General features: G+C 70.5%; 31 protein-coding genes and 1 pseudogene. 9 read left to right on the top strand and 23 right to left on the bottom strand.

Translation table 11 applies throughout. The features are described from left to right. Positions 1–294 precede the first annotated feature (294 nt). The 3 genes from HPT28_RS21795 to thyX form a co-directional block, all read right to left on the bottom strand. Complete coding sequence (locus tag HPT28_RS21795) at positions 295–1,980, bottom strand: ribonuclease J (protein WP_219092883.1); 1,686 nt, start codon at positions 1,978–1,980, stop codon at positions 295–297. 106 nt (positions 1,981–2,086) lie between these two features. Beyond that, positions 2,087–2,986 (bottom strand): 4-hydroxy-tetrahydrodipicolinate synthase, encoded by a 900-nt coding sequence (gene dapA, locus HPT28_RS21790; protein WP_219092882.1) that lies wholly within the window; start codon positions 2,984–2,986, stop codon positions 2,087–2,089. 158 nt (positions 2,987–3,144) lie between these two features. Further along, positions 3,145–3,837, bottom strand: coding sequence for an FAD-dependent thymidylate synthase (thyX, locus tag HPT28_RS21785; protein ID WP_257579170.1), 693 nt, complete (start codon positions 3,835–3,837; stop codon positions 3,145–3,147). Positions 3,838–4,078: 241 nt separating this feature from the next. Between thyX and HPT28_RS21780 the strand changes: the two genes are divergently transcribed. Beyond that, complete coding sequence (locus HPT28_RS21780; protein WP_219092880.1) at positions 4,079–4,318, top strand: hypothetical protein; 240 nt, start codon at positions 4,079–4,081, stop codon at positions 4,316–4,318. A gap of 140 nt (positions 4,319–4,458) precedes the next feature. Then, positions 4,459–5,025: a hypothetical protein gene (locus tag HPT28_RS21775; protein ID WP_219092879.1), complete on the top strand. Its 567-nt coding sequence runs from the start codon at positions 4,459–4,461 to the stop codon at positions 5,023–5,025. Positions 5,026–5,188: 163 nt separating this feature from the next. On the opposite strand, the pseudogene HPT28_RS21770 reads toward HPT28_RS21775, so the two are convergent. The 6 genes and pseudogenes from HPT28_RS21770 to eccD form a co-directional block, all read right to left on the bottom strand. Further along, positions 5,189–5,641, bottom strand: a pseudogene (locus tag HPT28_RS21770) (hypothetical protein); the annotation flags it as partial. Between the two features lie 12 nt (positions 5,642–5,653). Beyond that, the gene (gene dapB / locus HPT28_RS21765) at positions 5,654–6,409 is read right to left on the bottom strand and encodes a 4-hydroxy-tetrahydrodipicolinate reductase (RefSeq protein WP_219092878.1); all 756 of its coding nucleotides are present in this window, start codon (positions 6,407–6,409) and stop codon (positions 5,654–5,656) included. Between the two features lie 40 nt (positions 6,410–6,449). Next, positions 6,450–7,829 carry a pitrilysin family protein gene (locus tag HPT28_RS21760; protein ID WP_219092877.1) on the bottom strand — a complete coding sequence of 460 codons (1,380 nt, stop codon included), beginning with the start codon at positions 7,827–7,829 and terminating at the stop codon, positions 6,450–6,452. Continuing rightward, positions 7,826–10,051 carry a polyribonucleotide nucleotidyltransferase gene (locus HPT28_RS21755; RefSeq protein ID WP_219092876.1) on the bottom strand — a complete coding sequence of 742 codons (2,226 nt, stop codon included), beginning with the start codon at positions 10,049–10,051 and terminating at the stop codon, positions 7,826–7,828. Before HPT28_RS21755 ends, HPT28_RS21760 begins: the two co-directional genes overlap by 4 nt. 280 nt (positions 10,052–10,331) lie before the next feature. Beyond that, positions 10,332–10,625: a 30S ribosomal protein S15 gene (rpsO, locus tag HPT28_RS21750; RefSeq protein WP_219092875.1), complete on the bottom strand. Its 294-nt coding sequence runs from the start codon at positions 10,623–10,625 to the stop codon at positions 10,332–10,334. A gap of 195 nt (positions 10,626–10,820) precedes the next feature. Continuing rightward, positions 10,821–12,296 (bottom strand): type VII secretion integral membrane protein EccD, encoded by a 1,476-nt coding sequence (gene eccD, locus HPT28_RS21745; protein ID WP_219092874.1) that lies wholly within the window; start codon positions 12,294–12,296, stop codon positions 10,821–10,823. 163 nt (positions 12,297–12,459) lie between these two features. Between eccD and eccCa the strand changes: the two genes are divergently transcribed. From eccCa to HPT28_RS21730, 3 genes are all read left to right on the top strand, one after another. Beyond that, positions 12,460–16,434, top strand: coding sequence for a type VII secretion protein EccCa (eccCa, locus tag HPT28_RS21740; RefSeq protein ID WP_219092873.1), 3,975 nt, complete (start codon positions 12,460–12,462; stop codon positions 16,432–16,434). 103 nt (positions 16,435–16,537) lie between these two features. Beyond that, positions 16,538–21,286, top strand: coding sequence for a putative adhesin (locus HPT28_RS27505; RefSeq protein ID WP_219092872.1), 4,749 nt, complete (start codon positions 16,538–16,540; stop codon positions 21,284–21,286). Next, positions 21,287–21,670 carry a hypothetical protein gene (locus HPT28_RS21730; protein ID WP_219092871.1) on the top strand — a complete coding sequence of 128 codons (384 nt, stop codon included), beginning with the start codon at positions 21,287–21,289 and terminating at the stop codon, positions 21,668–21,670. A 468-nt stretch (positions 21,671–22,138) separates the two neighbouring features. On the opposite strand, the gene HPT28_RS21725 is transcribed toward HPT28_RS21730, so the two are convergent. The 7 genes from HPT28_RS21725 to eccB all read right to left on the bottom strand — a co-directional run bounded on the left by HPT28_RS21725 (position 22,139) and on the right by eccB (position 29,030). Continuing rightward, entirely contained in the window at positions 22,139–22,426 is a 288-nt protein-coding gene (locus tag HPT28_RS21725) for a WXG100 family type VII secretion target (protein ID WP_219092870.1), read from the bottom strand. 15 nt (positions 22,427–22,441) lie between these two features. Next, complete coding sequence (locus tag HPT28_RS21720; RefSeq protein ID WP_219092869.1) at positions 22,442–22,807, bottom strand: WXG100 family type VII secretion target; 366 nt, start codon at positions 22,805–22,807, stop codon at positions 22,442–22,444. 63 nt (positions 22,808–22,870) lie between these two features. After that, complete coding sequence (locus HPT28_RS21715; RefSeq protein WP_257579161.1) at positions 22,871–23,947, bottom strand: S8 family serine peptidase; 1,077 nt, start codon at positions 23,945–23,947, stop codon at positions 22,871–22,873. Between the two features lie 179 nt (positions 23,948–24,126). Continuing rightward, entirely contained in the window at positions 24,127–25,665 is a 1,539-nt protein-coding gene (locus tag HPT28_RS21710; RefSeq protein WP_219092867.1) for a WXG100 family type VII secretion target, read from the bottom strand. A gap of 18 nt (positions 25,666–25,683) precedes the next feature. Continuing rightward, a complete protein-coding gene (locus HPT28_RS21705; protein ID WP_257579160.1) occupies positions 25,684–26,061 on the bottom strand; it encodes a hypothetical protein in 378 nt (125 codons plus the stop codon). A gap of 228 nt (positions 26,062–26,289) precedes the next feature. Further along, positions 26,290–27,531 carry a type VII secretion-associated serine protease mycosin gene (gene mycP, locus HPT28_RS21700; RefSeq protein ID WP_219092865.1) on the bottom strand — a complete coding sequence of 414 codons (1,242 nt, stop codon included), beginning with the start codon at positions 27,529–27,531 and terminating at the stop codon, positions 26,290–26,292. After that, the gene (gene eccB, locus HPT28_RS21695) at positions 27,531–29,030 is read right to left on the bottom strand and encodes a type VII secretion protein EccB (protein ID WP_219092864.1); all 1,500 of its coding nucleotides are present in this window, start codon (positions 29,028–29,030) and stop codon (positions 27,531–27,533) included. The genes mycP and eccB overlap by 1 nt, the downstream gene beginning before the upstream one ends. A 192-nt stretch (positions 29,031–29,222) precedes the next feature. Between eccB and eccE the strand changes: the two genes are divergently transcribed. The 3 genes from eccE to HPT28_RS27655 are packed head-to-tail and all read left to right on the top strand — an operon-like array spanning position 29,223 to position 31,964. Next, positions 29,223–30,554 (top strand): type VII secretion protein EccE, encoded by a 1,332-nt coding sequence (gene eccE, locus HPT28_RS21690; RefSeq protein ID WP_219092863.1) that lies wholly within the window; start codon positions 29,223–29,225, stop codon positions 30,552–30,554. Continuing rightward, complete coding sequence (locus HPT28_RS21685; RefSeq protein ID WP_219092862.1) at positions 30,554–31,255, top strand: hypothetical protein; 702 nt, start codon at positions 30,554–30,556, stop codon at positions 31,253–31,255. Before eccE ends, HPT28_RS21685 begins: the two co-directional genes overlap by 1 nt. After that, positions 31,149–31,964, top strand: coding sequence for a helix-turn-helix domain-containing protein (locus HPT28_RS27655; RefSeq protein WP_308119434.1), 816 nt, complete (start codon positions 31,149–31,151; stop codon positions 31,962–31,964). The genes HPT28_RS21685 and HPT28_RS27655 overlap by 107 nt, the downstream gene beginning before the upstream one ends. On the opposite strand, the gene HPT28_RS21675 is transcribed toward HPT28_RS27655, so the two are convergent. Then, a complete protein-coding gene (locus HPT28_RS21675; RefSeq protein ID WP_219092861.1) occupies positions 31,895–32,128 on the bottom strand; it encodes a DUF397 domain-containing protein in 234 nt (77 codons plus the stop codon). The genes HPT28_RS27655 and HPT28_RS21675 overlap by 70 nt on opposite strands. 250 nt (positions 32,129–32,378) lie before the next feature. Further along, complete coding sequence (locus HPT28_RS21670) at positions 32,379–33,101, bottom strand: hypothetical protein (RefSeq protein ID WP_219092860.1); 723 nt, start codon at positions 33,099–33,101, stop codon at positions 32,379–32,381. A 232-nt stretch (positions 33,102–33,333) separates the two neighbouring features. Between HPT28_RS21670 and HPT28_RS21665 the strand changes: the two genes are divergently transcribed. Next, positions 33,334–35,853, top strand: coding sequence for an SCO5717 family growth-regulating ATPase (locus HPT28_RS21665; RefSeq protein ID WP_219092859.1), 2,520 nt, complete (start codon positions 33,334–33,336; stop codon positions 35,851–35,853). Between the two features lie 126 nt (positions 35,854–35,979). On the opposite strand, the gene HPT28_RS21660 is transcribed toward HPT28_RS21665, so the two are convergent. The 5 genes from HPT28_RS21660 to infB all read right to left on the bottom strand — a co-directional run. Next, positions 35,980–36,939, bottom strand: coding sequence for a bifunctional riboflavin kinase/FAD synthetase (locus HPT28_RS21660; RefSeq protein WP_219092858.1), 960 nt, complete (start codon positions 36,937–36,939; stop codon positions 35,980–35,982). A 104-nt stretch (positions 36,940–37,043) separates the two neighbouring features. Next, positions 37,044–37,976 carry a tRNA pseudouridine(55) synthase TruB gene (gene truB, locus HPT28_RS21655; protein ID WP_308119432.1) on the bottom strand — a complete coding sequence of 311 codons (933 nt, stop codon included), beginning with the start codon at positions 37,974–37,976 and terminating at the stop codon, positions 37,044–37,046. A 3-nt stretch (positions 37,977–37,979) separates the two neighbouring features. Next, positions 37,980–38,420: a 30S ribosome-binding factor RbfA gene (gene rbfA / locus HPT28_RS21650; protein ID WP_219092857.1), complete on the bottom strand. Its 441-nt coding sequence runs from the start codon at positions 38,418–38,420 to the stop codon at positions 37,980–37,982. A gap of 84 nt (positions 38,421–38,504) precedes the next feature. Next, positions 38,505–38,801 (bottom strand): DUF503 domain-containing protein, encoded by a 297-nt coding sequence (locus tag HPT28_RS21645; protein ID WP_219092856.1) that lies wholly within the window; start codon positions 38,799–38,801, stop codon positions 38,505–38,507. A gap of 234 nt (positions 38,802–39,035) precedes the next feature. Then, positions 39,036–41,297: translation initiation factor IF-2 (gene infB, locus HPT28_RS21640; RefSeq protein WP_219092855.1), on the bottom strand; the 2,262-nt coding region annotated here is incomplete at its 5' end.

Below are 41,297 nucleotides of genomic sequence, written 5' to 3'. Positions count from 1 at the left end.
CCTTCGGATTCCCTTCCGGGCTTCCTCCGGGCGCTTCCCTTCGGTGTCTCCGACTTTACCAGATGTTTTCGGCGGGTTTCCCCGTCCGATTTCGTCTCGCAGGAGTCGGAATCCTTTTGCCTTTCGGCGGCACCCGACCGTATCAGATGTACGGAGTCGGATTTCCCCGCCCTCGGTTCCCTCGGGCGCCGTACGGCGCCGCGGTTCCCCGTGAGGCAGGGTCGTAAACGTACTGGAGCGGGTGGCCCGGATGCAAATCCGGGCCACCCGCCCCGTGCAACAACTGAGGCTTCGTCAGACCTCCACCACGACCGGGAGGATCATCGGCCGGCGGCGGTAGGTGTCGGACACCCACTTGCCCACCGTGCGGCGCACGAGCTGCTGGAGCTGGTGCACCTCCCCGATGCCGTCCTGTGCCGCCTTGGCCAGGGCCTCGTCGATCCTGGGCATCAACGACGAGAAGTCGGCGTCATCGATACCGGAGCCCCGGGCCTGGATGTGCGGGCCCCCGGTGATCTTGCCCGTGGTGCTGTCCACGACGACGAAGATCGAGATGATGCCCTCGTCCCCGAGGATCCGGCGGTCCTTGAGCGCCGCGTCCGTGACGTCGCCGACCGACAGGCCGTCCACGTACACGTATCCCGCCTGCACCTTCCCCACGATGTTGGCCTTGCCCTCGACCAGGTCGACGACGACGCCGTCCTCCGCGATGACGCACCGCTCGTGCGGGACGCCGGTCTGGGCGCCCAGCTCCGCGTTGGCCCGCAGGTGCCGCCACTCGCCGTGGACGGGCATGAGGTTGCGCGGCTGGCAGATGTTGTAGAAGTACAGCAGCTCACCGGCCGAGGAGTGGCCGGAGACGTGGACCTTCGCGTTGCCCTTGTGGACGACGTTGGCGCCCCAACGGGTCAGGCCGTTGATCACCCGGTAGACCGCGTTCTCGTTCCCCGGGATGAGTGACGACGCCAGGATGACGGTGTCCCCCTGGACGATGCGGATCTGGTGGTCCCGGTTGGCCATCCGGGACAGGGCGGCCATCGGTTCGCCCTGCGAGCCGGTGCAGACGAGCACCACCTCGTGCTCCGGCAGGTCGTCGAGGGTCTTGACGTCGACGACGAGCCCGGCCGGAACCCGCAGGTAGCCCAGGTCACGGGCGATCCCCATGTTGCGGACCATCGAGCGGCCGACGAAGGCCACCTTGCGGCCGTGCTCGTGGGCGGCGTCGAGGATCTGCTGGATGCGGTGCACGTGGCTGGCGAAGCTCGCCACGATGATGCGCCGCTTGGCCCGGCCGAAGACCTGGTGCAGGACCTGCGAGATGTCCCGCTCGGGCGGAACGAAGCCCGGGACCTCGGCGTTGGTCGAGTCACTGAGCAGCAGGTCGATGCCTTCTTCGCCCAGCCGGGCGAAGGCCCGCAGGTCCGTCAGACGGCCGTCCAGCGGAAGCTGGTCCATCTTGAAGTCGCCCGTGTGCACGGCGAGACCGGCCGGGGTGCGGATCGCGACGGCCAGGGCGTCGGGAATCGAGTGGTTGACCGAGATGAACTCGCAGTCGAAGGGGCCGATGCGCTCTGTGTCACCCTCCCGCACCTCGAGTGTGTAGGGGCGGATGCGGTGCTCCTGAAGCTTGGCCTCGATGAGGGCGAGGGTCAGCTTGGAGCCGATCAGCGGAATGTCGGGCTTCTCGCGCAGCAGGTACGGGACGCCGCCGATGTGGTCCTCGTGCCCGTGCGTGAGGATGATCCCGTCGATGTCGTCCAGACGGTTCCGGATCGAGCTGAAGTCCGGCAGGATCAGGTCGATGCCGGGCTGCTCCTCCTCTGGGAAGAGGACGCCGCAGTCGACGATGAGCAGACGGCCGCCGTACTCGAAGACGGTCATGTTGCGGCCGATCTCGCCCAGGCCGCCGAGCGGGGTGACCCTGAGGCCGCCCTTCGGGAGCTTCGGCGGGGGGCCGAGCTCTGGATGTGGATGGCTCAAGAAAGCTCCTCACCACACGCGCCACGCACCCTGCCGGGCACGTGGCGCGCGCGTTTGGTTGTGCAGGTTCAGTTGTGTCGCTATGTGATTGTGAAGTCCGTGGTGACTACAGCGTTACCCCGCCGGCGGCGAGATCGCGCCTCAGCTGCTCGGTCTCTTCCTCCGTCAGCTCGACCAGCGGGAGCCGCAGCGGGCCGCCCGGCAGGCCCTGGCGGGCGAGGGCGGCCTTGGTGGTGATCACGCCCTGGGTGCGGAACATACCGGTGAAGACGGGCAGGAGCTTCTGGTGGATCTCCGTCGCCTTCGTGACGTCGCCGCTGGTGTAGGCCTCGAGCATCGCGCGCAGCTCGGGCGAGACGACGTGACCGATGACCGAGACGAAGCCGACGGCGCCCACCGAGAGCAGCGGGAGGTTCAGCATGTCGTCACCCGAGTACCAGGCGAGGCCGGAGGCGGCGATGGCCCAGCTCGCCCGCCCGAGGTCGCCCTTGGCGTCCTTGTTGGCGACGATCCGCGGGTGCTCGGCGAGCCGGACGATCGTCTCCGTGTTGATCGGGACCCCGGAGCGGCCGGGGATGTCGTACAGCATCACGGGCAGCTCGGTGGCGTCCGCAATGGCCGTGAAGTGGCGGTAGAGGCCCTCCTGCGGCGGCTTGCTGTAGTAGGGCGTCACCGCGAGGAGGCCGTGGGCGCCCGCCTGCTCGGCGGCACTGGCGAGCTCCAGGCTGTGGGCCGTGTTGTTGGTGCTGGCTCCGGCCACGACGTGCGCCCGGTCCCCGACGGCCTCCACGACCGCCCGGACGAGCTGTGCTTTCTCCGCATCGCTGGTCGTGGGCGACTCGCCGGTGGTGCCGTTGACGACGATGCCGTCGTTCCCGGCGTCCACGAGGTGAGCGGCAAGGCGCTGGGCACCGTCGAGGTCGAGCGCGCCGTCCGCGGTGAACGGCGTGACCATGGCGGTGAGGACCCGCCCGAAGGGCGTCTGCGGTGTGGAGGTCGGAGCCATGGGGTCCACGCTACTCGCAGGTGCATGCCGAATGCCCCCTCGGGGCTCACACATGGGGATCCCGGCACTGCCTGCTCGGGGGTTCAAGCAGTGCCGGGTCCGTGCTTTCAGCGTAGATGAACCCCATGAACTACCGCAATCCGGACACAACCGACGGGTTAGGGGGCGACCCTGCCGTTCGCGTTGAAGGCCGCATGGGTCAGCGGCATGAGCCGGGCCCACTCCGCCTCCATCCGCTCGGCGACCATCTCGATCTCCCGCTGGGGGAACGAGGGCACCTTGGCCAGCTCGTGCTTGGTGCGCAGCCCGAGGAAGTGCATGAGCGAGCGGGCGTTGCAGGTGGCGTACATGGAGGAGTACAGCCCGACGGGCAGGGTCGCCCGCGCGACCTCGCGCGCCACCCCGGCCTCCAGCATCTCCTGGTAGGCCGCGTAGGACTGCTCGTAGGAGGCGGTCATGGCCGCCTCGACCAGCTTCAGCTGCTCCGGGGTGCCCTCGACGAACTCGTACTTGCCCGGCCGACCCTGCTGCACGAGCTTCCGCGTGGCGTCCGGCACGTAGAAGACCGGCTCCAGCTCCCGGTACCTCCCGCTCTCCTCGTTGTAACTCCAGCCCACCCGGTGGCGGTGGAACTCCCGGAAGACGAAGAGCGGGGCGCTGACGAAGAACGTCATCGAGTTGTGCTCGAACGGGCTGCCGTGCCGGTCCCGCATGAGGTAGTTGATCAGACCCTTGGACCGCTCCGGGTCCTTGCTGAGCTCGTCCAGCGACTGCTCCCCGGCCGTGGAGACCCGGGCCGCCCACAGGACGTCGGTGTCGGCCGCGCTGTGTTTGACCAGCTCCACGGTCATGTCGCTGCGGAAGCGGGGTTCGTCGGTCACCAAGGGTCCTTCCGGATCACGTCCATCGTCGGCGGCGCCCAGCCTACGGCCCGGCTGGGACGGCCCCGGCACCGCCCGGCTCGGGGCAAGCAACCGCAGACCTGTCCTTGTCGTCCACATGTTTGAGGAAGTCCCCGAAATCGGGCACGCGGGCGAAACGCCGGACGTTCACCGCGTAGCCGTCGATCATGACCAGAAGGAGCCGGAGCCCATGTTCCGCCGCGGAGAACCCGAGCCGTTCGCCCCTGACGTGGAGGCCCAGCGGTTCCGCAGTAACGTCACGCCGCCGCCGCGGGAGCGGCCGAGCGTCGGCGAGCTGGCGGGGCGCGTGCTGTTGACGCTCGTCGTCGTGGCCGGGCTCATAGGCTCGATGCTGCTGGCCGCGCCCGCGCTGGACGTGCGGCTGGAGGAGCCGCGCGGACAGCAGCAGGAAGCGACGGAGAACCGCTGAACGGGGGCGCCCGGATACGCCGGGCGCGCCGTGTTGTGCGCCCGGGGGTGACCGGGCGCGGGCGGTCCCGATAACCTCACCGATCACAAGGCGGGCATCCCGCCCTGCCGCACAGCCCGGATCGCGAGCGAGGACCCGTCGTGCCCCTGACCATCCTGTCGGCCGACCACGAACAGAGCGCGGGCGCCGAGATCTCCGAGGAACCGCTGCCCTACGCGGACCGGGGCCGGTGGCGCCGCCCCTACCGTCCGGGGCCGTGGCGGGTCGGCAGCGCGGCCGTGCTGCTCCTGCTGGCCGCCTACCTGCTGATCTCCGCCGTCGTCATCACCCTGGCCGGCACGCTGTCGGGCGCCGCCGTGTGCCTGGGCTCCGCGGGGGCGCTGCTGCTGGTCGCGTTGCGGGTGCTGCGGGTGGGCGTGTGGGTGAGCTCGCACGGTGTGCGGCAGGTCAACCTGACGCACACCGTCACCGTGAAGTGGCCGAAGATCGCGGCCGTGCGCACGGTGCAGCAGCCGGTGCGCTGGCTCGGCCTCCCGCGCACCGTGCAGGGGCAGGCCGTGCTGATCGAGCGGCGTTCGGGCGAACCGCTGCGCACGCTCGTGACCGACCGGAGCGCGGACTTCCTCGGCAAGCCGGAGAGCTTCGAGCGGGCCGCGGACGTGCTGGAGGCCTGGGCTGCCGACTACGGACCCGGAGGACGGGGCTGAGCGGCGGGGTTCCCCGTTACCGGGTCTGCGGCGCGCCCTCGCCGTCGGTCTCCCGGGATTCCGAGGCCGCCTGGGCTCCGGAGGTCTTCTCCCGGTCGCCGGAGGTCTCCCGGTCGCCGGAGGTCTCCCGGTCGCCGGTGGCCGGTTCCGCGGCCGGGCGCGCGGCCCGCGACGTCTCCTCGCGGCGATGCAGCGTGATGGCGTGCCGCATGGCCTTGCGGGCCCTCGGGGTGTCGCGGGCGTCGTGGTAGGCGACGGCCAGCCGGAACCAGCTGCGCCAGTCCTCCGGTCGCTCCTCCGTCTCGGCCTGCCGACGGGCGAAGACGGCGTCGGCGGAGGCCCGGTCGATGCGCCCGGAGGGGGTGCGCTCGAGCTCGTCCCGCGGCAGCCCGCCCTCGGCGTCCAGCTCCCGGGCGAGCCGTCCGGCGCTCAGGGCGAAGCGGGTGTTCTGCCACAGGAACCAGATGCCGATGAGCGGCAGCACGAGCACGGCGACGCCGAAGGTGACGGTGATCGCCGTGCCCTGCTGGATCAGCAGCACGCCCCGGCTGCCGACCAGCGCGAAGTAGACGACGAGCACCGCCGCCAGCACGAAGTACGTGATCTTGGCCCGCATGGGTGGGCCCTCCTAGTCGTCCAGGTCGAGGAAGTGTTCCAGACCGAAGGTGAGGCCGGGGGTCGAGGGCACGCGCCTTACGCCGAGGAGCACGCCGGGCATGAACGACGAGCGGTGCAGCGAGTCGTGCCGGAGGGTGAGCATCTCGCCCTCGCCGCCGAGGAGGACCTCCTGATGGGCGACGAGGCCGCGCAGCCGGACCGCGTGCACGGGCACCCCGTCCACGTCGGCGCCGCGGGCACCCTCCAGCGCCGTGGTGGTCGCGTCCGGCTGCGGGGCGCATCCGGCCTCCCGGCGGGCCTCGGCGATGAGCTGGGCGGTGCGCACGGCCGTGCCGCTGGGCGCGTCGGCCTTGCCGGGGTGGTGCAGTTCGACGACCTCGACGGAATCGAAGAACCGGGCGGCCTGGCGGGCGAAGCGCATGGTGAGCACGGCGCCGATGCCGAAGTTGGGGGCGATGAGGACGCCGGTCCCCGGGGAGTCGGCCAGCTGGGCGCGCAGGGTGGCGAGGCGCTCGTCGGTCCACCCGGTGGTGCCGACGACGGCGTGGATGCCGTTGCGGACGCAGAACTCGACGTTGGCCATCACGGAGTCCGGGTGCGTCAGCTCGACGGCGACCTGGGCCCCGGTCTCGGTCAGCGTCTCCAGCCGGTCGCCGCGGCCCAGGGCGGCGACGAGTTCGAGGTCCTCGGCGGCGTCCACGGCCTGGACGGCCTCGGCGCCCATCCGGCCCCTGGAGCCGATCACGGCCACGCGCAGCTTGCTCATCGTTGGGTGTTCCTTCGGGTCGGGGCGGTACGGGAGGGCGTCAGGCGACGGCGGTGTCCAGCCTGGCGGACTGCTTCTCGGTGAGCGGGCCGATGACCGACAGCGAGGGCCGCCGGCCCAGCACGTCGGCCGCGACGGCGCGCACGTCGTCCGGCGTGACGGAGCCGATGCGGGACAGCATCGTGTCAACGGACATCTGCTCGCCCCAGCACAGCTCGCTCTTGCCGAGACGGTGCATGAGGGCGCCGGTGTCCTCCAGGCCGAGGACGGTGGCCCCGGAGAGCTGGCCGATCGCCCGGTGCAGCTCCTCCTCGGGCAGCCCGTTCTCGGCGACGTCGGCGAGCTGCTCGCGGCAGATCCGCAGGACGTCGTGTACCTGGCCGGGGCGGCAGCCCGCGTAGACGCCGAACAGCCCGCAGTCGGCGTAGCCGGAGGTGTGGGAGTAGACGGAGTAGGCCAGGCCGCGCTTCTCGCGGATCTCCTGGAAGAGCCGGCTGCTCATGCCGCCGCCCAGGGCGGCGTTGAGGACGCCGAGGGCCCAGCGCCGTTCGTCGGTGCGGGCGACACCGGGCATGCCGAGGACGAGGTGGGCCTGCTCGGTGCGGCGGCGCACGACGTCGAGCCGGCCCGCCGCCGTCACCCGGCGGTTGCCCGACCGCGGCGGCAGCGGCGTGGCGTCGGTGCGGCTCAGCGCCCCGGCGCGCTCGAAGGCGGCCCGGACCTGGCGGACGACGGCCCGGTGGTCGAGGTTGCCGGCGGCGGCCACGACGAGGCGGGTCGGGTCGTAGTGCTTGCGGTAGAAGCGGGCGACCCGGTCCCGGGTCAGGCCCTCGACCGTCTCGACGGTGCCGAGGACGGGGCGGCCGAGCGGGGTGTCGCCGAAGAGGGTCTGGGCGAACAGGTCGTGCACGCAGTCGCCCGGGTCGTCCTCGGTCATCGCGATCTCCTCGAGGATGACGCCGCGCTCGGCGTCCAGGTCCTCGGGGCGGATGAGCGAGCCGGTGAGCATGTCGGAGACGACGTCGATGGCCAGCGGCAGGTCGTTGTCGAGCACGCGCGCGTAGTAGCAGGTGTACTCCTTGGCGGTGAAGGCGTTCATCTCGCCGCCGACGGCGTCCAGCGCCGCGGAGATCTCCAGCGCGCTGCGCCGCCGGGTGCCCTTGAAGAGCAGGTGCTCCAGGTAGTGGGTGGCGCCGTTGAGCGTGGGCGTCTCGTCCCGGGAACCGACGTGCGCCCAGATGCCGAAGGTGGCCGAGCGGACGGTCGGCAGGGTCTCGGTGACGACGCGCAGCCCGCCGGGGAGCACCGTGCGGCGGACGGTTCCGGCGCCGTCCTCGCCGGGCAGCAGGGTCGTGGTACGGGCGACGGCCCGCCGCTCCACTCGGGAGGGGCGGGCCGTCGAACGGCTCGTACGCGTCACTTGGCGTCCGCGGCCTCGGCGCTCTCGCCGTCGCCGCTCTCCTCGTCCTCCAGGACGGGGATGAGGGACAGCTTGCCGCGCTGGTCGATCTCGGCGATCTCGACCTGGACCTTCTGGCCCACGCCGAGGACGTCCTCGACGTTCTCCACGCGCTTGCCGCCGGCGAGCTTGCGGATCTGCGAGATGTGCAGGAGGCCGTCCTTGCCGGGGAGCAGCGAGACGAAGGCGCCGAAGGTCGTCGTCTTCACCACCGTGCCGAGGTAGCGCTCGCCGACCTCGGGCATCGTCGGGTTGGCGATGCCGTTGATCGTGGTGCGGGCGGCCTCGGCGGCCGGGCCGTCGGCGGCACCGATGTAGATCGTGCCGTCGTCCTCGATCGTGATGTCGGCGCCGGTGTCCTCCTGGATCTGGTTGATCATCTTGCCCTTCGGGCCGATGACCTCGCCGATCTTGTCCACGGGGATCTTCACGGTGATGATCCGCGGGGCGTTCGGGGACATCTCGTCCGGGACGTCGATGGCCTCGCCCATGACGTCGAGGATGTGCAGGCGGGCGTCGCGGGCCTGCTTCAGCGCGGCGGCCAGCACGGAGGCGGGGATGCCGTCGAGCTTGGTGTCGAGCTGCAGCGCGGTGACGAACTCGCGGGTGCCGGCGACCTTGAAGTCCATGTCACCGAAGGCGTCCTCGGCACCGAGGATGTCGGTCAGGGTGACGTAGTGCGTCTCGCCCTCGATCTCCTGCGAGATCAGGCCCATGGCGATACCGGCGACGGGCGCCTTGAGCGGCACACCGGCGTTGAGCATCGACATGGTGGAGGCGCACACCGAGCCCATGGACGTCGAGCCGTTGGAGCCCAGCGCCTCGGAGACCTGGCGGATCGCGTAGGGGAACTCCTCGCGGGTGGGCAGCACCGGCACCAGGGCGCGCTCGGCGAGGGCGCCGTGGCCGATCTCGCGGCGCTTGGGGGAGCCGACGCGGCCCGTCTCACCGGTGGAGTAGGGCGGGAAGTTGTAGTTGTGCATGTAGCGCTTGCGCGTCACCGGCGAGAGGGTGTCGAGCTGCTGCTCCATCCGGAGCATGTTCAGCGTGGTGACGCCCAGGATCTGGGTCTCGCCGCGCTCGAACAGCGCCGACCCGTGCACCCGCGGGATGGCCTCGACCTCGGCGGCCAGGGTGCGGATCTCGGTGACCCCGCGGCCGTCGATGCGCTTCTTCTCCTTGATCACGCGCTCGCGCACGAGCTGCTTGGTCAGGGAGCGGTAGGCCGCGGAGATCTCCTTCTCCCGGCCCTCGAACTGCGGCAGCAGCTTCTCGGCGGCGACGGCCTTGACGCGGTCCAGCTCCGTCTCGCGCTCCTGCTTGCCCGCGATCGTGAGCGCCTGGGCCAGCTCGTCGCGCACGGCGGCGGTCAGGGCCTCAAGGACGTCGTCCTGGTAGTCGAGGAAGATCGGGAACTCGCCGGTCGGCTTGGCGGCCTTGGCGGCCAGGTCCGACTGGGCCTTGCACAGCACCTTGATGAAGGGCTTCGCCGCGTCCAGACCGGCGGCGACGACCTCCTCGGTCGGCGCCGTGACGCCGCCGCGGACCAGCTCGACGGTCTTCTCGGTGGCCTCGGCCTCCACCATCATGATCGCGACGTCGCCGTCGGGCAGCACCCGGCCGGCCACGACCATGTCGAAGACGGCGTCCTCCAGCTCGGTGTGCGTCGGGAACGCCACCCACTGGCCCTTGATCAGGGCGACGCGGGTGGCGCCGATGGGACCGGAGAACGGCAGGCCGGCCAGCTGCGTGGAGCAGGAGGCGGCGTTGATGGCGACCACGTCGTAGAGGTGGTCGGGGTTGAGCGCCATGATCGTCTCGACGATCTGGATCTCGTTGCGCAGGCCCTTCTTGAAGGACGGGCGCAGCGGACGGTCGATGAGGCGGCAGGTGAGGATCGCGTCCTCAGAGGGCCGGCCCTCACGGCGGAAGAAGGACCCCGGGATCTTGCCCGCGGCGTACATGCGCTCCTCGACGTCCACCGTGAGCGGGAAGAAGTCGAGCTGGTCCTTCGGGTTCTTCGAGGCGGTGGTGGCCGACAGCACCATGGTGTCGTCGTCCAGGTAGGCCACGGCCGAGCCGGCGGCCTGACGCGCCAGACGGCCCGTCTCGAAGCGGATGGTGCGGGTGCCGAACGCGCCGTTGTCGATCACGGCCTCGGCGTAGTGGGTCTCGTTCTCCACCAGGAAAATCTCCTCGTACGTTCGTCCACCGCGCGTGTCGCGGCGGACTGCGGCAGGTGGAGCGCTCCCTGTTCGGGCCGGTCTTCGATCGAAGCTCCCGGACTGTCGTACGTCCTGGTCCGTCCGGGGGCCACTACCGAGGACCGGCGTCGTGCGGGTGCGCTCCGCCTCATTCGGTTGTGGGTCGTCTCCCGTGAGCCAGCCTACAAAGATCAGGCGTCTCGCGGGGTACGACGAAGGGAGCGGCCCCGGTCAGCGGAACCGCTCCCTCCATCATGGCTCAGCGCGCGCCGCCAGCCGCGCCGCGGCGGATGCCGAGGCGGTCGACCAGGGTACGGAAGCGCGCGATGTCCTTCTTGGCCAGGTACTGCAGCAGCCGACGGCGCTGACCGACCAGGAGGAGCAGACCACGACGCGAGTGGTGGTCGTGCTTGTGCGTCTTCAGGTGCTCGGTGAGGTCCTTGATGCGCTGGGTGAGCAGAGCCACCTGGACCTCGGGGGAGCCGGTGTCGCCCTCCTTGGTGGCGTACTCGGACATGATCTTCTTCTTCGTCGCGGCGTCGAGAGAGGACACGCGCACTCCTTAGGGTTTCGTTCCCGCCCTGCGGCAGGGCCGCCACCGAGTGCCCCTGGTCCACTGCACAGGGGAGCTTCCGGAACTCGGGAGGCTTCTTCCGGCTCGTCGGGCGCTCCCCCGGAACTGGGGGCTCCGCGCACACAAACGGCCACCCGTAGCGTACACCGTCCGTGAACCCGGACGGCACGGGGCTCAGCTCGTCATGGAGCGGGCGGCGTCGTAGACGTCCAGCACGGCGAGGCACAGCGGGGTGAGGGACAGCAGGACGAGCGCGTCGAAGAGGTCGAGGGACCGGCCCCAGAACGGGGTGAGTCCCGTCCGCGGGACGATGAGCCCGATGCCGGTGACCAGGGCCGCCCCCGCCGCGAGCGCGGCGGCGAGCCACAGCGTCCGCAGGTCTCCCCCGTCCTGGGTCACCGGCGAGTTCAGCGCGAGCGCCGTGACGAGCAGCGCGACGGCGAGGATGCCCGCCGCCAGGGCGCACGCGATCTGCGACGTGTAGCGGAAGAGGCGGGCGCGCAGGAGCAGGGCGACCCCCGAGGCGAGCGCGAGGACCTGAGCCCAGACGTTGTCCGAGAAGCCGAGGGTCGTGGCGGCGCCGGCGACGACGAGGGCGCAGCCGGCGACGAGCCCGAGCAGCATCTCGTGGCCGCGCCGCACCTGGCCGGAGATCCGCTCCGGGTCCACCGGGCCGGGGTCGGCCGGGGCGAACGGATCCCCGCCGGTCATGGCCGTCGTCTCCTGGCTGGGCCGCGGCGGGGCGTACCCGATGGGAAGGCGGGCGAAGCGCGCCGACAGTCCGGGCAGGAAGGCCATGACGCCGATGGCGAAGGGGGCGCAGACGGCCGCACCCGTGAGAGCGTCCGCGTCGAAGAGGATCATGCCGAACACGGCGAGTGTGCCGACGGCGCTCGCGAAGGCGGCGGCGACGAAGGGGGCGTCGCCTCCCGGCATGACGGCGATCAGGAGCGTGGCGGCGAGGAGCACGGCCACGCAGCCGAGCAGGAACTGCAGCCGGCCGATGCCGTGCCCGTCCATCAGCGGCAGCACGCCCGAGCCCGCGACCATGGCGTGCGGCAAGGCGGCCAGGCCGAGCGCCCTTCCCGCGGCCCGGTCGTCGTACACCCGGGCCCGGACGGCCGCCAGGGCCAGCAGCAGCACGGCCGTGACGGCGGCGATGATCCCGGCAAGGCTGTGCATGTCGTGACCCACCGGGTCCGCGAACCAGACGATGCCGGCCATCAGCGTCAGCAGCACGACACCGCCGACGAGCCCGGCCAGACGCATCAGCCGGTCGTTCCACAGGGTGCGGTCGCGGGTGACGGCCGAGGCGACGGCGTCGGACACGTCGTCGAAGACGGCGGGCGGCAGCGACTCCGCGAACGGACGCAGGTTCAGCACCTCGCCGTCGAGTACGCGTTGGGCCAGGAGCGAGCGGGCGCTGTCCAGGACCGTCCCGTCCCGGCGGACCAGGTTGTACCCCACCGGGGCGCCCTCGGCGGGCGTCTGCGCGCTCAGCCGCAGGATCTCCGGGTAGAGGTCCGCCAGCGGAAGGTCCTCGGGCAGGGCGACGTCGATCCGACTGTCCGGCCCGACGATCGTCACCCGGCAGAACCCCGTGGTGGTGGCGGTCGGCGCCGGAGCCGACGCGCTCGCTGACGTACTCACCTAACGGCCCCCTCATCACAGTTGCGCACGCGGCGAGCGACACCCTATCCGGACCCCGGGGCCCATCCGCCGAGTAGGATCGCCCAGCGCGGAGGGAGACCGCTGCCACGGGGGCGACGGCCACCGACTAACCTCCGGTCCGTTGTGAGGGATTGATGCACTCGTGAGCCAGATCGTCGTCAAGCGCCCACCGCGGGTGCTGCCGCCCGAAGTGCCTGGCGACGACGTGCGTCTCGAACCCCCGCCGGAGCTGCCGCGGGGGCCTCAGGAAGGCGTCCTCATGCAGGTCGTGCCCATGCTCGGCATGGGCGGGTCCGTGGTGTTCTTCTTCATGTCGCCGATGCCCTTCATGCGGATCATGGGCGCGGTCATGGCCGTCTCGACGGTCGCCATGGTCGTGTTCACCGTCATCCGCTTCCGCCGGGGCACCCAGGGGCAGATGGCGCAGCTGCGCCGCGACTACCTCAAGTACCTCGCCCAGACCAGGCGCACAGTGCACCGGAACGCCGCGAGGCAGCGTGACGCGCAGTTCTACCTGCACCCGGCACCCGAGCAGCTGTGGGCACTCGTCGCCGAGGGCAGTCGCGTCTGGGAACGCCGCGTCGGCGACGCGGACTTCGGCCAGATCCGCGTCGGGCTGGGGGCGCAGCAGCTCGCCTCCCCGCTCGTCGCGCCCGACACGGCGCCGGTGGACGAGCTGGAGCCGCTGACCGCCGGCGCCATGCAGCGGTTCATCGCCACGCACAGCACTGTCGACAGCCTGCCCATGGCGCTCTCCCTGCGGGCCTTCTACCACCTGACCGTCTCCGGCCGTCCGGACAGCGTCCACGGCTCCGTGCGGGCTCTCGTCGCCCAGATGACCGCCCTGCACTCGCCGGACGACCTGGTGGTCGCCGTCGCGGCCGGCGGCGCGGAGGCGGCCGGCCGGTGGGAGTGGGCCAAGTGGCTGCCGCACGTCCAGCTCCCGGGCTCGATCGACGGCGCCGGCACGCGCCGGCTGATCGGCGAAGACCTGATCGAGCTGGAGGAGATGCTGCGGCCCCGGCTGGACGGCCGGACGCGGTTCCACCCGCAGGCCCAGCCCGTCCTGGACCAACCGCACGTCGTCCTCGTTCTCGACGGTTCGACGGTGCCGCCCACCTCGGTGTTCGCGTCGCCCGAAGGACTGCAGGGCGTGACGGTCATCGAGGTGGTGCCGGGCGAGCTGCGGGAACCACGCGGCGGGCTGTCCGTCGTGGTGCGGCCGCAGGAGCTGCGCATGGAGTCCGCGAGCGGCCTCGTCTACGAGGGCGAGCCCGACACGCTCGCGGTGGAGCCCGCGGAGGCCCTCGCCCGTCAGCTGGCTCCGCTGCGCGTCTCCTCCGGTGGGGACGACGACGAACCGCTCCTGGCCAACCTCGAGTTCACCGACCTGCTCGCGCTGGGCGACGCTGCCTCGGTCGATGTCGCGCGCACCTGGCGACCCCGCTCGCAGGGCGACCGGCTCCGGGTGCCGATCGGCGTCGGGGAGGACGGCCAGCCCGTCATGCTCGACATCAAGGAGGCCGCGCAGGACGGCATGGGCCCGCACGGTCTGTGCGTCGGCGCGACCGGCTCCGGCAAGTCGGAGCTGCTGCGGACGCTCGTGCTCGGCCTCGCCGTCACCCACTCGTCGGAGACGCTGAACTTCGTCCTCGCGGACTTCAAGGGCGGCGCGACGTTCGCGGGCATGTCCAACATGCCGCACGTCGCCGCGGTGATCACCAACCTCGCCGACGACCTCACGCTGGTCGACCGCATGGGCGACTCGATCCGCGGCGAGCTCAACCGCCGCCAGGAGATGCTCCGGGACGCCGGCAACTACGCCAACATCCACGACTACGAGAAGGCCCGCGCCGCCGGAGCCCCGCTGGACCCGATCGCCTCGCTGGTCATCGTCATCGACGAGTTCAGCGAGCTGCTCACCGCCAAGCCCGACTTCATCGACATGTTCATCCAGATCGGCCGCATCGGCCGGTCGCTGGGCGTCCACCTGCTCCTCGCCTCGCAGCGGCTGGAGGAGGGGCGGCTGCGCGGCCTGGAGACGTACCTGTCGTACCGCATCGGCCTGCGCACCTTCTCCGCCGCCGAATCCCGCACCGCGATCGGTGTCCCCGACGCCTACCACCTCCCCTCGGTCCCCGGCTCCGGCTACCTGAAGTTCGGCACCGACGAGATGACGCGTTTCAAGGCCGCCTACGTCTCCGGCGTCTACCGCACCGGCGCCTCGAACCGGGTGAGCTCCGGCACCGGCCCGACCGTCGAGCGCCGGCCCGCCCGGTTCACGGCCGCGCCCGTGCCCGTCCAGTACGCCGCCGCGGAGCCGCAGGCCGAGCGCCCCGACGCCGGTGACCCGGCGGAGGACGAGGCGCTGGCCGACACCGTGCTCGACGTCATCGTCCGGCGGCTCGACGGGCAGGGACCCCCGGCCCACCAGGTGTGGCTGCCGCCCCTGGACAAGGCGTCCCCGCTGGACGAGCTGCTGCCGGGCCTGACGACGGTGGAGGACCGCGGACTCACCGTCCCCGGCCACCCGCAGCTCGGCCGTCTCGTCGTCCCGCTCGGACTCGTCGACAAGCCCTTCGAGCAGCGCCGCGAGGTACTCCACGTCGACTTCTCCGGGGCGGCGGGCAACATGCTCGTCATCGGCGGGCCGCAGTCGGGCAAGTCGACGCTGCTGCGCACGATCATCTCGTCGTTCGCACTGACGCACACGCCGAGGGAAGTGCAGTTCTACGGGCTGGACTTCGGCGGTGGCGGCATGACGGCCGTGTCCGGTCTCCCGCACGTCGGCGGCGTCGCCTCGCGACTGGACCCGGAACGCGTGCGCCGCACCGTCGCCGAGGTCGCCGGCATCCTCGCCCGCCGCGAGGAGTACTTCCGCGCACATTCCATCGACTCCGTCGGCACCTACCGGCGACGCCGTGCCCGCGGGGAGATCACCGACCAGCCCTTCGGCGACGTCTTCCTGGTCATCGACGGCTGGGCGAGCTTCAAGCAGGAGTACGACCTGCTGACCGAGGTCGTGACGGACATCGCGGGGCGCGGTCTGGGCTACGGCATCCACGTCATCGCCACGTCGTCGCGCAGCATGGAGATGCGGCCGGCGCTGAAGGACCAGCTCGGCAACCGGCTGGAGCTGCGTCTCGGCGACACGATGGACTCGGAGTTCGACCGGAAGGTCGCCGCGAACGTGCCCGCGGGCGTGCCCGGCCGCGGGCAGACCCCGCAGAAGCTGCACTTCATGGCCGCGATGCCGCGCATCGACGGCGGCAACGACGCCGACACCCTCTCCGAGGGCACGGAGGAGATGGTCGCCCGGGTGCGGGAGGCGTGGACGGCGGACCCCGCGCCCGCCGTACGGCTGCTGCCGCGCGAGGTGCCCGCACAGCAGCTTCCCAAGGGCAACGAGCATCCCGAGCGCGGCGTCGCGTTCGGCCTCGACGAGACCAACCTCGAACCGGTCTACGTCGATTTCGAGACCGACCCGTTCTTCCTCGTCTTCGGCGAGAGCGAATCCGGCAAGACGGCACTCATCCGGCTGCTGGCCAAGCAGATCACCGAGCGCTACACGCCCGACGAGGCCCGGATCGTCGTCGCCGACTACCGGCGTGGCCTCCTGGGCAGCATCCCGGACTCCCACCTCATCGTGTACGCGGCCATGTCCAACGGGCTGGACACGCATGTGGCGGCGCTGCGGGACCTGATGGAGAAGCGCACTCCCCCGGACGACGTCACGCCGCAGCAACTGCGGGACCGGAGCTGGTGGTCGGGGCCGCGCATCTTCATCATCATCGACGACTGGGAGCTGGTCGCCAACTCCACCGGCAACCCCTTCGCCGCCCTCACCGAACATCTGCCGTTCGCACGGGACATCGGCGTCCGGTTCATCATCGCCCGCAACGCCTCGGGCGCGTCCCGGTCGTTCTACGAGGCGTTCATGCAGCGCATCAAGGAACTCGGCGCCCAGGGCGTCGTCCTGTCGGGTGACCCGATGGAGGGCGACATCCTCGGCAACGTCCGCGCCCGGCCGATGCCGACCGGGCGGGGCGTCTTCGCTTCCCGGAAGCGTGGCGCGCCACTCGTCCAGGTCGGCTGGCTCCCGAACAACCAGGTCTGACGCCTGGCCGTAACCCGTTGCCGCACCACGGTCGCAACCCCCCTTATGACAAGATTGTTGTTCGATTCCCGGGGTGAACTGGTCTGGTGGGGGGCGGGGTTCGATGGCAGTGGTGTTGCCGTCCGAGGCGGACATGGTGCTGGATCTCATCGGCGTTCCGTGGCCGAACGTCGACGAGGACGCGTACCGCGACATGGCGGACAACCTGCGGGACTTCGCCGACGACGTCGAGGACGACGCCCACTCGGCCCGGCAGGGCGTGAAGCGGCTGATCTCCTCCGGTGAGAGTGAGGCGCTCACGGCGCTGAACAGCCACTGGGAGAAGGTGGACAACACCCACCTCAAGGACCTGGCCTCCGCGGCGCGGATCATGGCGACCGCGCTGGACGGCGCCGCGGGCATCATCGAGGCGCAGAAGGTCGTCGCGGTCGGACACCTCGTCGCCTGCGCGGCCACGGCGACGACCAGCGCGGTCGGCGCGTTCTTCACCTTCGGCGCGTCGGCGGTGATCGGCGCGGCGGCCGTCGCCACCTGCCGGAAGCTGGTCAAGGAGGCCATCCAGACGGCGATGGACGAGGCCGTCAAGCACATCATCGCCGCGATGGCCGAGCCGGCCGTCGTAGCCCTGGAGAGCATGGCCACCGAACTCGTCGTCCAGATCGCCGCCAACGGCCTGGGCCTCCAGGACGGCGTCGACACGGACAAGATCGGTGAGGCCGGCAAGGAGGGCTTCCAGGACGGGGTGCAGAGCGGTCAGGAGTCCCTCGGTCTGGCGTCCGCCGACGGCGTGCCGACCATGCGCGGGCTGCTGAAGAAGCTCAGCGTCGACCCGGGCGAGCACGACCGCGCCGTCACGTCCCTCGACGGCGTCGGCATCACCATGAACGGCCGCACCAAGAGCAAGCTGACCCTCGCCCGCGGCAACCACAACCGCACCCGGGGCAAGGACGACATCGCCGGCGTCATCGACCCCGTCGCCGACCGCATGATGGAGGCGCTCGACAAGGCCCACAAAACGCTCACCGACCACGTCGGCGGCAACATCCCCAAGCGCGTGCGCACCACCTCCGACCTCCACGACGGCAACGAACGGGACACGCGCGACCGGCTCAACAGCATCAAGACCGGTCAGGGCGGCGACCCGGGCCCCGGCCCCCGGGGCGGTCCCATCGCGCCCGGCAAGCCGCTCGACTTCCCCTTCAAGCGCACGAAGACACAGCCGAACTCGCTGCGCAACTCCTTGTCCAACCCGCAGCTGGACAGCCGTCCGGTCAACCTCTACAAGTGCGTGGGCGACCCCATCGACGTCGCCACCGGGCAGATGGTCCTCACCCAGACGGACCTCCAGCTGCCGGGCGTGCTCCCGCTCGTCCTGTCGCGCACACACCTCTCCGACTACCGATACGGCCACTCCTTCGGCCGCTCCTGGGCCTGCACGCTGGACGAGCGACTCCACGTGGACGGCGACGGCTCCGTGTTCTTCGCCCGGCAGGACGGCTCCACTCTCGTCTACCCCCGCACCCCGGAGCCGGACGGAGAGCCGGTACTGCCGGTGGAAGGCCCGCGCCTGCCCCTGGTCCGCGTGGCCGACGACGCCGGATCGGCCGTCTTCACCGTGACCGATCCGCACACCGGTCTGACCCGCCGTTTCCCGGCCGGCGGAGAGCTTCCCGGCGGAGTCTTCGACGACCCCGCCCTGTGCTGGCTGGCGGAGGTCGAGGACCGCAACGGCAACCGCGTCGACGTCCACCGCGACGCTGACGGCATCCCCACCGACCTCACCCACACCGGCGGCTATCACGTCGAGATCAGCACCGCGGCGCTACCCGACGGCGGCCCCCACCGCGTGACCAGCATCGCGTTGCGCACGGCGCAGGGCCCGCAGCGCGTCATGGCGTACGGCTACGACGACGCGGGCCACCTCGACGCCGTCACCAACTCCTCCGGCCTGCCGCTGCGGTTCACCTACGACGTCGAGGGCCGCATCACGTCGTGGACCGACCGCAACGACTCCACATTCACCTACGTCTACGACGCCGGCGGCCGCGTCACCGAGACCGTCGGCCCCGACGGCCACCTCTCCTCGACGCTCTCCTACGACCTCGGGAACCGGGTCAGCCGACACACGGATTCCACCGGCGCCACCACGACCTTCCAGCTCAACGACCTGGCTCAGGTCGTCGCCGAGACGGACCCGCTCGGCCACACCACCCGCCAGGAATGGGACCGCCGCGACCTCCTCCTCTCCCAAACCGACCCCCTGGGCCACACCACCACCTACACCTATGACGACCACGGCAACCTGACCGCCGTCCACCTGCCCGACGGCACCACCTCCGCAGCGACCTACGACGCGCTGAACCTGCCCGTGGAAATCACCGGCCCCGACGGCGCCGTGTGGCTGCAGACCTACGACGAGCGCGGCAACCGCACGTCCCTCACCACGCCCGAACGCCTCACCACCCGGTTCACTCACGACGACCGTGGGGCTACCGCCACCGTCACCGACCCGGCGGGCAACACCCAGCGCCTCCGCAACGACCCCGCCGGTCTCGTCGTGGCCGCCACGGACGCCGAGGGCAACACGGCCACGCTCTCGCGGGACGCGTTCGGCCGACCGGTGACCGTCACCGGTCCGCTCGGCGGCACGACCCGTCTCGAGTGGACGGTCGAGGGCAAGCCGTCCCGTCGCATCGCGGCCGACGGTACGAGCGAGGCGTGGACGTGGGACGGCGAGGGCAACTGCACGTCCCACACGGCCCCGGGCGGCGGCCTGACCGCCATGGAGTACGGGCACTTCGACAAGCTCACCGCCCGCACCGGCCCTGACGGCGTCCGCTACGAGTTCCGCTACGACACCGAACTGCGCCTCACCCAGGTCCTCAATCCGCAAGGCCTCACCTGGGACTACGGCTACAACGCCCGCGGCCTCCTCGTATCCGAGACCGACTTCGACGACCGCACCGTCGCCTACGCCCACGACTCCGCGGGCCGTCTGGCCTCCCGCACCACGCCCCTGGGCCAGGAGATCCGCTACACCCACGACAGCCTCGGCCGCCCCGTGGCGAAGGACGTCGAGGGCACCGTCACCGCCTACGTCTACGACACCTCGGGCCACCTCATACGCGCGGCCACCCCGGATTCGACGCTCGTTCTCGAGCGTGACGTGATGGGCCGCGTCCTCGCGGAAACCGTCGACGGCCACACGACGCGCTACAGCTACGACGCCCTCGGCCGTCGTACGTCACGCACCACCCCGACCGGTGCCACCACCGAGCTGACCTACGACCAGTCCGGCAACCGCACCGGCCTCACCGTCAACGGTCACGCCCTGACGTTCGCTTTCGACGCCCTCGGCCGCGAACAGCAACGTTCCTTCGGCACCCCGGACAGCCCGATCACCCTGGCGACCACCTTCGACACGATGGGCCGCCCCGCCAGCCAGACGCTCACCAGCCAGGCCCGCACCCTGCGCTCACGCGCCTACACCTACCGCCCGGACCATCACCTCACCGCCGTCACCGACCGGCTCACCGGCGACACCGAGCACTACACGCTCGACCCCACCGGCCGCCCCCTCAGCGTCACGGCAGACGGCTGGTCCGAGACCTACGCCTACGACAGCGCCGGCAACCAGACCGCCGCCCAGTGGCCCGACCACGCCCCTCACTCCGAGGCGCGCGGTGAGCGCACCTACGCCGGCACCCGTCTCCTCACCGCCGGCCGCATCCGCTACGCGTACGACGCCGCCGGCCGCACCACGCTCCGCCAGAAGACCCGGCTGTCCCGCAAGCCCGACACCTGGCGCTACACCTGGGACGCCGAGGACCGCCTCACCAGCTGCACCACCCCCGACGGCACCGTCTGGCGCTACCGCTACGACCCCCTCGGCCGCCGCACCGCAAAGCAGCGCCTGGCCGCCGACGGCCACACCGTCGCCGAGGAGATCCGCTTCACCTGGGACGACACCCGGCTCGCCGAAGAAACCAACTCCACCACGCACACGACCCTGACCTGGGACCACGACGGCTACCGCCCCCTCACCCAGACCGAGCGCCGCCTCGACCCCACCGACCAGTCCGAGGTCGACGCCCGCTTCTTCGCCATCGTCACCGACCTCGTCGGCACCCCGACCGATCTCGTCGACGAGACCGGCCACATCGCCTGGCACACCCGGGCGACCCTCTGGGGTCGCACCACATGGAACCGTGACGCCACCGCCTACACGCCGCTCCGGTTCCCCGGCCAATACGCTGACCCCGAGACCGAGCTCCACTACAACTACTTCCGCCACTACGACCCCGACACCGCCCGCTACACCACCCCCGACCCCCTGGGGCTACTGCCTGCTCCCAACCAGGCCGCATACGTACACAATCCACAGACGTGGGCGGACCCACACGGCCTCGCGCCGTGCACTCGAGAAGACATCGATCGTCGTGCAGAACCGACATTCGGGCGAGGCGTAGGCGATAATCACGCACACAGTGTCACAAGGCGCGGACGCTCCGATAAATCGAACGTCGTCACCGGGCACGGATATTATGTGCGCGGATCAGGCGATTTCACCGTCCCGGCTGGCACTTGGCTGAAGTTCTACGTTGAAGACGGCGAGCGCCTCAAGGACTCCGTAGGATTCCGGGTGGAAACAGGTGAAAAAGTTGACCCCGTGGAAACGTTTGGACCGGGAAAGAATGTACCAAACTACACAGTCGCTCCACCAGACAACTTGAATATCAGCAGTCGTTCGATCAGCGTATCCGAGCCGACCGCACTAGCGGATATCCTCCAGCCCAACATGGGCGCAGTGCATGTTGCTATTTGCCGTGAACACATTTCCCCGAGGCGCTAAATGACCTATTATCCCGACCTCTCAGAGTACCGGTACTCTGAGAGCAGCACCCCAGCACTGAACATTGGCTGGCTTGACGGCCATCACCCCTTCACCACGGGCGACACCCCTCCCGCTCTCCTGGGCGTCCTGATTTCTCTGGCTCGCAACCCGACGAATGTTTACCGGGGGATCCATTTTTGCGAACTGTGCCCCACATTCAGTGAGGCGCAAAAAAGCCTGAGGCACGACGGGGCATTTCTCGGAACTGGCGAGATTCGCGTGGTTGGCCGCCAGGGCATCGAATACGCCGCACCATGCATGATTATCCACTACATTAGTGACCACAACTATCTTCCGCCTGAAGAATTCATCGAGGCTACTCTCTCCAGCGCCGCAAGTTGATCATTCGCCCGCAGGTGCGCGGCTACAACAAGGCCACAAGCATGCATCCTGCTGTGCCGCGACTCACCACGCTCGTCCAGGACTTCTTCCACGTCAAGCGTGAGCATGCGGGACCTGAACTTTGGCTTGCGGGCAGATTCGACCCGCGTATTCAATGACGCCACAGACATTCTTGACTGGATGTGCGAAGCCCAGCCGAACAAAGCATGGACAGCCTTTAATGCGCTCGCCAACATTGCTGGCTACACCCACCCTGAAGGCCTCGCAGAGGTAATTCATCCAGCACTCGATGAATACGGTTCGGATCCCGAAGAGCTGGTTGACATCCTCGGCGAACTTGGCAACAAGGAATCCGATCCGTCGCCCGTGAGACGTCTGCAGTGGATCAGACGCTTGACGATCATGTCGGCGCGCAGTGTGAAGGGGCGGAACGCCAGTTGGCGTTCCGCCCCTTCACACTGCGCGGCCTCAGAAGTCGAAGAGCGTGGCGGTCTTCTTGTCGGTGCCCTGGTAGCCGACGGTCGAGTTGTCGAGAGCGTTGGCGATGGCGTCAAGGGTGTCCTTGAGCCCCTGGACCTCCTGGTCCCAACCGCGCTGCTTCAGGTGGAAGGCCTCCCTGGCCTCACCGTCCCAGCCGGCGACGACCTTCGCCACGCGACCCTGCAGGCTCGAGAGCTGGGTGCCGATCTCGCCTGCGGCTTTCCGAATATCGGTGGCGGCGGTGGTGACAGTCCCGTACGTGACCTCGATGGTCATGGTTCCCCCTTCTCGTTACTTGACGGTCGCCGTGGAGTCGACGAAGTCGCTGATCGGGCTCTGACCGTGGATCTTCTTGAAGTTCTCCAGCTGCTCCAGCTCGTTGGCGGTGAAGCCGTCCTTGCTCATCTGGAGGGCCTCCTCCATGAAGCGGAGCTTGTCGTACAGCTTCCGGGCGTACTCGTTCGCCTGACGCTGGAGGTGGTTGTAGGCCCCGGCGGCCGAACCCTTCCAACCGGTCTCGATCGTGTCCACCGCGGCGTTCAGAGCGGAGATCCTGCCCTGCAGCGTGGTCTGCATCGCGTCGACATCCGTGATGAGCTGCGCAAGGTCTCCGTCTTCTGACCTGAAGCCGGTACCCGGGTTGTTTCCCTCGGTCATGTGCTCCTCCTCCAGAGCGAGTGGTTGCTTGAGTGGTCCTTCGTTGCGGTTGCTCGTCTGGGTCTATCTGCGGCGCAGAACCAGGAACCCGACACCACCGGCCACGACGAGCACGGCCGCGACGGCACCGCCGATCAGCAGGCCCGTAGGCGGGCCGTCGTCGCTATCGCCTTCCTCAGCGACCTCCACCCAGTCCGACTTGGAGTCGTCGTTGTCGGCTGGCTTCTCCCCAGGCGGTGCTGAGGTCGGTGCCGAAGGGGACGGTGACGCTTCTTCCTTGAGCAGCGGATGCTGGTTCGGGTCCCCCGGGTCGCCCTCCCCGTCCAGGAGGACCTTTCGAGGCCGTACGGTTCCGTACCCCAGCCTCGTGGTGTAGTCGCTACCGTCTACGGCCTTGCTGGCCGTCTCCATCATAACGCGAAGAACCTGATTTGCTGTCCAATCCGGGTGTTCTGCCCAGATCAGCGCTGCGGAACCAGACGCGATAGCTGTGGCTGTACTTGTTCCGCTACCCGTGCAGTAACTCGTGAAATTCTTGTCACACCAAACCGGAATGTCGGAACCAGGTGCAGTCAAGTCAACATTACCACCGTGGGAATAATCGGCAACCTTATTCTCCTTAGTTACCGCACCAACGGCGACGACTTCGTTGTAACCCGCAGGGTACTCCGAGTAATCCTTTCCATCGTTGCCAGTGCTTGCGAAAATCAGCTTTCCTTTGTCGACGGCATATTCGACAGCTGATTCCAATTCTGGCCTAGAGACACCCCCGACCGACATATTGATGATGCGAGCATCACTGTCAGCTGCTGCGCGTATCGCATCCTCGATGGAGGTGTCGTCGTTTTCTTTCCAGACGTCCTCTTCGTCGGTGGCTAGGTCGACTCGGAGTGGCAGGATTTTGGCCTCAGGCGCGATCCCCTGAATGCCACCGTTCTTGCCCGTGCCAGCAATCAATTCGGCAATAGTTGTGCCATGACCGGAATAGTCATCTGTGGCGTCGCCAGGAAGGTCCGTGAGGTCTGCACCGGGCAGTAGCCTGCCGTCGAGTGTTTTGCTCGACGAGTTCACTCCCGAATCAATGACGGCTACCGTAATTCCTTCACCTTTGCTGATTTCCCACATCTCCTCGGCCTTCATGGGGCCGAGATACCATTGCTGCTCACTGATGTCACGGGCAGTCGCCGCAGGCGCCAGCCAAATCAATGAGCCTAGCAGAGACCCCGAAATTGCCAGCAAGGAAGCTTGCCGAAACAAGGACGCCGACAACGTGTTCCCTCCTAGGCCCTTCTTTACTGCCATTTACGCTGCCCCATCTGCTACTCGATCACCGGAGGAACGACGCCTCGACGCCCCTTCCACGTCTCCCCGTCCTCGGTGAGGTATTCAGGCCGGGCATCGTCTCGCTTCTCCTCACGAGTCCGAGGTCCTGTTGCGCTCGGCCGCTGGACGAGCCCCGCTCCTCCGGGCGTGAAGAAGCCGCCCCGCTGGGAGCGATTGGTGGATGCCGAGCGCGGGTCGCTGGCGCCCCCACCGCCAGTGGGGTTGCGGCGGTGCGAGCCAACGGGTCCTGTGTTTCCGACGGGTCCGGCCGTTCCAGGGTTGCCGACCATGGGCCCTCGTCCTACTGGTCCGCGTTCGGTGCCGGCGACAGTACCCTGTGGAATGGGCGCCGGGCCCGAGGGACCAGGTCGGTGTGGCAGCCCGCCGAAGATGGCATCCGGTCGCCCAGTTCTTGGGGGAACGTTCATCTGCGGTGGACGTCCCATGGGAGCAGCGTTCCCCACATTCGGCCCGGGCGGACGTCCGGCAACAGGCGGCGTCCCCTTGGCACGTGCGTCAGAACGGGAACCCGTGTCTGACTGGAGCGGCGGGAAAGCCCGCTTCTGCGGGTTTCGCCCTTCAGAGAATCGGCCGGTCCGTTGTTCCGACACTCGCTGTGTTCCGGTGGTAGGCGGCACGACGGGAAGGGTACTCGGTACAGAAGGCGGGCTACTGGTCGTCGGACCAGGGCGAGTGATCGACTGCTCCATGGGCGACGTTGGCAGAGTCGTGTTATTGATCTCAGTTCCAACCGGTCGCGTCGAGTTGGTCACCTCTGTCGGACGCAGGCTCGCGGATACTGTCGTCCCAGAGCCCAGGCTTGGCCTATCGTCAGATACAGGTCGCTCTGACGTACTCGCCGGGGGCGATGCCCTACCGCCGCTCCCCACATCGTATTTGTGCCCGTCCTTCGGCTCCGGCACGCCGAAGTCCGGGGGTGGGGCGAAGGTGGGCTCCTCCTGGGTGGCCATGTTGTCGTGCGACACCTTGTAGAACGAGGACAGCCGGTTCATCTGGTTGATGGCTTCCTGGCGGTTCCTCTCCCGCGGATCATCGGCGGCGCTGGCTTCCTGGATATCCACCGGCAGGTAGGGACCGTACTCGCGCGGGGGCATGCTGCTCTTGACGGAGGCAAGGCCGATGGACGCCGCGCGCATCTGGATTCCGGCCTGGCCGGTGTACGAGGCGAGCTTGAGCGTGTTCTTGCCGAGGTTGTCCGCCCACGCGCGGAAGGCGTCACCGGACTCGCCCTCCCAGTCGACGTTGGCCGCGTACTTCTTGATGTCCTCGCCGACGCCCTCGATCGCGTCTGACGCGTTCGAGAGGGCATCCGCTGCGGCTTCCAGGTCGCTGGGCTTCGAGCTCTCGATCATGTCCAGCATGGAGTTGAGCTGGTAGCCCTCGAAGTCCGTCTGACCGAGTGAGGCGTTGCCGCCGCTCCACGACAGCATGGACCGCTGCCGCCGGCTGATGTCGGTCAGATTGACCTGCAGGTGCGCCTGTGCCTCGTCGATCGAGGGTTCCTCGTCACTCATCGATGCCTGTCCTCACTGCTACAGACCCTGGTTCACGTCGGAGTTGGACTCGTCGCCTGTGTCCCTGGCGCCCTGGCTCGCATCGTGCCGCGTCCTCGTGCGCTCGTGGATCTCCCAGAACCTACGCTTCAGGTCCTCTTCCAGGTTGTCGAAGCCGATGTCGGCGCCGAGGACGGCGATGCCCATGGCGTCGATCTGGTCGCTGAACGTCTGGGACAGCGTCGTCAGATGCGTGTGGATCCGGTCGTACTGGCGGGACAGGTCCTCCGCCTCGCTGAATCCCGTGCCGTATGACGTCTTCGGAACTACGGCGTTGGTGCTGAGGTTCGTCTTCGACGCTGCCGACTTCTCGAGGTTCTCGATGATGGCGTCGACCCGCTTCTTGAAGTCCTTCAACGACTCCGCAGCGCGTCTGAAGTCGCCCGAAGTCCCCCCGCCGCCCTGATGGGCGTCAACCATGGCAAGCCCCCCTGGCCAACCTGTCCCCGTTCACGTGTAGTGGTCACCCTATCCCGACGTGCAGTCGGTTCCAACTGCAAGGTAGGGCGGTGAAAGTCATAGTGCCAGCGGTTAGTTGACGCCTCCCTGGGCTGTGTCACAACTGCAACATCACCCGGCTGCCGACTATCCCTTGAGCAGGCGTCGGCGGCGGTCGCGGAGGACGACCGACGTGCCGGTGACGACGCCGACGAGGACGGCGGCGGTCAGGAACACGTAGGTGCCCAGGCGCTCGTTGCGCTCGGCGTAGGACTCGCCGAGTTGGAGCGGCGCCGGTTCCGGGGCCGGGGCGGGCTGGACGCCGTCGCGGGCCACGGGCTTCTCGATGGGCCGGTCGTCCTGGGTGAGGGCGCGGACGGGGTCGATGACGCCCCAGCCCACGTGGTGGTCGGCGCCGCTGATCGACCGTTCGGCGGTCTGCTGGATCTGCGCCACGACCTGGTGGGGCTCCCACTGGGGGTGCTCGGCGAGGATGAGTGCGGCGACGCCGGCGACGAAGGGGGCGGCGAAGCTCGTGCCGTTGTCCGCGCAGTGTCCGCCTCCGGGAACCGTCGAGACGATGTCGACGCCCGGTGCCGCTATGCCGACGAACTCACCGCGCTGGGAGAAGAGGGCCCGTTCGTTGTTCCGGTCGGAGGCGGCCACCGCGAGGACGCCGGGCAGGGAGGCCGGGAAGGTCTTCTTGAGCTTGCCGTCCGCCCCGTCGTTGCCCGCGGAGGCGATGACGACGATCTCGGCGTCCAGGGCCTCCTGGATGGCCTCCCTGAGCGGGTGGTCGTCGGACAGCGGCTCGACGGTGTCCTGGGAGATGTTGATGACGTCGGCCTCCTCCGCGATCGCGTGGCGGATGCCCTGGGCGAGGGTTTCGGTGGTTCCCACGCCCTCGGCGTCGTTCTGGCGGATCGGGATGATGGTGGCCTCGGGGGCGATGCCGACGAATCCGGTGCCTTCGGCGGGACGTGCGGCGATGATTCCGGCGACCTTGGTGCCGTGGCCGACGAGGTCGGCGGCCGGGCCCTTGGGGGCGCCCTCGCGCTGCTTGTCCTCGGGGATGAGGTCGGCGCCGCTGTCGACGTCGACGGCGCCCTTGAGCTGGGGGTGTTTGACGTCGACGCCGGTGTCGATGACGGCGACGCGCACGCCCTTGCCCTTGGTCTGGTCCCACAGCTCGTCCAGGAGCACGCGCTGGAGGTACCAGGGGCGGCCCTTGAAGGGCTTGGCGGGGTAGGTGCACTGGCTGCCCGCCGCGAGCTCCGTGCCGGGGCCGGATTCGGGACCGGCGCCGAGGTCGGCGGCGCGGGCGGGGGGTACCAGGAGCGTGCCCAGGCCGAGGGCCAGGACGGTGAGGAGGGTTGCGGGGCGCTTCATCACGCCCCCTGCGGCTGCCGCGCGCTGGTGGTGTCGAGCCGCGGGCCCTTGGGCAGGAACTCGGACCAGTGGGCGGGCACCGGGACGGGCTCGACGTCCTTGTAGCCGAGCCGGAGCTGGGCCTGGTTGTTGTCGCTGGCCGAGTCGTTCTCCTCGCCCTCGTCCGTGTCCCGGGCGCTGCTGTCGGTGTTGGACTGGACGGCGTAGCGCAGGCCCGTGTCGGTGACGAGGAAGGTGCCGCCCGTGGCCGTGTCGGTGCCCTGGAACTGGCGGTACAGCAGGCCCGAGCCGGGGGTGACGTAGGCGCTGGTGGTGCCGTCGGAGATGGGAACGGGGTAGGCGTCGCCAGCCCACGTCGAGAGCGTGACGGAGCCGTTGTCGTCGACCTTCCGCAGGACGCTGCAGACGGTGTCGCGGGAGGCGGAGTTGGACTGGTCGGGTTCCAGCTCCGGCCAGTCGTACTCGACGGTGGGCCCGTCGGACGCCGGGGCCGCGGTGAAGGACTGCGCAGCGACGTCCATGGCCTTGCCCTTCTGTCCGAGTTCGAGGGAGCCGGGATGGTCGAGGAGGAGACGGGCGGTGAAATCGGTGATGGGGACGACCTTGTTCGGCAGGACGACGTAGTGCTGCGGTCCGGAGCCGGTGGGCGCGATGAGCACCATGCCGACCCGGTTCGCGGAGTCGTCGAGCCCGTCTATGCCGGCCGGGGTGCCGACGCCGTCGGGGAGTTCGGGGAACTCGACGGGGCTGCCGTCACGAAAGGTGGCGAGCCATGCGTCGCTGACCTGCTGGGGGCGGCCTTCACCGACGAGTGAGCGGAGGAGGAGTTCGCTGTTCTCCGTGGCGATCTCGTACTTGGTGCCGCGGGCGTCGACGAGGAACCGCTTCTTGTCCCCGCTCTGCACGTACATGACGTCGTCTCCGGAGAGCCGGTGCTCGCCTTCCACCTCGTCGACGTCACGGTCGGCCAGCACGAAGGTGGCGCTCTGGACGGACTGCTCGGACGCGCCCGGCTGTTCGCACACCGCCCACCGTTTGGCCTTGCCCGCTTCGCCGCGTGCGGGTAGCCGGTCGGGTGCGTAGGGGATGCCGACGGTGGGTCCGATCGGGATGTCGCCGCTGTCGAGCACGGCCTCGTCGACCTCGACGATGTCCGCCCCTTCCCCGTCCAGCAGGAGCTTGGCCGAGGAGAAGTTGAGGACGGGGTGCAGCTGCTTCTGCCCGTCGGTCTCCAGGACGACGTACCGGGTCGTGGACTTGCTGGCGACGATGACGTGCTTCCCGGGTTCGTCCCAGCCCTTGGGGACCTTGGGCTTGAACATGCCCCACGCGCCGAAGCCCGCCATGATGACGGCGCCGATGACGACGCCGGGCAGGAAGGCGCGCATGGGCTTCGGCGCCCCTTCCTCGGTGCCGGTGGGCGATGGTTGCAGGAAGGACGCGACCGTACGCTTCTTCGCAAAGGTGTAGGCGTTGAGTTCGTCGCGCCTGGATGCCATGTCCGATCGCTCCTCCTCGCGGACCGGTTCCCTGCGGTCAGCGGGTCCCAGGGTATGACCTCGCCCGCGTGGCTTGGTCGTTCGGGTTCTACCATGCCTGCGATCAGGCTGCGGAGGCCGCTCGGGTAGGGTGAGGCCCGGTCAGCCGCCTCCGCTTTGCGGGCGAATACGGACACAAGGGGGCGTAGGGGCATGGGGCGGACCGCCACCCGAACCCGTAGCACCGAACACGGCAGCCGAACCGGCGGGAGGGGAGCCCACAGTTCCTCTTCGCGACGTGTGCGGCCGGCTCAGCGATCCCCGAGGGGGCCTGTCACGCTGGGACGGGAGTCGACACCCGGGAGCTTCGGGCCTGTTCATCTCCTCCAGGTGGTCCTCGTCCAGGTCGCGGCGTGCCTCGTGCTCACGGCCTGGGTGGTCAGCGAACTGCTCCTCGTTCCCGCCGCCGTGGTCGCCGTGGTCCTGGTCGCGCTCGGGGCGCGATGGGGGCGGCGCTCCCTGCCGGAGCGGATCGGGGACGCCCTGGCCTTCCGGCGGCGCGCGAAGTCCGGTGGCCCGGTGCTGGATCGCGAGATCCCCGCGGGGCTCGTGCCGTTGGTGGAGTCGGCCCCCGGTCTGCGCAGCCGCTCGTACACGCACCGGGACGGTCGCTCCATCGGTGTGATCGGAGACGAGACGTTCTCGACGGTACTCGTCCGCGTGGAGCGACGGCCGAGGGCGCTGAACCGGAGGCGTGACGAACGTCCGCTGCCGCTTGCCCTGTTGCGGGACGCGCTGGAGGTCGACGGCATCCGGCTGGAGTCCGTCCAGGTGGTGCAGCACACACAGCCGGCGCCGGCTCCGGCGCTTCCGCCACGCTCGGTGGCCGCGCTGAGCTATGGTCCGCTCCAGGCCGAGTCCGGGGCTCCGGCGGTGCGCGTGACGTGGGTGGCGCTCAAACTGGATCCCGAGCTGTGCGCGGAGGCCGTGGCGGCCCGCGGCGGTGGTTTCGAGGGCGCGCAGCGTGCGCTGGTGCGGGTGGCGGATCACCTGGCCAGCCGTCTGGTCGGTGCCGGGTTCCGCGCCACGGTGCTGTCGGAGGACGAGTGCGTGACGGCGATGGCCACGTCGGTGGTCGCCGACCCGATGGTGACGGCGCAGGCAAGCCACCCGGGCACCGCGCCGGCGCGACGCACGGCCGAGTCGGTGCGCAGCTGGCGGTGCGACGACCGCTGGCACACGGTTTACGGCATCCGCCGCTGGCCCGCGCTGGGCACCGGTGGCCCCTCGCTGGTGGACGTGGCCGGCGCCCTGTCCGCCGTTCCGGCGCTGGCGACGACGCTGAGCATCACGTTGGCCCCGCGGGGGAAGGAGTCGGTGGCGTTGACCAGCCACGTCAGGATCACCGGGCGCGGTGCGGAGGAGCTTTCCGCGCTGTGCCGGCAGCTGGAGGAGGCGGCACGCCGGCTACGGGTCGGCCTGGTCAGGCTGGACCGTGAGCAGGCTCCCGGCGTGCTCGCCTCGATCCCGCTCGGGGGGCTGTGATGACGTTGCGCCTGCGGGGGCCGCGGCTGACGCGGCACGTTCTGTCGAGTGAGCAGCTCGACGCCCTGTCCCTGCCGATCGGTGACGACGGGGTCGCCGTCGGCGTGGACGCGCGCGGCGGGCCCGCCGTGATGGGCTTTCACCATCCGCGCCCGTTCGAGGTGTTGTTGATCGGGGGGCTGTGGACCGCGCAGGTGCTCGCCCTGCGGCTGGCGGCCACCGGTGCCCGGATCGCCGTGGAGACGGGGCGCCCGCAGGTGTGGACGACGTTGTTGCACGCTGTGGGCGGTGAGGGCGGCGTGCGGGGTGCGATGGCCGTGTACGACGTCGGACGGGTTCCGGCTCTGGGCGCGACGGTGGGCAGCCCCGTCGTCGTGATCCGGGACTGTGGCATGAAGCCGCCGCGTGGGCGTGTCTCCTCCGCACCGTGGCAGTCCGTGCTGACGCTGCTTCCCTACCTGAGCCCGGTCGCGCCCCGACTGCTGCGGAGCGCGGCGCTCACCGGCGTCCAGCGGGTTTCGCCACAGGAGGCGCGGCAGCTCGGCCGCATGCTGACGCTCTCGGATCCGGAGGTCCAGGCCCTGCCGTCGCTCGGTGACGGCGTCACGCTGTGGTGTGCGCCGAAGGACCGCCAGTTCGCGAAGATCCAGCCCACGGACGCCGAGACGGGGCTGCTCGGCGTGGCACGACGTCTGGACTGACCGTGGGCGCGGGCCGACCCCCATCGTGGCTCCGCCCGCGCAGGAGGCATCCGGTGGAGTATCCGCGGGACGACGATCCGGTGCGCCTCGGACGCTCGGCCCACCGCCCCGTCGCCCGCGCGGGATCGGGGTCGCGGCGACACAGGTGAGTCTTCCCGTCTCCTTCACCGAGAGGACTCACCTCGGATCGAGGGACGCGATCGCCGTGTGGCCGCGCTTCAGGGCGGCGCCTGCTCGTCGGGGAAGCGTCCGTGGTAACTCGCCGACGGGTCACGTCGCTTCCGTCGACTCCAGCGCCGTCGAGGGTATCCCCCAGCGGACGCTCACCCTCACCGTGCGCGGGCTCGGGCACGACGGCGTGGTGCTGCGCGCCGCGTACCCGACCGTCCCGGCCCGGGTCGACGACCGCCTGACCGAGACCGGCACCGGTCTCACCCGCCCGGTCAAGGCACTCGCCGACTGGTCTCTCACGCACCGTGCCGCCATCGCCGAGGCACGGCACGCGTACGCCCAGGCCACCCCGACCATGACATCCGCTGAGAGAAGCACTCTCATGGTGTGCGGCTCCGGACGCCGTGTGGTGAGGCGCTGTCCGGAGCCTGTCGGGGGTACCGGCCCGTTTCCGGGCCGGGTGGAGGGTCAGGACTGGAGGTCGAACTCGCCGTCGCGGGCGCCGAGAACGAAGGCCTTCCACTCGGCGGCGGTGTAACGCAGGACGGTGTCCGGGTCCTTGGAGTTGCGCATCGCCACGCCCCCGCCGGGGAGGTAGGCGATCTCGACGCGCTCGTCGGCAGGGCTGTCGGGCGCGCTCAGCCACTCGACGCCCGAGATGTCCATGGCGTACAGCTCGTCCTTCTCCCGCTCGGTCGCCATCGTCGGACCGTCCCTTCTCTCATGGCTGTGACGTGCCGCCACTTTACGGGGAACCCTTCCGGATTCGCAGCGTGATGGCCACGTCACGCCGACGGTCGTGGACGAGGGCAGCTGTGGTGGCGGCGACTGTGTCGACGGCGTGGTGACGTCGGCCGACTGACTGGTCGCACGTGTGGTTGATGTCGGACGGCCCCCGGCCGGCGGCGCGAGAGCGCGCCGCCGGCCGGGCGCGGTTCGGGGTTGCTCCCGGTCACTCGGCGGGCGGCGCGGAGGGCAGCGCCTGCTTCTGGAACTCCTCCAGGGCGACCAGCTTGGAGTCCGGCGGCATGGTGACGTCGGTGGGCTTGCCGAACGCCTCGAACGTGGTCGAGCTCTTGCTCTCGCCCCGGACGGCGTCGAGCCGGAGGATGTAGGGCGTGCCCGAGGCGGCGACGTGGTAGACGTCCGAGCCGCCGTTGCCCTCGACCGTGATGGCCCGCGTGGCCTTGCCGCCCACCTCCCCGTCCTTCTCCGGGGTCAGGCGGCCCGACTCGGCGATGGTGAACAGCAGGGTGCACTCCTGCTCGGTGTCGGTGTAGACGAAGCTGTCGGCGAGGGATGCCGGGACGTCGGCCTTCTGGCCGGAGCGCTTGAGGGACTCGACGACGAGGCCCGCCTCGAGGTAGTTGACGCCCTCCTTGCAGTACATCTCGCCCGACACGTTCCCGGATACCACCGTCCGCAGGCCCTTCGCCGGGTCCCAGGTGGTCTCCTGGGTGCCGTCGGCGAAGGCGGTGGTGGTGCCCGACGAGTGGAAACTCGTCGTCTTCATCGCTTCGTTGACCTTCTTGATGAGCTCCTGTGAGGCGGCGTCAGAGCCCGAGGACGCCTTGTCGGACGTGTCGTCGCCGGAGCCGCCGCACCCGGAGAGGCCGAGGGCGAGGGCTGTTGCCAGGGCGAGGGCGGTGGGGGCTCGGCGGATGTGAAGTGTCACGGTGCGGTACTCCGGAGTCGGGGCGAAGTGCGGCCCCATACAGGCGGGCCGCGTACCAATATGCCCGGTTCAACGCGCGGCCCGACCCCGGGGTAACGAGGTGGGACCGCCCTGCCACAGGACCGCCCGTGGCGTTTAGGCTGGGGGACGTGTGTGTGCCGCCGGTCTTGGCGGGCGCACGGCCGGGGGCACCGGGAAACCGGGGTGAGTGACCAGATCAGCAGGAGGCACTGTGAACAGCGACCGGGACGAGATCCGCGTCGACGGGATCGCCCCCGGCGACGACCCCGAAACGGATCTGGAGACCACGGGCGAGTTCACCATCGACTACACGCCGCCTGCCTGGTACACGCAGAACGGTGGTGCCGAGGCTCCTCGGGCGTCGACCGGGCCGGGGCAGGCTCCGCCTCCTCCGGCGCCCTACGCGCAGGACGCGCCGCCGGCGCCTCCGCCCGCTCCGGTGACGCCTGCTCCGGCCGCGGACGCCGAGCCGCGGGACGCCGCACCGCAGGACGCCGCGCCACGCGAGCCTGTCGCTGAGCAGCCGCCCGCAGGGCCGCCCGCGGCGGATGCGCCGCCGGTCGCGCCCCCTCCCCCGCCCACGCCCGAGAAGCCCGCCGCGGAGGCGGCACCGGATCGGCCGGTGGACGAACCCGTCGAGGAGCCCGAGGAGGAGGAGCTCAGCGGACGGACGATGCGGATCTCGACCTCCGCGTTGCGGCGCGAGTTCGCCCAGCGGGACGCGGAGAAGGCCCGGCTCGCCGCCGAGGAGACGGCGGACGAGAAGGGCGAGCGGGACGACGACGGGGGTGCCGCGGCCGAGGATGCTCCGGCCCCGGCTCCGGCCCCGGGACAGCCCGCGGAAGCGCCCGAGCCGAAGGACGCACCCCAGGACGCCCCGCCCGCGGCGGCGCCCGCCCCTCCCACGCCCCAGTGGGGCCAGGGGCCCGGGAGCACGCCGGCGGGCGGTACGGCGGCGCCGTTGCCGCCGCTGCCCCCGCAGTTCCAGCCCGCCGAGCCGCCGCAGGCAGGTCCCCCGGCGCCCGCGACGGCTCCCCAGCCTCCCGCGCCGCCACAGCCCGGCCCCGACGCCGGTGGGCCGCAGGGCGGGTACGGCTTCCCCCAGCCGACGGCTCCCCACGCCCCGGCTCCGCAGCCCCCCGTGCCGCCGCACGCGGCCCCGCCGCAGCAGACACCTCCGCCCCAGCCCGCCCCGCCGCAGCCGGGGCCCGGGGCGCCCCAGCCCGCCCCGGGCCCCGGTGCGCAGCCGCAGGGTTACGGATATCCGCCCGCTGCGCAGGGTGGTTACGGCTTCCCCCAGCCCGGGTCACCGCTCCCGCCCGCCGCGCAGCCTCTCCCTGCGCAGCAGCCCGCGCCGCAGGCTCCCGCGCCCCAACCGCAGGCACAGCCCCACCCGCAGCCCCAGGCCCAGCCCCCTGCCGCCGCCGCGCAGCAGCCGATGCCGCCCGGCCACCCGGGACAGCCCGGCCACCCCGCGCAGCCCGGTCACCCGGTGCAGCAGCCCGCTCCCGCCCAGCCGGGGCAGGAGCCCGGGCCGGGGCAGGCGCAGGCTGATCCGCGGGCCGGGCACGTGTGGCCGGACCCGCGGCAGGCGCAGGCGCAGCCGGGCTCGCTGGGCTACACGGCGTCCGTCGAGCTGAGCTCCGAGCGGCTGCTGAACCAGAAGAAGAAGCCGAAGCCGCAGAGCAGCCGGGGCGGCGGCTCGCGGTTCCGGATCGGCGCGCGGAAGGAAGAGGCCGAGCGGCAGCGGAAGTTGGCGCTCATCCGGACGCCGGTGCTGTCCTGTTACCGGATCGCCGTCATCAGCCTCAAGGGCGGTGTCGGCAAGACGACGACCACCACGGCGCTCGGTGCCACGCTGGCCAGCGAGCGGCAGGACAAGGTCATCGCGATCGACGCGAACCCGGACGCCGGCACGCTGGGCCGCCGGGTGCGGCGCGAGACGGGCGCGACGATCCGCGACCTGGTGACGGCGATCCCGCACCTGCACAGCTACATGGACATCCGGCGCTTCACCTCGCAGGCCCCCTCGGGGCTGGAGATCCTGGCGAACGACGTGGACCCGGCCGTGTCCACGACGTTCAACGACGAGGACTACCGGCGTGTGATCGACGTCCTCGGCAAGCAGTACCCGATCATCCTGACCGACTCCGGCACCGGGCTGCTGTACTCGGCGATGCGCGGCGTGCTGGACCTGGCGGACCAGCTCATCGTCATCTCCACGCCCTCGGTGGACGGCGCGAGCAGTGCCAGCACCACGCTGGACTGGCTGGCGGCGCACGGGTACGGCGACCTGGTGCAGCGCAGTCTGACCGTGATCTCCGGGGTGCGGGAGACCGGGAAGATGATCCGGGTCGAGGACATCGTGGCGCACTTCAAGACGCGCTGCCGTGAGGTCGTCGTCGTACCGTTCGACGAGCACCTCGCGGCGGGCGCGGAGCTGGACCTCGACATGATGCGGCCGAGGACGCGGGAGGCGTACTTCAACCTGTCCGCGCTGATCGCGGAGGACATCACGCGCCACCAGCAGTCACAGGGGCTGTGGACACAGAACGACTCGGCGATGCCGCCGCAGGTGGCGCCGCCGATGCCGGGGCACGGTGGGCCGTACGCGGCTCCGCCGCAGGCCGGGCCCCCGCAGGGGGCCGCGCCCCAGGGGCCGCCGGCGGGCTACGGGTACCCGGGCCAGCCCGGGCAGCCGGGCCTCGGGCAGGGCTGGCAGCAGCAGTAGGAATCCGCGAGCGAAGGCCCGCACGAGCCGCTCCCCCGCACCCGTCAGGGCGTCGGTGAGGGGGACGGGGCGGTGCGGGCCTTCGGCGTCCGTGAGGCGTGGGCGGGCCCGCTGGCCAGGGCCCGGTCAGGCGGTGGCGGGCTGGGCCTCGGCGACGAGGGTGCGGCTGGTGTCGACGTCGCGGGCCATCTGGGCCAGGAACGCCTCCAGGGACGGGTAGGTCTCCTGGGGGCGGAGGTAGGCCAGGAAGTCGACGCCGACGTGGAGTCCGTAGAGGTCGAGGCCGACGCGGTCGATGGCGTACGCCTCGACGGTGCGCTCGGTGCCGTGGAACTGCGGGTTGGTGCCGACGGAGATGGCGGCGGGCATGTGCTCCCCGGCCACGACGAGCCAGCCCGCGTACACGCCGTCGGCGGGGATGGCGGTGTAGGGCAGGGTCTCCACGTTGGCCGTGGGGTACCCGAGGTCGCGCCCGCGCTGCGCCCCGCGGACGACGACGCCCTCGACGCGGTGCGGGCGGCCCAGCACCTCCGCGGCGCCCGCGACGTCGCCCTCGGCGATGAGGCGACGGGTCAGGGAGGAGGAGAACGGCACGCCGCCGCCCGCCTCGCCCTGCACGAAGAGGTCGACGAGCATGACGTCGTAGTCGTAGGTCTCGCCCAGCTCCGCCAGGAGGGCGGTGTCCCCGGCGGCGCGGTGCCCGAAGCGGAAGTTCGGGCCCTCGACGACGCTGCGGGCGTGCAGCTTGTCCACCAGGACCTTGACCACGAACTCAGCGGGCGGCAGCTTGCTGAACTCCTGGGTGAACGGCAGCACCAGGACCGCGTCGACGCCGAGTTCGGCCATGAGGTCGGCTCTGCGGTCGTGCGGGGCGAGCATCGGCGGGTGGCTGCCGGGCTTGACCACCTCGCGGGGGTGTGGGTCGAAGGTGACGACGACGGCCGGCAGGCCGAGCTCACGAGCGCGGGCCACCGTCCGGCCGATGATCACCTGGTGTCCGCGGTGGACTCCGTCGTACGAGCCGATGGTGACGACGCTGCGTCCCCAGTCCTCGGGGATGTCCGCCAAGCCACGCCAGCGCTGCACAGTGCCCGCTCCTCGGGTGGTGCCGATGTTCCGTCGCGTCCAAGGGTGCCATGCGGCCCTCGTGGGCCGCTGCCCGGCACGGTCGGACAATGATCACAGCCTCTTCAGCCGAAGACGGCGAGGCTCTTCGCCTTGCCGCTGCGTTCCTCGACGAGGGCGAGGAAGCGGTCGCCCGGGCCGAAGACGGCGACGGGCCCGGCGGGGAGCCGGGGCATGTCGAGCTGGACGCCGTTGCAGATGAGCCGGGCCTGCCGTTCCCCGACGTTCCAACGCGGAAACGCCTGGGCCACGGCCTCGCCGATGGGCAGGACCGTGAGCGTCTCCTGGAGGGCGTCGAGGGTGTGCGCCGCGGCGACGGTGTAAGGGCCGACGCGGGTACGGCGCAGGGCCGTGAGGTGGCCGCCCACGCCGAGTTCGGCGCCGATGTCGCGGGCGAGGGCCCGGACGTAGGTGCCGGAGGAGCAGACGATGGAAACCAGCAGGTCGAGGACGGGGGTGCCGTCCTCGGCCGTCTCCCGGCGAACGTCGTGGACGACGAACGAGGAGACGGTGACGGGCCGGGCGGCGAGCTGGACGTCCTCGCCCTCGCGCACGCGGGCGTAGGAGCGCTTGCCGTCCACCTTGACGGCGCTGACCTTGGACGGGACCTGCTGGATGTCGCCGGTCTGGCGGGCGACGGCGGCGTCGACGGCCTCGCGGGCGAGACCGTCGGCCGGGGTGGAGCCGGTGAGCTCGCCCTCGGCGTCATCGGTGACCGTGGTCTGGCCGAGCCGGATGGTGGCGACGTACTCCTTCTCCGTCAGCGCCAGGTGGCCCAGGAGCCGGGTGGCCTTGCCAAGGCCGAGGACGAGGACGCCGGTGGCCATCGGGTCGAGGGTGCCGGCGTGCCCGACGCGCCGGGTGCGGGCGATGCCGCGCATCTTGGCGACGACGTCGTGGGAGGTGAACCCGGCCGGCTTGTCGACGATGGCGAGCCCGTCCGGTGGAGCGGGGCGGGCGGTGCGTTCGGGCTGTGCGGGTGCGGGGGTGTCGGCCACGGTTCAGGCGTCCTCGCCGCTCTCCTCGGCGGGCTTGCGGTAGGGGTCCGCCTCGCCCGCGTAGGTGGCGCCGGATGCCTCCGCGCGCACCTGCGCGTCGGACTCCTTGGCCCGGGCGAGCAGGTCGTCGATGGTGCGGGCGTTCTCCGGGAGGGCGTCGGGGACGAAGGTGAGCGTGGGCGTGAAGCGGACGCCGGTCTGTCGTCCGACCTCGGAGCGCAGCACCCCCTTGGCGGACTCCAGGGCGGCCGCCGAGGCGGCGCGCTCGGTGTCGTCGCCGTAGACGGTGTAGAAGACGGTGGCTTCCCGCAGGTCGCCGGTGACCCGGGTGTCGGTGATCGTGACATAGCCGAGCCGCGGGTCCTTGATGCGTCGCTGCAGTGTCTCGGCGACGACGACCCGGATGCGGTCAGCCAGCTTGCGTGCCCGCGCGGTGTCGGTCATGTGATCACTCTTTCCGTTCGGTCAGTTCGTGGTGGTGCGGTCGCGGAGCGGGGGCGGCCCGGAGGGCCGGATCCGCCGTGGCGTCTACTCGTCATCTTCGCCGTGGAAGCGCCGTCGCACGGACAGCAGCTCGATCTCGGGCCGAGCGGCCACGAGGCGCTCGCAGTCGTCCATGATCTCGCTCGCGTGCGCGGCGTCCCCGGAGACGACCGCGAGGCCGATGCGGGCGCGCCGCAGCAGGTCCTGGTCGCCGACCTCGGCGACGCTCACGGCGTATTTGCGGTGCAGCTCCGCGACGATCGGGCGAACGGCGGAGCGCTTCTGCTTCAGCGAGCGCACGTCGCCGAGCAGCAGGTCGAAGGACAGCGTCCCTACATACATGCGGTGCGGGTCAAGCCGACCCGTGGGGCCTCATCCGTCTGGTCAACGGTCCGTGTCGAACAACTGAAACGGTACACGTAACGGGGGCGGGACTTCGACGCATATTCCCGGCCCCCGCGCCACGGCGGGACGCACCGCGAGGGGTGGGCAGCGGCGAGCCCGGGGCCGTCCGCCGACGGTGAGTCGACGGACGGCCCCGGGCCGGTGAGCCTCGTGTGCGGACGCCCGGGGGCGTCAGACGCGCGGCTTTTCCCGCATCTCGTAGGTGGCGATGACGTCGTCCACCTTGATGTCGTTGTAGCTGCCGAGGTTGATACCGCCCTCGAAGCCCTCGCGGATCTCGGTGACGTCGTCCTTGAACCGGCGCAGGCCCTCGATGTTGAGGTTCTCCGCGACGACCTTGCCGTCGCGCAGGAGGCGGGCCTTGGTGTTGCGCCGCACCTCGCCGGACCGGATGAGGACACCCGCGATGTTGCCCAGCTTGGAGCTGCGGAAGATCTCGCGGATCTCCGCCGTGCCCAGCTCGACCTCTTCGTACTCGGGCTTGAGCATGCCCTTCAGGGCCGCCTCGATCTCCTCGATCGCCTGGTAGATGACCGAGTAGTACCGGACGTCGACGCCCTCGCGCTCGGCCATCTGCGTCGCGCGGCCTTCGGCGCGGACGTTGAAGCCGATGACGATGGCGTCGGAGCCGGAGGCGAGGTTGATGTCCGACTCGGTGACCGCACCGACGCCGCGGTGCAGCACCCGGATGTCGACCTCCTCGCCGACGTCGAGCTGGAGCAGCGAGGACTCCAGGGCCTCGACGGAGCCGGACGCGTCGCCCTTGATGATGAGGTTGAGCTGCTGGACCTCGCCGGCCTTGAGCACCTTGTCCAGGTCCTCTAGGGAGACCCGGCGGGTGCGCTTGGCGAAGGCCGCGTTGCGCTCGCGGGCGGCACGCTTCTCGGCGATCTGACGGGCCGTACGGTCCTCGTCGACCACCAGGAAGTTGTCACCCGCGCCGGGCACGTTGGTGAGACCCAGCACCAGGGCCGGCCGGGAGGGACCGGCTTCCTGGATGTTGTTGCCCTTGTCGTCGAGCATGGCCCGCACGCGGCCGTAGGCGTCGCCCACGACCATCGTGTCACCGACGCGCAGGGTGCCGCGCTGGACCAGCACCGTCGCCACGGCACCGCGGCCGCGGTCGAGGTGGGCCTCGATGGCGATGCCCTGGGCGCCCTGCTCCGGGTTGGCCCGCAGGTCGAGCGCGGCGTCGGCGGTGAGGACGACGGCCTCCAGCAGGGAGTCGATGTTCTGCCCCTGCTTGGCGGAGATGTCGACGAACATCGTGTCGCCGCCGTACTCCTCGGCGATCAGGCCGTACTCGGTGAGCTGGCCGCGCACCTTGGTCGGATCGGCGCCCTCGACGTCGATCTTGTTGACCGCGACGACGATCGGGACCTCGGCCGCCTTGGCGTGGTTGAGCGCCTCGATCGTCTGCGGCATGACGCCGTCGTTGGCGGCGACCACCAGGATCGCGATGTCGGTGGACTTCGCACCGCGGGCACGCATGGCGGTGAACGCCTCGTGACCGGGGGTGTCGATGAAGGTGATGCGGCGTTCCTCGCCGTTGACCTCCGTCGCCGCCTGGTAGGCGCCGATGTGCTGGGTGATGCCGCCCGCTTCGCCCTCGATGACGTTGGTCTTGCGGATGGCGTCCAGCAGTCGGGTCTTGCCGTGGTCGACGTGACCCATGACGGTCACCACCGGCGGACGGGCGACCAGCGCCTCTTCGCCGCCCTCGTCCTCGCCGAACTCGATGTCGAAGGACTCGAGCAGCTCGCGGTCCTCCTCCTCCGGGCTGACGATCTGGACGACGTAGTTCATCTCCTCGCCGAGCAGCGCCAGCGTCTCGTCGGAGACGGACTGCGTCGCGGTGACCATCTCGCCCAGGTTGAACATCACCTGGACCAGCGACGCCGGGTTGGCGTTGATCTTCTCCGCGAAGTCGGTGAGGGAGGCGCCGCGGGAGAGCCGGACCGTCTCGCCCTTGCCGCGCGGCAGCATCACGCCGCCGATCGAGGGCGCCTGCATCTGCTCGTACTCCTGGCGCCTCTGCCGCTTCGACTTGCGGCCACGACGCGCCGGACCGCCGGGACGGCCGAACGCGCCCTGGGTGCCACCGCGGCCACCGGGACCGCCGGGACGGCCACCGAAGCCGGGACGGCCACCGCCACCGCCGGGACGACCGGCGAACCCGCCGCCGCCACCGCCGGGACGACCGGCGAAGCCGCCGCCACCGGGACGACCGCCGCCGCCCGGACGACCGCCGGGACCGCCGGGACGACCGCCGCCGGGACCGCCGCGACCGGGGCCGGGGCGCGGACCCGCGGCGGGACGCTGCGGCATCATGCCCGGGTTCGGACGCGGGCCGCCGGGACGGGGACCGCCCTGGCCGGCGCCCTGCGGACGCGGCATGTTGCCCGGGGTGGCGCGGCCGCCGCCGGGAGCCTG

It is taken from the genome of Streptomyces sp. JJ38 (assembly GCF_019303475.1).
Classification (GTDB): domain Bacteria; phylum Actinomycetota; class Actinomycetes; order Streptomycetales; family Streptomycetaceae; genus Streptomyces.
The sequence above is the reverse complement of the archived record's forward strand: the minus strand, read 5'-3'. Positions and strand labels throughout refer to the sequence as shown.

Bases quoted from the DNA above. Each gene is read 5' to 3' on its own strand.
- HPT28_RS21780 (WP_219092880.1), top strand. From the start codon at position 4,079: ATGTTCCGCCGCGGAGAACCCGAGCCGTTCGCCCCTGACGTGGAGGCC.
- dapB (WP_219092878.1), bottom strand. From the start codon at position 6,409: ATGAGCAAGCTGCGCGTGGCCGTGATCGGCTCCAGGGGCCGGATGGGC.
- thyX (WP_257579170.1), bottom strand. From the start codon at position 3,837: ATGACCGTGGAGCTGGTCAAACACAGCGCGGCCGACACCGACGTCCTG.
- HPT28_RS21730 (WP_219092871.1), top strand. From the start codon at position 21,287: ATGACCTATTATCCCGACCTCTCAGAGTACCGGTACTCTGAGAGCAGC.
- HPT28_RS27505 (WP_219092872.1), top strand. From the start codon at position 16,538: ATGGCAGTGGTGTTGCCGTCCGAGGCGGACATGGTGCTGGATCTCATC.
- eccE (WP_219092863.1), top strand. From the start codon at position 29,223: ATGGGGCGGACCGCCACCCGAACCCGTAGCACCGAACACGGCAGCCGA.
- HPT28_RS21710 (WP_219092867.1), bottom strand. From the start codon at position 25,665: ATGAGTGACGAGGAACCCTCGATCGACGAGGCACAGGCGCACCTGCAG.
- HPT28_RS21720 (WP_219092869.1), bottom strand. From the start codon at position 22,807: ATGACCGAGGGAAACAACCCGGGTACCGGCTTCAGGTCAGAAGACGGA.
- dapA (WP_219092882.1), bottom strand. From the start codon at position 2,986: ATGGCTCCGACCTCCACACCGCAGACGCCCTTCGGGCGGGTCCTCACC.
- mycP (WP_219092865.1), bottom strand. From the start codon at position 27,531: ATGAAGCGCCCCGCAACCCTCCTCACCGTCCTGGCCCTCGGCCTGGGC.
- HPT28_RS21725 (WP_219092870.1), bottom strand. From the start codon at position 22,426: ATGACCATCGAGGTCACGTACGGGACTGTCACCACCGCCGCCACCGAT.
- rbfA (WP_219092857.1), bottom strand. From the start codon at position 38,420: ATGACCGACACCGCGCGGGCACGCAAGCTGGCTGACCGCATCCGGGTC.
- HPT28_RS21675 (WP_219092861.1), bottom strand. From the start codon at position 32,128: ATGGCGACCGAGCGGGAGAAGGACGAGCTGTACGCCATGGACATCTCG.
- eccB (WP_219092864.1), bottom strand. From the start codon at position 29,030: ATGGCATCCAGGCGCGACGAACTCAACGCCTACACCTTTGCGAAGAAG.
- HPT28_RS21645 (WP_219092856.1), bottom strand. From the start codon at position 38,801: ATGTATGTAGGGACGCTGTCCTTCGACCTGCTGCTCGGCGACGTGCGC.
- HPT28_RS21715 (WP_257579161.1), bottom strand. From the start codon at position 23,947: ATGAAGGCCGAGGAGATGTGGGAAATCAGCAAAGGTGAAGGAATTACG.
- HPT28_RS21685 (WP_219092862.1), top strand. From the start codon at position 30,554: ATGACGTTGCGCCTGCGGGGGCCGCGGCTGACGCGGCACGTTCTGTCG.